The organism is Chryseobacterium formosum, from assembly GCF_026460885.1.
Lineage (GTDB): Bacteria > Bacteroidota > Bacteroidia > Flavobacteriales > Weeksellaceae > Chryseobacterium > Chryseobacterium formosus.
Genome location: NZ_JAOVZW010000004.1, coordinates 57,672 through 115,342, shown reverse-complemented (window position 1 = coordinate 115,342; position 57,671 = coordinate 57,672). Strand labels below are relative to the sequence as shown.

At 34.4% G+C, this 57,671-nt stretch carries 39 protein-coding genes, 1 tRNA gene and 1 pseudogene (2 of these 41 cut by a window edge); 12 read left to right on the top strand and 29 right to left on the bottom strand.

Annotation, left to right across the window (positions count from 1 at the left end; all coding sequences use genetic code 11):
• The 3 genes from OF897_RS04940 to ccoG all read right to left on the bottom strand — a co-directional run.
• A protein-coding gene (locus tag OF897_RS04940) for a CusA/CzcA family heavy metal efflux RND transporter (protein WP_267264585.1) crosses the window boundary here: on the bottom strand, nt 1-2,546 show its 5' portion. 1,816 nt of this gene lie to the left of the window's left edge; 2,546 of the gene's 4,362 nt are visible here — the first part of the coding sequence; the start codon lies at nt 2,544-2,546; its stop codon lies off the left edge, out of view.
• Between the two features lie 153 nt (nt 2,547-2,699).
• Nucleotides 2,700-3,032, bottom strand: a complete 333-nt coding sequence (locus OF897_RS04935; RefSeq protein ID WP_267264584.1) for a DUF6660 family protein — start codon at nt 3,030-3,032, stop codon at nt 2,700-2,702.
• Between the two features lie 128 nt (nt 3,033-3,160).
• A complete protein-coding gene (gene ccoG, locus OF897_RS04930; RefSeq protein WP_267264583.1) occupies nt 3,161-4,618 on the bottom strand; it encodes a cytochrome c oxidase accessory protein CcoG in 1,458 nt (485 codons plus the stop codon).
• A 414-nt stretch (nt 4,619-5,032) separates the two neighbouring features.
• On the opposite strand from ccoG, the gene OF897_RS04925 reads away from it, so the two are divergent.
• Entirely contained in the window at nt 5,033-5,917 is an 885-nt protein-coding gene (locus OF897_RS04925; RefSeq protein WP_267264582.1) for a helix-turn-helix domain-containing protein, read from the top strand.
• Between the two features lie 24 nt (nt 5,918-5,941).
• On the opposite strand, the gene OF897_RS04920 is transcribed toward OF897_RS04925, so the two are convergent.
• A complete protein-coding gene (locus tag OF897_RS04920; protein ID WP_267264581.1) occupies nt 5,942-7,063 on the bottom strand; it encodes a 1-acyl-sn-glycerol-3-phosphate acyltransferase in 1,122 nt (373 codons plus the stop codon).
• A 362-nt stretch (nt 7,064-7,425) separates the two neighbouring features.
• Between OF897_RS04920 and OF897_RS04915 the strand changes: the two are divergent.
• From OF897_RS04915 to OF897_RS04905, 3 genes and pseudogenes are all read left to right on the top strand, one after another.
• Nucleotides 7,426-7,590 (top strand): annotated as a pseudogene (locus OF897_RS04915) (cyclic nucleotide-binding domain-containing protein); the annotation flags it as partial.
• A gap of 9 nt (nt 7,591-7,599) precedes the next feature.
• Nucleotides 7,600-7,896: a helix-turn-helix domain-containing protein gene (locus OF897_RS04910; protein ID WP_267264753.1), complete on the top strand. Its 297-nt coding sequence runs from the start codon at nt 7,600-7,602 to the stop codon at nt 7,894-7,896.
• A 140-nt stretch (nt 7,897-8,036) separates the two neighbouring features.
• Nucleotides 8,037-9,101, top strand: a complete 1,065-nt coding sequence (locus tag OF897_RS04905; protein WP_267264580.1) for a 3-oxoacyl-ACP synthase III family protein — start codon at nt 8,037-8,039, stop codon at nt 9,099-9,101.
• 1,098 nt (nt 9,102-10,199) lie between these two features.
• Here OF897_RS04905 and OF897_RS04900 read toward each other — a convergent pair.
• The 3 genes from OF897_RS04900 to OF897_RS04890 all read right to left on the bottom strand — a co-directional run bounded on the left by OF897_RS04900 (nt 10,200) and on the right by OF897_RS04890 (nt 11,728).
• A complete protein-coding gene (locus tag OF897_RS04900; protein ID WP_267264579.1) occupies nt 10,200-10,466 on the bottom strand; it encodes a hypothetical protein in 267 nt (88 codons plus the stop codon).
• 194 nt (nt 10,467-10,660) lie between these two features.
• Nucleotides 10,661-11,047 (bottom strand): hypothetical protein, encoded by a 387-nt coding sequence (locus OF897_RS04895; protein ID WP_267264578.1) that lies wholly within the window; start codon nt 11,045-11,047, stop codon nt 10,661-10,663.
• An 84-nt stretch (nt 11,048-11,131) separates the two neighbouring features.
• Complete coding sequence (locus OF897_RS04890; protein WP_267264577.1) at nt 11,132-11,728, bottom strand: Crp/Fnr family transcriptional regulator; 597 nt, start codon at nt 11,726-11,728, stop codon at nt 11,132-11,134.
• Nucleotides 11,729-12,013: 285 nt separating this feature from the next.
• On the opposite strand from OF897_RS04890, the gene OF897_RS04885 reads away from it, so the two are divergent.
• Nucleotides 12,014-12,184, top strand: a complete 171-nt coding sequence (locus OF897_RS04885; RefSeq protein WP_267264576.1) for a lmo0937 family membrane protein — start codon at nt 12,014-12,016, stop codon at nt 12,182-12,184.
• Between the two features lie 129 nt (nt 12,185-12,313).
• Here OF897_RS04885 and OF897_RS04880 read toward each other — a convergent pair whose 3' ends face one another.
• Complete coding sequence (locus OF897_RS04880) at nt 12,314-12,532, bottom strand: hypothetical protein (protein ID WP_267264575.1); 219 nt, start codon at nt 12,530-12,532, stop codon at nt 12,314-12,316.
• Nucleotides 12,533-12,864: 332 nt separating this feature from the next.
• Between OF897_RS04880 and OF897_RS04875 the strand changes: the two genes are divergently transcribed.
• The 6 genes from OF897_RS04875 (at nt 12,865) to OF897_RS04850 (ending at nt 23,027) form a co-directional block, all read left to right on the top strand.
• Complete coding sequence (locus OF897_RS04875; protein WP_267264574.1) at nt 12,865-14,265, top strand: glycoside hydrolase family 28 protein; 1,401 nt, start codon at nt 12,865-12,867, stop codon at nt 14,263-14,265.
• A 1-nt stretch (nt 14,266) separates the two neighbouring features.
• Complete coding sequence (locus tag OF897_RS04870) at nt 14,267-17,875, top strand: DUF4450 domain-containing protein (protein ID WP_267264573.1); 3,609 nt, start codon at nt 14,267-14,269, stop codon at nt 17,873-17,875.
• Nucleotides 17,876-18,264: 389 nt separating this feature from the next.
• Nucleotides 18,265-20,400 carry a hypothetical protein gene (locus OF897_RS04865; RefSeq protein WP_267264572.1) on the top strand — a complete coding sequence of 712 codons (2,136 nt, stop codon included), beginning with the start codon at nt 18,265-18,267 and terminating at the stop codon, nt 20,398-20,400.
• A gap of 330 nt (nt 20,401-20,730) precedes the next feature.
• Nucleotides 20,731-21,777 (top strand): GntR family transcriptional regulator, encoded by a 1,047-nt coding sequence (locus tag OF897_RS04860; protein ID WP_267264571.1) that lies wholly within the window; start codon nt 20,731-20,733, stop codon nt 21,775-21,777.
• Nucleotides 21,778-21,870: 93 nt separating this feature from the next.
• Nucleotides 21,871-22,314, top strand: coding sequence for a nuclear transport factor 2 family protein (locus OF897_RS04855; RefSeq protein WP_267264570.1), 444 nt, complete (start codon nt 21,871-21,873; stop codon nt 22,312-22,314).
• Between the two features lie 137 nt (nt 22,315-22,451).
• Nucleotides 22,452-23,027 carry a hypothetical protein gene (locus tag OF897_RS04850; RefSeq protein WP_267264569.1) on the top strand — a complete coding sequence of 192 codons (576 nt, stop codon included), beginning with the start codon at nt 22,452-22,454 and terminating at the stop codon, nt 23,025-23,027.
• A gap of 20 nt (nt 23,028-23,047) precedes the next feature.
• On the opposite strand, the gene OF897_RS04845 is transcribed toward OF897_RS04850, so the two are convergent.
• From OF897_RS04845 to OF897_RS04760, 18 genes are all read right to left on the bottom strand, one after another.
• Entirely contained in the window at nt 23,048-24,457 is a 1,410-nt protein-coding gene (locus tag OF897_RS04845) for a glycoside hydrolase family 140 protein (protein WP_267264568.1), read from the bottom strand.
• 276 nt (nt 24,458-24,733) lie between these two features.
• Nucleotides 24,734-25,885, bottom strand: coding sequence for an alpha-hydroxy acid oxidase (locus OF897_RS04840; RefSeq protein ID WP_267264567.1), 1,152 nt, complete (start codon nt 25,883-25,885; stop codon nt 24,734-24,736).
• A gap of 79 nt (nt 25,886-25,964) precedes the next feature.
• Nucleotides 25,965-27,353: an FGGY-family carbohydrate kinase gene (locus tag OF897_RS04835; protein WP_267264566.1), complete on the bottom strand. Its 1,389-nt coding sequence runs from the start codon at nt 27,351-27,353 to the stop codon at nt 25,965-25,967.
• A 273-nt stretch (nt 27,354-27,626) separates the two neighbouring features.
• Nucleotides 27,627-28,907, bottom strand: coding sequence for a TIM barrel protein (locus tag OF897_RS04830; RefSeq protein WP_267264565.1), 1,281 nt, complete (start codon nt 28,905-28,907; stop codon nt 27,627-27,629).
• A 257-nt stretch (nt 28,908-29,164) separates the two neighbouring features.
• Complete coding sequence (locus OF897_RS04825) at nt 29,165-31,267, bottom strand: bifunctional aldolase/short-chain dehydrogenase (RefSeq protein ID WP_267264564.1); 2,103 nt, start codon at nt 31,265-31,267, stop codon at nt 29,165-29,167.
• A gap of 282 nt (nt 31,268-31,549) precedes the next feature.
• Nucleotides 31,550-33,613, bottom strand: a complete 2,064-nt coding sequence (locus OF897_RS04820; RefSeq protein WP_267264563.1) for a RagB/SusD family nutrient uptake outer membrane protein — start codon at nt 33,611-33,613, stop codon at nt 31,550-31,552.
• A gap of 11 nt (nt 33,614-33,624) precedes the next feature.
• Entirely contained in the window at nt 33,625-36,663 is a 3,039-nt protein-coding gene (locus OF897_RS04815; RefSeq protein ID WP_267264562.1) for a SusC/RagA family TonB-linked outer membrane protein, read from the bottom strand.
• A 355-nt stretch (nt 36,664-37,018) separates the two neighbouring features.
• Entirely contained in the window at nt 37,019-37,333 is a 315-nt protein-coding gene (gene rhaM / locus OF897_RS04810; protein ID WP_267264561.1) for an L-rhamnose mutarotase, read from the bottom strand.
• Nucleotides 37,334-37,339: 6 nt separating this feature from the next.
• A complete protein-coding gene (rhaT, locus tag OF897_RS04805) occupies nt 37,340-38,428 on the bottom strand; it encodes an L-rhamnose/proton symporter RhaT (RefSeq protein ID WP_267264560.1) in 1,089 nt (362 codons plus the stop codon).
• 316 nt (nt 38,429-38,744) lie between these two features.
• Nucleotides 38,745-39,902, bottom strand: a complete 1,158-nt coding sequence (locus OF897_RS04800; protein ID WP_267264559.1) for a glycoside hydrolase family 88/105 protein — start codon at nt 39,900-39,902, stop codon at nt 38,745-38,747.
• Between the two features lie 18 nt (nt 39,903-39,920).
• Nucleotides 39,921-40,703: an SGNH/GDSL hydrolase family protein gene (locus OF897_RS04795; RefSeq protein ID WP_267264558.1), complete on the bottom strand. Its 783-nt coding sequence runs from the start codon at nt 40,701-40,703 to the stop codon at nt 39,921-39,923.
• Nucleotides 40,704-40,711: 8 nt separating this feature from the next.
• The gene (locus OF897_RS04790; protein ID WP_267264557.1) at nt 40,712-42,592 is read right to left on the bottom strand and encodes a rhamnogalacturonan lyase; all 1,881 of its coding nucleotides are present in this window, start codon (nt 42,590-42,592) and stop codon (nt 40,712-40,714) included.
• 309 nt (nt 42,593-42,901) lie between these two features.
• Nucleotides 42,902-43,705: a DUF4350 domain-containing protein gene (locus OF897_RS04785; RefSeq protein WP_267264556.1), complete on the bottom strand. Its 804-nt coding sequence runs from the start codon at nt 43,703-43,705 to the stop codon at nt 42,902-42,904.
• Nucleotides 43,706-43,846: 141 nt separating this feature from the next.
• Nucleotides 43,847-46,618 (bottom strand): glycosyl hydrolase, encoded by a 2,772-nt coding sequence (locus OF897_RS04780; RefSeq protein WP_267264555.1) that lies wholly within the window; start codon nt 46,616-46,618, stop codon nt 43,847-43,849.
• Nucleotides 46,619-46,734: 116 nt separating this feature from the next.
• The gene (locus OF897_RS04775; protein ID WP_267264554.1) at nt 46,735-48,057 is read right to left on the bottom strand and encodes a rhamnogalacturonan acetylesterase; all 1,323 of its coding nucleotides are present in this window, start codon (nt 48,055-48,057) and stop codon (nt 46,735-46,737) included.
• Nucleotide 48,058: 1 nt separating this feature from the next.
• Nucleotides 48,059-50,914, bottom strand: a complete 2,856-nt coding sequence (locus OF897_RS04770; RefSeq protein WP_267264553.1) for a glycoside hydrolase family 2 protein — start codon at nt 50,912-50,914, stop codon at nt 48,059-48,061.
• Entirely contained in the window at nt 50,911-52,290 is a 1,380-nt protein-coding gene (locus OF897_RS04765) for a rhamnogalacturonidase (protein WP_267264552.1), read from the bottom strand. Before OF897_RS04765 ends, OF897_RS04770 begins: the two co-directional genes overlap by 4 nt.
• Nucleotides 52,291-52,504: 214 nt before the next feature.
• The gene (locus OF897_RS04760) at nt 52,505-53,071 is read right to left on the bottom strand and encodes a Crp/Fnr family transcriptional regulator (RefSeq protein ID WP_267264551.1); all 567 of its coding nucleotides are present in this window, start codon (nt 53,069-53,071) and stop codon (nt 52,505-52,507) included.
• A gap of 131 nt (nt 53,072-53,202) precedes the next feature.
• On the opposite strand from OF897_RS04760, the gene OF897_RS04755 reads away from it, so the two are divergent.
• Nucleotides 53,203-53,829, top strand: a complete 627-nt coding sequence (locus OF897_RS04755; RefSeq protein WP_267264550.1) for a chloramphenicol acetyltransferase — start codon at nt 53,203-53,205, stop codon at nt 53,827-53,829.
• A gap of 63 nt (nt 53,830-53,892) precedes the next feature.
• Here the strand turns inward: OF897_RS04755 and OF897_RS04750 are convergent.
• The 3 genes from OF897_RS04750 to OF897_RS04740 form a co-directional block, all read right to left on the bottom strand.
• A tRNA-Arg gene (locus OF897_RS04750) sits at nt 53,893-53,966 on the bottom strand.
• 78 nt (nt 53,967-54,044) lie between these two features.
• Nucleotides 54,045-55,811, bottom strand: coding sequence for a TonB-dependent receptor (locus tag OF897_RS04745; protein ID WP_267264549.1), 1,767 nt, complete (start codon nt 55,809-55,811; stop codon nt 54,045-54,047).
• Between the two features lie 81 nt (nt 55,812-55,892).
• Nucleotides 55,893-57,671 carry the 3' portion of a tetratricopeptide repeat protein gene (locus tag OF897_RS04740; RefSeq protein ID WP_267264548.1) on the bottom strand. The gene runs 1,188 nt beyond the window's last position, so 1,779 of the gene's 2,967 nt are visible here — the last part of the coding sequence; its start codon lies beyond the right edge, outside the window — the gene reads right to left on this strand; it ends in the stop codon at nt 55,893-55,895.

Below are 57,671 nucleotides of genomic sequence, written 5' to 3'. Positions count from 1 at the left end.
TGCTTGTCTAATTTATTCTGAATTTCCTCCACAACACTTTGCACATCACGGTCTTTCACATTAAAACCAATCACAATCCTTCTTTTTCCAGCTTCACGGCTGATTTGTGCAGGACCGAGTTTGTAACTAATATTTGCGACCTGAGAAAGTGGAACCTGAGCTCCCGAATTGGTAGAAATCATCAGATTGTTTACGTCATCAATATTTGTACGATTTAAGCTGTCTAAACGGACAACCAAATCGAATCGTCTTTCATTTTCAAAAACCTGACCTGCAGATTTCCCTGCAAAAGCGGTACTTACAGCATTATTCACATCTTCGATATTTAAACCGTAATTTGCCATTCTGGTTCTGTCATATTCCACATTGATTTGCGGAAGTCCACTCACCCGCTCGATTTGTGGTGATTTTGCACCCTTAACAGACTGAATGACTTTTGCAGTTTTATCTGCATAAATTGCTAATGAATCTAAATTTTCACCAAAAATCTTCACCGCAACATCCTGTCTGATTCCGGTCATCAATTCATTAAAACGCATTTGGATTGGTTGATTTTTCTCAAAGAAAACGCCGGGAATATTTTCAAGTTTTTCGGAAATTTCATCGGCTAATTCTTCGTAGGATTTTTTCGTTTTCCATTCTTTTTGGGATTTTAAAACGACAATTAAATCGGTAGCTTCCGGTGGCATTGGATCGGTGGGAACTTCTGCTGCTCCGGTTTTTCCCACCACCATTTTTACTTCATCAAATTGCTTGATAATTCTTGAAGCCTGCATAGAGGTTTCAATACTTTGACTTAAGGAACTTCCCTGTGGAAGAATACAGTGGAAAGCGTAATCTCCTTCCTGTAACTGCGGAATAAATTCGCCTCCCATTCTACCGAAAATTATAATAGCAAATGCGAACAAAGCAACAGTTCCGCCAACCAACCAGTATTTTATTTTTAAAGCTTTTTCTAATAATGGCTGATAGATTTTCTGAAGTTTATTCATCATCTTATCTGAAAAAGTTTCTTTAGTCATCGGCTTTTTAGATAAAAATAAAGCGCTCATCATCGGAATATAGGTTAATGACAAAATCAATGCTCCTAAAATCGCAAATCCAACTGTCTTCGCCATTGGTGTGAACATTTTTCCTTCAACGCCAACCAAAGTCAAGATTGGAATATAAACGATAAGAATGATGATTTCTCCGAAAGCTGCACTGCTTCTAATCTTCGATGCAGAAAGGAAAACTTCTTCATCCATTTCGGATTGCGTGAGGATTTTATTGGTCTTTCTTAAACCTAAATGATGTAAAGTTGCTTCAACGATAATCACCGCTCCATCGACAATCAAACCAAAATCAATGGCTCCCAAACTCATCAGATTTGCACTTACATCGAAAACATTCATCATTCCTAAAGCAAATAACAATGAAAGTGGAATTGCCGAAGCGACAATCAAACCTGCACGGAAATTTCCAAGGAAAATGACTAAAACGAAAATGACAATCAAAGCCCCTTCGATTAAGTTTTTTTCTACGGTATTGATGGCTCTTCCGACCAAATCCGTTCGGTCTAAAAATGGTTCAATCACCACATCATTCGGGAGCGATTTCTGAATGGTAGGGATTTTATCTTTAATTCTTTGAACGACTTCGTTGCTGTTTGCACCTTTCAGCATCATCACAACACCTCCAACGGCATCAACTTCGCCATTATATGTCAAAGCTCCGTAACGGACAGCGTGACCAAAACCAACATTGGCAACATCTTTTATGAAAATAGGAACGCTTCCTGTTTCATTTTTAACAGCAATATTTTTGATATCTTCAATCGATGTAACAATCCCGATTCCTCGGATGAAATAGGCGTTTGGTTTTTTATCAATATAGGCTCCACCTGTGTTTTGATTATTTTTTTCTAAAGCTGTAAAAACATCGGTAATGCTTATTCCCATTGCTTTCAGGCGATTCGGGTCTACAGCAACTTCGTATTGTTTTAATTCTCCACCAAAACTGTTGATCTCTGCAACGCCGGGAGTTCCGTTGAGCTGTCTGCGGATAATCCAATCCTGCATTGTTCGCAAATCTTTACTGCTGTATTTTTTTTCGCTTCCTTTTTTAGGATGGAGGATATATTGGTAAACCTCGCCCAAGCCTGTACTCACGGGAGCCATTTCAGGAGTTCCGACTCCTTTTGGAATTTCTTCAGAAGCCTGTTTTAATTGCTCACTGATTAATTGACGGGCAAAATATATATCAACATTTTCTTTAAAGACAACAGTAATCACAGAAAGTCCGAATCGGGAAATACTTCTTGTTTCTTCAATATCGGGAACATTCGCAATGCTCTGCTCTATAGGAAATGTGACTAATTGTTCTACTTCCTGTCCGGCAAGAGTTGGACAGACGGTAATTATTTGAACCTGATTATTTGTGATGTCAGGTACGGCATCAATAGGCAGTTTTGTGGCACTCCAAGTCCCCCAAATGACAAGCATCAAAGTCATTATCCCAATGATAATCTTATTCTTGATGCTAAATCTTATGATATTATCTAACATTGAAATTTAATTTTATTGAATGTCGAACTCATTTCATCAAAAAAGAGATGAATTATGAGCGACAAAGATGAACAGGAACTCATTGCAATGGTATTGCAAAGTTTCCACGACAAATGGATGAAAGACCCACGTCTTCCATTAAATCAATAAAAATTAAATTTTGGGAGGTTGCCAAATCTGGTCGTACACCAAATAAGCGAAATCATTTTTCTGAAAATGAATTTTCTTTGAGAAATATTCTGTAGCCTTTTTAGGTAAAGGCATCAAAGGCTCAACTTTGAAAGAAGTAACAGTCATCTGACAGCAGTTACAAGAGCATAACGGCGAACAAATATCGCCTTGGTCTTTTGAATGATTGTCTTCTGAATTGAGTAAAACACTGTAAGATTCTGTAGAATTATTCGGAGACTGCGCGTGAACATCATTGCACGGCACTACAGAAAGCACTATGAAATAGATTGTTAATAACAGTTTAAAAAAATTCATCAGACAAATGTATCAATTTTTCGTAAGAATTATTAACAATTAAACATTTATAACAAAACTTTAAGCAAAGTTTTAATCTAATAATTCAGAAGATAATCGTTCACTTTATTTTATTTCGAACTAAACTCTTAAGGAATTTGCAACTTAAACGGACCTTCAAAATACGTCTGATAAGAATCTATTAATTTTCCTTTCATATCGTAAACTCCGATCGTAATATTTTGTTTAGACAATTTTATTTCGGCTTCTGGGAAGCTGATATTGATGGTTCCTTTTGAAATTTTATCTCTGTCAACCGTAATTTTGCTTACTGTACTGTAATTGATTTCTGCGTGAGAAGGTTCTATAACTTTAATGGTTACTATTTTTTTCTCGTTGGTTTTGTTTAAAAAAGTGTAGGTGTAGGTGTTTGTAATTTTTCCATCTCTTACAAAGAATGTACTTCCTGCAGGTTTGATGAATTTTGCTTCCATTTCACCACGATTGTAAAGCAAAAACCCTAAAAATCCAACCAATAAAATCAGAATTACAGCAAAGCCTTTCATTCTTCCTGTAAATTTGTAAGGAGTTCCAGTTTCAATTTCTTTTTCGGATGCGTAACGAATCAGACCTTTTGGAAGTCCCACTTTTTCCATGACTTCGTCACAAGCATCGATACAAGCGGTGCAATTTACACACTCCAATTGTTGTCCGTCTCTGATGTCAATTCCGGTAGGACAAACCACAACACACTGATAACAATCAATGCAATCTCCTTTTCCTGCTGCTTTTCTGTCCTCATTATTTCTCCATTTTGAACGGTTTTCGCCTCTTTTAAAATCATAAAAAACATTAATCGTTTCTTTATCAATTAAAACACCCTGCAATCTTCCGTACGGACAAACCAATGTACAAACCTGCTCTCTGAACCAAGCAAATACAAAGTAAAATGCAGAAGTAAAAAGAATCATTACAATAAAATTGGTAAGTTTTGCAAACGGACCATGTGAAATAATATTAAAAACCTCTTCATATCCAACGATATACATGAACATAAAATGTGTAATAATCAAGGATATTACTCCGTAAACAGACCATTTCAAACTTCTCTTCCAAATTTTTTCAGAATCCCATTCCTGTCGGTCAAGTCTCATTTGTTTGTTTCGGTCTCCTTCAATCCAAAATTCGATTTTTCGAAAAACAGATTCCATAAAAATGGTTTGAGGACAAATCCAGCCACAAAAAATTCTACCAAATGCAATGGTAAAAATAATAATGAAAATAAGAGATGCAATCGCCCCTAAAGTAAGAATGAAAAAATCCTGCGGATAAAAAGGCTGTCCCGCAATAAAATATTCACCATCAATTACATTAAAACGAAAAAACGGATTTCCATTGATTTTGATAAAAGGTATAGCAAAATAAATTACAAGTAAAATATAACTTACCAATTCTCTTTTGTTGGTGTATTTTCCTTTTGGTTTTCTCGGAAAAATCCATTTTCTTTTTCCGGATTGCTCCATTGTACCAATAGAATCTCTGTAGGTTTCGGGGTTTAAAACTTGTCCTTGTCCGCCACGTGCGATTTCTTCGTCTACTTTTAACATTGATTTTTCAGTTTTCAAATTTTATGGATTGATACATTTTAAATCATCCATTTAACAATAATTTCATCGACAATTTTCTTTTCTGTATGAAAAAAAATTAATCATTTAATCTAAAATCTTGATAAATGAGTAAGACTAAAAAGAAAATTCGCAGTTCATAGCCAATTTTTTGCACTTCCATATTTCATTTTTCTAAAAGAAATTCTCATATTTATACGATTCTATTTTTTCAACTTAAAAATTTCGAAAAAGCTTCAAAGCAAAAGGTTTTTTATGAATTTAAAAAAGAATATAAGTTATCCTAAAATGAGAATTTAATTTTTCAAATTTAAAACTGCCATACTTAGTATTTATGGTATTTTTCATCGAATAAATAGTCATTTTTATAACTGCGAATTATTATTGAATTTAATAATGAAAGATTTATATCCTACATTTGACATCAACACCTTGTCGACCTGCAATTCAATCAATGAGATTTTCAGTATTGACAGGTTTTCAGAGTATCTTGAAGGCAACCCGAAAACAACAAAAGTTCACCGTCATGCTTTTTATCATCTGACCTATTTTGCAAAAGGAATAGGAGAAAATATCATGGATTTTAAATCGTATGAAGTTGTTCCCGGAAGCATTTTTCTGATGCGTCCCGGACAGGTTCATAACTGGATTTTAGATGAAAATATTGAAGGATATGTCGTCAATTTTTCGTCAACTTTTTTTGACCAACTTCAAATTAATTCTTCTCTAATTGACCAATTTCCTTTTTTTAACTTATTTCCGAGTGATCAGATGATTGTTTTATCCGAAAATAATACGGATAAAATGAAAAATTATTTTGAAGAAATTATTTCCGAATCTTCAAATCCAAATGGGAGTTCACAAATTATGATTGCGGCAATTTTACTGCAGATTTTTGCACTTGCCGATAAAGAAATAGATTCTAAAGCTGCATTTAATAAAACAAATTATAATTCACTTATTTTCAAACAATTTATAGAATTAATCGAAGCTAATTTTCAAGAGATTAAATTACCGAAAGATTATGCATCTTTATTAAATATAACTCCGAATCATTTGAATTTTATCTGCAAACAGCAAATCGATTTATCAGCAGGAGAAATTATCCGAAACAGAATTATCCTCGAAGCAAAAAGACTTTTGGTTAATTTCGATTTATCAATTGCCGCTATTGCCGAAAAAATGAATTATTTCGATACTTCCAATTTCGTTAAATTCTTCAAAAAATATACAGGATTTACTCCCGAAGCTTTCAGAAAACAGTATTACAATAAATTTTAATTGATTGTTCTAAAATAATAAAACTTATTTGATTTTATTAATCACTGGATTTGCATACATTGCTAAAAAACTCTGTTTCAAAACAGTATCCGAACTGTCAATTCTCATTTCTAACCGTCTCTGAAACAGTTGCTTTTCTTCTTCTGTATAATATTCAGAATATTGATTAGAATTGTTTAATAAGTCAAAAGCGATATATTTGGTTGGCCAAAGTTTGTAATTTTCAATAATAGAATCATCAATAATTTTTGCAATCGCCTGAAGTTGCTTATTTTTATTTTCAGTGGTTGAGGCGATTTCATCAAACTCAGTTTCAAGAACTTCGCCTGCGTGCAAATGAATGCGTTTTTTCTGTCCTAAAACTCCACTCAACATGGTATTAAAATCTTCATTTTCATCTTTAACATAGACTTCATTTTTAGATTTCGCCATTACTTGGGGCATTTTCAGAGCATCTGTAGGATCATATTCGTAAGAAATAGATAACGGAACAATTTTAAGCGATTTAAAAAAATCTGTCAGTGATTCTTTTTCTGACGCCATTGCCAACATTTTCAGAACACCTTGTTGTGTAGCGTCATTTCCGTCTTTCGTACGACCTTCACGTTGAGCAATCCAGACCGAGCGATTTTCTTTTTGCAATAAATTGTGAATGTATTCAGACATCACTTTTGAACTGTTCAGTTGCTCTCGAATCGGCAAACCTCGCTGAACTAAAAAATTACGATTTAATTTTGCCAAAACATGCAGAAATGTTTTCTGAACAAGATTATCTCCAATTGCAGAAGAGGTCATAATTAAACCTTTATCCAACAAAACCAGATTCAGCAAAGAAGTATCTAAAACAATATCGCGATGATTGGAAATGAATAAGTAAGCCGTATTTCTATCTAATTTTTCAAAACCGGATTTAGTTAATCCTTCAGAGCTCTGCTTCAAAATCTGACGAATCGTCTGCGAAATAAACTGATGCTGAAAATCACTCGTTGTATAAACATTTTTAAACTGATTAAGCCAAAAATTTTCATCAGAATCAGGAAAAGTAAACTGCATTAAGGCTTTCATCATCGGATGCCTCGCTATACTTTGTAAAGCATCATTCACTTCATGATCATAAAAAGGTCTGATCTCATCAAACTTTGACATAGTCTTATTTAAAAAAATTAACGATTTGCAAAAGAACAAAAAAAATATTGAGTAAAAGCTTTATTAAATACCATTATTAAGTTTTAAAAGAAACTTAACATTCAAAAAATTATTTTTTTTTAACGCAATACTTAGACCAAATACCCATTAATAATGATTTTACATCTGTGATATACCACAAACCATTGATTAACCAGGTTAAATCTATAAATTTAGAAGACTAATAACTTAATCACTATGATCATTTCAGATCAATTACTTATCTCTTTTGGCGCAGAAGTGCATTCTTATCAATCAAATCAACTTATTTTTAATGAAGGAAATGCCGCAAAATATTATTATCAAATTAAAAAGGTACAGTAAAACTCAATAATTATTTTGAGAACGGAAAAGAATTTATCCATGGTTTTCCTTTTGATGGACATTGTATTGGCGAAAGTTATCTTTTTACAGAAAATCTATATGCAATGAACGCTGTTGCAGTTACAAAATGTGAAATTATAAAACTTGAAAAGCACAAATTTTTAAGAATCCTATTGGAAGAGCCTTTGCTTTTTTTAAAATTAAATGAATATACAGCAGACCGACTTCATTTCAGATATATTGTTTCAACTTTTTTGGCGATTCCAGACCCAGATATTAGAGTTAAAAAATTATTAGATCACATCAAAAATTATTTCAATCATCAGGAGAAGTATAGTTTTGTTGTTCCTTATACAAGACAACAACTTGCAGCTTTGATAGGTTTAAGAGTCGAAACAGTCATCAGAAGCATTAAAAAAATGCAGAAAATCAACCTTTTAAAGATTGATGGTAATAAAATTTATTATTGAGAAGAATCTACGAAAGATTAATTCAATGTAATAAATAGTTAAACTTAGCGTTTTTTTATTAAGAATAGATTACCTTTATATCTAAATTTGTAAAACAACCTTAATATTTCCAGCAGATCTCATGCACTGAGATTTTTTATATGAAAAGCAAAATTACCGGTGTAGGAAACTACATACCCACAGAAACCATTACCAATCTATTTTTTGATAAACATATTTTCCTTAATGAAAATGGCGAATATTTAAAGGAAGATAATTTTTCAATTACCAGTAAACTTCAAAAAATTACCGGGATTGAAGAACGAAGATATGCAAGCGAAAATCAGGTAACTTCTGATTTAGGATTTATTGCAGCAAAGGCAGCGATTGAAAATTCAGGAATTGATCCTGAAACCTTAGATTACATCATTTTTGCACACAATTTTGGAGATATTAAATTTGGGACGATACAATCTGATGCGGTTCCAAGCCTTGCCTCAAGAGTTAAGCATTTATTACAGATTAAAAATAATTTCTGTGTTGCCTACGATTTATTGTTTGGTTGTCCGGGTTGGATCGAAGGGATTATTCAGGCAAATGCTTTTATTAAATCCGGTATTGCAAAAAAATGTTTAGTAATCGGTGCTGAAACTCTTTCACGCGTTGTAGATGCTCACGACAGAGACAGTATGATTTATGCAGACGGAGCCGGAGCTGTTATTTTGGAAGCAAATTCCGAAGATGATGATTCTGGTATAAAATCCCACATTTCTGCTTCATACACTTTAAATGAAAAAGATTTTTTAAACTTTGGAAAATCATATAATAATGAGAGTTGTCCGGACACAAAATTCATTAAAATGAATGGTCGTAAAATCTACGAATTTGCACTTGTAAATGTTCCGGAAGCGATGAAAAAATGCCTCGACCAAAGTGGATATTCTATCGATCAATTAGATAAAATTATCATTCATCAGGCAAACGAAAAGATGGATGAAGCTATTGTTCAAAGATTTTATCAATTGTACGACACTCCTACACCTTCCGATATTATGCCAATGGTTATCAGCAAACTTGGAAATAGCAGCGTTGCAACGATTCCATCATTATTAACAATGATTTTGAATAATGAATTACCATCTCACACTATAAAAAAAGGTGACATTCTTTTATTTGCATCTGTAGGTGCAGGTATGAATATCAATGCTTTTGTCTATAAGTATTAAACTTCGTTTTTATATAAATTGTAAAAGAGAAATATTAGTTTATTTCTCTTTCTTGTTTCTAAAAAGCAATTTATTTCTGACAAAACTTTAATTAATATTTCTCAGTCCAAATTTTTCAACTCAATAAGTGCATTTAGTTTATTAATGCATATTACAATTATTCAAAATATTTTCTAATAACAGTTATAAAATTTTATTTTCTATTGTTTTCAAAGAATTAAAATGTTCATTAAAACTCGATTTTTAAAGTTAAAAATATTATTATTTAATTTTTTATTAGAAAAATCAACATCAATAAAAGCTTTTTCATTAATAAAATTTATAGTAAGAAAATATTTTACTAAAAATTTTTAATTTTTATATCAATGTATTTCAATGCTTTATAGATAATAATGGTAAAAATTTACGAATTATTACTCCATAATTTATAAATCAAAATAAATCAGCATGTAATCATCTAAAACATAAGTTAAATTTGCACCATAAATATGACGAAATTTTGAATTTTATTATTAAATTTATCACTATTAAATAATAATTTAAATCAAATAATACAAAATTTAGAAAAAGTTAAACAAACAAATCCCTACCAAATCAACCTTTTAAATAATAACTATATGAAAATATCCAATTACAGGCTTACTATGTGTATTGCGTACTTATTAACAGCTATAATAATATCTTCAATTTTTCTAATTATTTGGTTAGACTATTTAGTCTCTGATGTTATTTTAACTATTGCATGTATAGCTCTTTTTTCATTATTGATGCGTCTTCAGTGTGTTATATATGAAAATTCGGGGAATTGCGTAACTTTTAGAAAGCATCATCCTTTTACATTTAAAAAATTTATTCCGCCTTTTGTTGAGCTTCCGCAATCGAGTATTAAAGATTTTAATTTTAACAACAACTTAGGCGTTACCAAGTTGACATTGAGACTAAATTCAAGAAGAAAAAAGAATCCAGTCATCAAAATGATACTTTTAGGATTTACCAATTCTCAGAGCAAAAAAATAGTCTCATCATTACAAATGATAAGACTTAAAAATGACAACTCACCATTTTCATAATGAAAACAGCTTTTAAACTTTAACTAAATTAATCCACTTCTAGATCTTTAAAAACACTGATTGTGCCATCAAAGTGAGCAACAGAAATTTCTATGGCTTTTTCAAAATTGATGAAGTGTTCCATTTCTTCTTCATCTTTATTGTCTTTATCAAAAATCTTTACTTCAAAAGGATTTTCATTTACCAATGACAATACACCTTCATATTGTTTCTTTTTCTTATAAAGTACAGTGACGCTTTCAATGGTTTTAGGGTTTTGTAATAGTTCGTTTTTTAAATTGTCTGTAATTTTCATATTATTTTTTTGTTTGGTTTATTAAAAAATCCTAAAAATTTCTTTTCAGGATTGATAATTGTAACATTAATGATTTTACATCATTGGTTTCAAAATAAAAGATTAATGTGCCTAAATAATCAACTTAATTTTTCATTTTGTTTGAGTTACTAAATATATTGATGATTTATTATAGAATTTAGGCTAGTTCTGTTCTAATGAAAGTTGTAGCAAAGCTGATAAACATCTCTGAAATAAAACTCTTCCACTTCCACTGATTGTTTTACCGGAGAAATAGCGTTTGAAAAAACTGAAAATTGATGATGTGGAGTTTTTGTGATCGTCTGATTTTTTTTCGCACAAAAACAATAATCTTGATCGTTTTCTCTGTGATCGTTTAGTTTCATTCTTTTTACTTCTGTAGCATCCATCATTGCTGACTTTTCAAAAACAGATTGATCTAAAGTAAACCAAGGTTCACCATGATAAAAATAATGATCTATGATTTCAGGATGATTGATTTGTGATAAATTTTCCGGTGCTGAAGAATGATAACCACCACAATTCTTGCAGAAAGCTACTTTAATATAAATATTTTCCATACTACTAATTTTGGTTATCTGTCTTATTACAGAATTTGTGCCATCATCTATGGATTCTAAGAAATTGTTAATTTTTAATGAAATTTAAACATAAATCTTTCGGTTAATAATTTTCAACACACCTTCTTTTTCCAGCATTTTTACCGTTCTTACAACCGTTTCAACCCGAAGAGCAGTTAATGATGCAATTTGCTGTCTCGTTAAGGGAATTTGATAAGAAAATTTGGTTTGATCATCGGTAAAACTTTTATAATAATCTAAAGCACCTTTTACACGAACAGCTGGTTTTAAAGATGAATTGTTTTCCAGCATGATATACTTATAATATAGTCGCTCCGACAAAAACTTGTTGATATCCCTTGAAGTCTGAGGATTTTCATCGAGCATTTTTTCAAAACTGTTTTTCGAAAGTTTTAAAACGGTACATTTTTCAAAAGTGATTGCATTTACCGGATAATTTCTATCAATAAATAATAACAATTCACAAACACTCAAACCCCTTTCCAATATAGCGAAAATGAGTTCTTTACCTTCTTCATTATAAGTATTGAGTTTAATCCTTCCATCAACAACTTGATAATAATACTTAGGAATATCTCCTTCGCTGAAGATAATTTCACCAGACTCAAAAATTTCCGTCTCTGCACCATAGGCAATTAAAAGTTTTTCAGAAACCAACATAATCGTAATTTTTAATTTAACATTGAACAAGAAAAAAAATTATTTATCATTAATTATTTGATGAAAGTTTGCAACAATTATTCCACTACTCCATGAACTTTTTAAAAAATTAAGGTTGATAGGATTGTGAAATATAAATTTTAAAAAAAATAAAAATACCACATTAAAAAATTTAAACAATTGAAATTCAACCCTAAAACTAAGTCCAAACTTTACTAATTTCAAAATATTATTAAAAAAGGCATAAAAAATGTATAGTTAATAGTAACCAAAAAATTTATTATTATGAGAAGTATATTGTGGCTCGTTGCAGTAATCTGCATTATAGCATGGGTATTAGGAATGTTAGGAGTAATTCCGGGAATGGATACAGGAAGTTTAATTCACGCCTTATTAGTGATTGCGATTGTAGTTGTAGTAATTAACTTACTCACCGGTCGAAAACCACTCAATTAACGATACAATTTTACAATGATAAAAGCTAAAAATTATTTTTTAGCTTTTTTTGTATTTAAGATCGAACTTATTTCACAAAAAAAGAGAACAAATATTGCTCTCTTTGTATTTTTTTAACAGCCGAAATGTTTAATTCGAATAGGCTCCTTTGTTTTGAAAAACATTCATACCTTCAATTTTTCCATTTTCAATATTGTAAATGACTTCCACAGAAAAACATGAAATTTCATATAAAACATACTTTACAGTATTTAATACTCTTTCATTCATTATGCGTCCTTGATTGATGACAAGTTCAGATTGAGTTTGGTTCGGCAAGTTTTTAAAATCGTAAAGTGAAATATTCATAGCTGTTAATTTTTGTTAATTAATATACATTTCACTATACAATTTCTTTACCAAAAATTTGGATAAACTCTTTTTAGACTGAAAAATCTATATTTAATTAAAATATTTATTATCAATATGATTACAGTCATAAACATTCATTAAGCTGACTTTTCAATAAATGAAAAAAAAATTTATATCTAATAATTAATATATCTTTGAAAAATGCGCAATCGATTACAAAAATTTAAATATGCCGACAGTGCAGGATAATTTATTTTTGCAATTAATTTAGATTGCGATTATAAAAGAAAGTATTAATAGTACTTAAAACTAAACAATATTCCGACGTTATGAAAAAACTCGTATTTCTATTACTCACATCAGTATCTATATCTTTATCGGCACAATACAAACCTTGGACTTCCGCAAAGCAACCTTTAAAAGAAATCAAAGCTTTAAAGAAACAAATCAAAAAACCGGAATTCAGGAAAGTGGATTATTTGGTGACCGATTTCGGAGCAGTTGGAGATGGAAAAACAAAAAACACAGAAGCCTTCAAAAAAGCGATTGAAAAATGCAGCGCTGAAGGTGGCGGAAGAGTTGTGGTTCCACCTGGAGTTTTCCTAACGGGTGCCATTTATCTGGAATCTAATGTGAATCTGCATCTGACAGATGGTTCAACGATTTTGTTCAGTCAGGACAGCAACGACTACCCTATCGTTTTCACCCGTTGGGAAGGTATGGAATGTATGAATTATTCATCATTAATTTACGCTTATGAGGAAGAAAATATCGCCGTTACCGGAAAAGGAACTTTGGATGGAAATTCAGATTTAGACAACTGGTGGTTTTGGTGTGGTGCTACAAAATATGGCTACAACGCATCCCGCCCGGGAAGACAAAACCCTGCGAGAGCGAAACTTCACGAATATATGGCCAACAGAACGCCTGCGAGAGAAAGAATTTTTGGCGACGGATGGTATTTAAGACCCAATTTCATTCAGCCTTATAAGTCTAAAAACTTCTATATGGCGGATGTTTTGGTGAAAAATTCTCCAATGTGGAATTTGAATCCTGTTTTGTGTGAAAATGTTTTGATTGAAAGAGTAAAAGTAATCAGCCACGGGCCAAACAACGACGGTTTCGACCCTGAAGCTTGTAAAAATGTCTGGATTAAAGATTCCTATTTTGACACAGGAGACGACTGTATCGCCATAAAATCCGGAAGAGACGAGGACGGAAGAGACATCGGAAGACCTGCCGAAAACCACATCATCGAAAACTGCGAAATGAAAGACGGTCACGGCGGTGTCGTGATTGGAAGTGAAATTGCAGGCGGCGCAAAAAATATCTACGCCATCGGAAACGTGATGGACAGTAAGAATCTTGACCGTGCTTTACGAATTAAAACCAGCTCCAGCCGTGGCGGAACGATAGAAAATGTATTTTTCTACAACACAAAAGTGGGCGCTTACAAAGAAGCTGCCGTGCGTTTCAATATGCATTATGAAAAGCCTGGAAATCATATTCCGACCATCAGAAATATCTGGGTTGAAAATTTAACCGTTGACAAAGGCGGAAAATATGCCGTATTTTCTGATGCTTACGAATCTTCGCCAGTAACAGATTTCACAATGATTAATGCAAAAATGGTTGGCGTTCAGATTCCTTATAAAGTGGATTATCTGAAAAATGTGACTTTAAAAAACGTAACCGTTAACGGACAGCCATTAACCGAGTTAAAACCATAAAATGCGAAGAAAAACCATTTTCGCCGGACTTCTTGTTTTGTCGGCATTTTCACTTTCGTTTTCCCAGTCGAAACATTGGCAGAATAACGAGCGTGAACTGCATTACAAAGAAGACAAAGGCGATTTTTTATTGGTCAACGGAAAGTACAGATTCAACCGGGCTTTGTATGGAGATAACCGTGCATCGAGAGTTGAAGCCGGAGATTTGCCGGAATTCGCATTGTATCTTCCTGGAATGGGTGGCAATCTTCAGTTTGTTATTCAAAAGGGAAATTCAATTAAACAATTAATAAAGGCTGACAAAATTGAAACGCGTTACCGACCTGGAACGATGTTGTATGAAATCAAAGACCCGATTCTTGGAAGTGGAACTTTAAAACTGACGGTTTTGGCGCAGGCTAAAGAAGAAGGTTTTGTTTTAAAAATGGAAACCGTCAATGTAGATTCGTCAACAAAAGTCTACGCAGTTTTTGGCGGTGCGAGTGGAACGACTTTCAGCAGAAATGGCGACATCGGCGCAGACCCTGAATCCGGATTTTATCTGTTGCCGGAATATTGTCTGAACAATCAGTTTCAGTTGAATAAAAATCAGTTTCAGCTTAATTATTTAAATAAGAAAAAAGAAAGTCAAACGGTCAGCGGAAGTTTTTCAAGTGTAAATTCTTTACAGCAAACCGATGCGACGACTTTGGAAAAATTGTCTGAGTTTACTCAAAATAAAACAGACAAATCTCCGATTGTCTATGCTTCTTATTCTTCACAAAAACAACCGGTTTACATTCAGGTTGCGAAAGGAAAATCAGATAAAAATTTTTCGGATGAAGATTTAAAAAGCATTTTTAATGAAGCGGAAAAATCCCGTTTAACCTTAACCAACAGAATTCAGCTAAAAACTCCGGATGCAGATTTGAATAATTTCGGAGCGAATTTAGCGGTGGCGGCGGATGGAATTTGGGAAAGTCCGACCTTTCTTCACGGCGCAGTGGCGTGGAGAATGAGATTGAATGCCTGGAGAGGAGCTTATACAGCCGATGCGTTGAGTTGGCACGACAGGGCAAAAGAACATTTTGAAAGTTATGCCAATTCGCAGGTTTTAAAACCAGATTTCGCCCCTGTAGAAATGGATACGATGCGTCATCTTGCCCGTCAAGAAGAGAAAATGGGAACTTCAGTTTTTTCCAGCGGATATATTTCCAGAAATCCTAATGACAACACAAAACCGCATCATTACGATATGAATCTGGTGTTTTTTGACCAAATGTTTTCGCATTTCAATTACACCGGAGACAAAGAGTTTCTGAAGAAAATGTGGCCGACGATGGTTCGTCATATCGATTGGGAAAAACGAAATTTCAAGCGTGGCGATTTATACGATGCGTATGCTGCGATTTGGGCGAGTGATGCGCTTCAATATTCGGGTGGAAAAGTGACGCACACTTCGGCGTATAATTACAGAGCCAACCGTGAGATGGCAAAACTGGCGAAAATCATTGGCGAAAATCCTCAACCTTACGAACAGGAAGCTGATGCGATTTTAAAGGCAATGAAAAACGAACTTTGGATTAAAAACAAAGGATATTTTTCTGAATATAAAGATGCTTTGGGAAATCAAATCGTTCACGACAAACCAGGAATCTGGTCTATTTATCACGTTTCGGATGCGTTTATTTTAAATGAATTTGAAGATTATCAGAATTTACAATACATCAATAATCACACACCGAAAATTCCGATTACGGTAAAAGGTGCGGATAATAAAGACTATTTTACATTAGCGACGACCAATTGGCAACCTTACGATTGGTCGATTAACAATGTGGCTTTGGCGGAAAATTTACAGACTGCTTTGGCGTATTGGCAGGCGGGAAGAACAGAAGATGCGTACCAACTTTGGAAGGGAAATTTGGTTGAGTCGATGTATTACGGCATCAGTCCGGGGAATTTTGAACAGCTTTCTCATTACGATGCTTTTCGTGGAGAATTGTACCGTGATTTTGCCGACCCGATTGGTGTGGCTTCAAGAACTCTGACAGAAGGGCTTTTCGGAGTTTATCCGAATTTATTAGAGAATAAAATCAGCATCAAACCGGGATTCCCGAAAGACTGGAATTTTGCCGAACTGAAACTTCCGGATTGGGAATATCAGTTTAAAAGAAATTCAAAGAAAACTGAATATTTATTTAAATCAAAATATCAAAATCCGGTTGCGCTGGAAATGGAAATTCCTGTGAATTATTCCAACATCAAATCGGTAAAAGTGAATGGTAAAAAAGTGGATTGGAAGATTAAACCCAATTCGATTTCACAACCATTTATTCAGTTTGAAACGCCAAAAGGAAATGATTTTAAAATTGAAATTAAATATTCGGGCGAGGAACTGAAAAATGATAAAACCGATTTCACCAATTATATTTCTGAAAATCTTCAATTGAATTTTGATTCAAAAAAGAGAATCAAAAATATCTACGACCCACAAGGACTAATTAAAAATTCCCCTCCTCTGGAGGGATGGATTCGATCAAAGGGAGAAGACGGGGTGGTTAACCACGCAATAAAATTAGATAACCAAGAAAGAAAAGGAACTTTTTTCGTACAAGTTGAACAGAACGGAACAAGTTGGTGGCAACCTGTGAATGTTGACATCCGTTTTCCTTTGGAAGCTAAATGGGTGAATAAAAAACTTCAGATTCAATCAAAATCATCTAATCCAATTAATGGAAAACTTTCTGTTAACGGTTTAAATAAAACTTTTTCTATTCAAAAAAATCAAAGTGCATCGATTGAAATTCCTTCAAATTATTTAAGCAAAGGAACCAATTCTATCACGCTTGAGTACAACGGAATTAAACAAAATATTGAAATCACAGATTGGGAAATTGAAAACCAAGGTCAGTTCAACAATATTTCATTGGCTTCAAAATACAATGAAAAAGTAACCGAGATTTTCAATCAGAAATACCTTTCGCCAAGACTGGAAGTTCCGACTTTACAGCTTCCATGGCAGGGAATCGGAAACTGGTGCTATCCGCTAATCACTGCTCAAATCGATGACAGCGGATTGATGAACAAAAGAAAAAACAATAAAGTTGAGTATCTTGGAGTTCCTTTTTTAATTGATAAAACAGATAAAAATATTGCTTTTGTCAGTCAGTGGGATAATTATTCTGATTCTCTTGAAATTCCAATATCAGGAAAAGGAAAGAAAATCTATTTTCTGATGGCGGGTTCTACCAATCCGATGCAGTCGCAGATTGTGAACGGAAAAATTACGGTTCAGTATAAAGACGGTTCAACTTCAGAATTAGAGTTGAAAAATCCGACGAATTGGTGGCCGATTGAGCAGGATTTGTTTGATGATAATTTTGCGTTTGAAATTCCGGATGATAAAATTCCGTATCGTGTAAAACTGAAAACGGGAGAATTATACAAAGGCGGAACGTTGAGCAAATATTCAAGCATCAAAGGATTTACAGACCGCCAGATTGATGGTGGTTCTGCCACGATTCTGGATTTGCCGATTGACGCAAATAAAGAATTAAAATCGATAAAATTAACCGCCGTGAGCAACGATGTAGTGATTGGAATGATGAGTGCGACGGTTTTGAAATAAGAATTAATGCCACGATTGCACGAATTAAAAGGACGTTTTAAAATTATTTAAAATAAAATTTTCAAACATTTTTCTTTTCCCCAACCCTAAAGGGTGGAAAAATGTTTTGAAAATTTTCATCAGAATTACTCCCTTTAGGGTCGGGGAAATAATTCTGATGAAATTTGGACAGGCTTTAGATAAAATATTCATGAATTCGTGGCAGATAAAATAAAAATAATTAAATCATTTAACCGCAAAAGCCACAAAAGAACTGTTTGCGATAAAGGATTTCAAAAGTTTGCAAAATGTAGAATTTACCATTAACATTTTGCCGTCTTTTGAATATCTGATTACGCTGGAAAATCTTTTGTCTATTTTGCGGTAAAGAAAAATTAAATAAATTTAAAATGAAAAAAATTACAATATATCTAGGGATTTTCCTGATGGGATTTTCTTCAATGAATGCCCAGAAAATCGACCGGAAAAAGGTCGTTCAGCGACATAATATTGTCAACACAAAAGCCGATACGCTTTCCACTTTTACCGTTGGAAACGGAAAATTCGCCTACACGGTTGACATCACCGGAATGCAGTCGTTTCCAGAATATTACAAAAATGGAGTTTCTTTGGGAACTCAGTCAGAATGGGGCTGGAATAGTTTTCCGAATACCGAAAATTTCAAATTTGAGGAAACTTTAAAGCCATACGATTTCAATAATGACGGAAGAAAAGCGTTGTACAGTGTTCAAATCAAAGAACCAGAACGCAACAAAAAAGCAGTTGAATATTTCAGAGTCAATCAACATCGTTTACAACTCGGAAATATCGGGATTGAACTGATTAAAAAGAACGGACAGAAAGCACAAGTTTCAGATTTACAAAACATCAATCAGAAAATTGATTTGTGGACAGGAATTATTACGAGTGAGTTTTCATTAGAAGGAACTCCCGTAAAAGTTTGGACGGCTTCTTTCCAGAATTCAGATAAAATTGGGGTAAAAATTGAATCTGATTTAATTGCTCAAAAAAGGTTGAAGGTTTTCGCAAAATATCCTTATCCGAGCGGACAGTTTTTGGATGAAGCAGCTTTTTACGGAAATGCTGATAAACATTCCACTAAAATCATTTCATCAAATTCAACTCAGGGATTGATTGAGCATAAATTACAGACTGCCGATTATTTCACACAATTATATTTTACGGATGGAAAATTAAGTGAGGCTGGAAAACATAATTTCGTTTTCGAACCTTCTTCAAAAAGTAAAAATTTAGAATTGACAGTTGAGTTTTCAGAGAAAAATCAGAAAACTCCGAAAAGCTTATTTGCCGATGCTGAGAAAGAAAGTACTTCAGGCTGGAAAAACTTCTGGGAAAGCGGCGCTGCCGTAGATTTTGAAGGAAGTACCGATAAAAGAGCGAATGAATTGGAGCGCAGGATTGTTCTGTCTGAATATTTAACGAAAGTTCAGTGCGGAGGAAGTAATCCGCCACAAGAAACTGGTTTAACCTTCAACAGTTGGTACGGAAAACCGCATACCGAAATGCATTGGTGGCACGGCGTTCATTACGCTTTGTGGGGAAGACCGGAGATTTTGGAGAAACAATTGGATTATTATTTCAGGTCGTTTGAAAAAGCAAAAAAATTAGCAGAAAGACAAGGTTATAAAGGTGTTCGTTGGATTAAAATGTCGGATAATGAAGGTAATGAAAGTCCGTCTTCTGTAGCTGCATTTTTGATTTGGGAACAACCGCATTTGATTTATATGACCGAACTTTTATACCGTCACAACAAAGACAAAAAAGTTTTAGAAAAGTATAAGGATCTGGTGTATGCAACGGCCGAATTTATGGCTGATTTTGCAACGTATGACAAAGAAAAAAATCGTTACAATCTTGGAAAAGGTGTAATTCCGGCACAGGAAGTTTTCCCTGCAAAAGATACTTTTAACCCGACTTATGAGGTTGCGTATTGGGATTGGGCTTTGAAAGTCGCCCAGCAATGGAAAGAAAGATTGGGAGAATCGAGAGATAAAAAATGGGATGATGTGATTAATAAATTGGCTCCGCTTCCGGTTCAGGATGGAGTTTACTTATCAACAGAATCTGCAAAAGATTCTTTCACTTTTCCAAAATGGATGACCGATCATCCTGCAGTTTTAGGGGCATTAGGAATGGTTCCTGAATCTCCGAAATTGGATAAAAAGATAATGAAAAACACGCTAGACATCGTTTGGGAAAGATGGAACTGGGGTCACACTTGGGGTTGGGATTTCCCGATGACAGCAATGACAGCAGCAAGATTAAATCTACCGAATAAAGCTTTGGATGCATTATTTATGGATGTTCAGACGAATACTTATCTTAAAAACGGTCATAATTTCCAGGATGGAAGACTGAGAATTTATCTTCCCGGAAATGGTGGAGTTTTAACGACTGTTGCGATGATGCTTGAAGGTTGGGACAGTTCGACAGGACAATATCCGGGATTTCCGAAAGACGGAAGCTGGAAAATAAAAGCAGAAGGGTTTAAGAAAATGCCTTAAAAAATTTCACATTCATATATTTTTCAAAGTCTGTTCTGAAAAGAACAGGCTTTTTTATTTGAGATTTGAAGTCAAGATTCGGGATTCCACTGTTGCGATTTAAAATACCAAATTTCTATTTTGAAGCAAGAAATTGGTAATTTTTAAAATATAAAATAATTTTTAATCAAAATTAAAACTATCTAATAATCAATTATTTAAATTCAAAAAACTTTATAGAACATGACGATTGTCATTTAATTCAAAAATTGTATCTTGTCTTCTCTCATATAAACAATATTTCAGAAATATTTTTTATGGCTGAAATTCATATTCCCTAAGTAAAAGACCATGTCAGATACATTAGATATTCACATTAACGAAAACTCCAGAGTTCCAAAGTACAAGCAGATTGTAGATTCTATTCTCAACGGAATAGATGGCGGACAGATTAAAATTGGAGAGAAAATTCCATCAATTAACGAGCTCAGCGAATCCTGTTTTCTTTCGAGAGACACTGTTGAAAAAGCGTATAAAGAGCTTAGAAAAAGGCAGATTATTGAGTCAGTAAAAGGTAAAGGCTATTACATTTCGCGCATCAATAAAAACGATAGCATTAATATTTTCTTTCTGATCAACAAACCGAGTACGTACAAAATGATGATTTACAATTATTTTGTGAACGCCATCGGAACCAAGGGAAATGTGGAAATGTACATCTACCACTGCGACGAAACGCTTTTCATTAATTCATTAAAGAAAAATTTAGGCGGATTTGATTATTATGTCGTGATGCCTCATTTCCGTGATGAACATTCAAAACATACGAGCTCAACGCAGGAAGTTTTGGATATAATTGAAAAAATTCCGAAGAATAAACTGTTGATTTTGGATAATACCAAACCCAATATTTCAGGGGATTACGGTTCTATTTTTCAGGATTTTGAGAACGATATTTACAATGCTTTGGAGGAAGGTTTAGACAAAATAAAAAAATACGAAAAGATTATTTTGGTTTATCCCGACAAAGATATTCATCCCTACCCTTTTAGAATTGCGCGCGGTTTTGAAAAATTCTGTAAAGATTTTAAATTGGATTATGAAATTTTGGATGAAATCTATCCCGACATGGAATTGCAGGATAAAGATATTTTCATCACCATTCGAGAGCGTGATTTGGTGAATTTGGTCAAGCAAATCAGACAGAAAAATTTAAAATTGGGTGAAGACATAGGAATTATTTCTTACAACGAAACTCCTCTGAAGGAATTGTTGGGAATTACCGTTATTACTACAGATTTTAAAGCGATGGGTGAATCTGCCGCTTATATGATTTTAAAAAATAAAAAGGAATCTGTGAATAATGTTTTCAAATTTATTCAGAGAGATTCTTTATAATTTTATTGACAAACTTAAAAGCGCAATCGATTACACAACAATATATATATTGTTGATTTTATTCAAAAAAACTTTAATACAATTAATTTAAATATGATTAAAAAATTCATTTTTGCTGTAAGTTTTCTTATGGTAATTGCTGTTTCTGCACAGAAAAAGAATGATTATGAATTGGTAACTGGAGCCTCAGAAAAGTTAAGGTTAGCAATGATAAGCGGAGAAAAATCTGTTTTGGAATCTTTGATTTTACCTGAATTGACTTACGGACATTCCGGCGGTCACATTGATGATGCGAAAGAATTTGTAGACAAATTGGTAAGTAAAAAATCTGATTTTGTAACCATCGATATCACCAATCAAAATGTACAGATTGTCGGAAATACGGCGATTGTTCGTCATCATTTGTATGCAACCACTGCAGATTTGGGAAAAGCTCCGGGAGATGTCAGTCTGGATATTGTATTGGTTTGGGTTAAAATGAAAAAAGACTGGAAACTGTTGTCGAGACAGGCTGTAAAAGCAGAGAAGAAAAAGTAAATAATCAAATTTTTATTTATATAAATTCGTGAAGGTAGCTTTGCGAATTTTTTTATTAATTTAGAAATCATTTACAAAATAAAGATATGGGAAAACTCTCATTATTCTTCGTTATTATAATTTTAAACATGAGTTGCATGAGTAAAAAAATTATTTCGCCAAAAGACGATGAAAAAGATTACAATGGAAAATTATATTTCGCAACCTATGATGAAAATAAATATCCTAGAGATACAATTAGAAATGGTCCGAACGACTCGCTTTCGTTATTCGTAAACAAATGGTATTCAAAACATTTGAATTCACTTAAAGAAGTATCTCTTTTCGATAAAAAAAACGAAAATTTAAAAATTATCAGATATACAAATTTAGGAACGTGGTCAAATCCTTTTGTTTATAAAATGGAACTTCAAAATGACCAAACAATTTTAACCTATAGCCAAAGTGATGGATTAGGAGGATATCAAACAGGAAAAATAATAAAAGAGTACACAGAGAAAATGAGTGTAGAAAAATGGAATAATTTATTTTCAAAAGCAAATGATATTAATTTTTGGAACATGGAAACACATGGCTCAAATATCATTTTAGATGGAGAAGAATGGATTCTGGAAATTTTAATTGATGGGAAGTATCATTTAGTTACTAGAAATAGTCCTGAAAATAATAATGATCAAGAATTCGCTGAACTATGTAAATTACTTACTAATTAGTATAATACAAAAGAGTGAGATTAATTATTCAAATAATTTTTAGCCGCATCCACCGCTACAAAAACAAAATCCTTTGACTCTCCATTTTCTTTTTCAGGGGTAATCTGCATGATTTTACTTCCATCTACTTCCCCGATATAATTGAAGTCACCAGTTCTCGGATTATACCACCAACATTTTTTCTGCTTTCCAGTGATTTTGGATAAATCGATTTCCATACTTCGACCGTTATAGTTGTAGACCAATAGATAATCATTTCCACGCGTTGCAATCAGTCTATTATAACGTTCTCCAACTTCTCCTTTTATGATGCTTTGGTCGGGAATTCTGTCAAAATAAGGAAACTTCAACATCAAATATTTTAAATTTTGCATCTGCACGAAACCTGTATCATTAAGACAATCGTACCAAGCACGTTTTGCTCCATAAGCAGGGGGCAATCCAGGTCGATAAAACTGCATGATAGAATTGTGACCATAAGTATGCCCAAAAGAACCCGCAAAAACCGACAAATACGCATATCTTCTTACATCACTGTCTTTCCATCTCGGTTCGTTGGCATCATGTAAACCTTGCGGAATATCTTCATACGACGGTTCGCCATCGATTATAGGTTTCAATGGTTTTAAGGCTAAAGCTTTCTCCACATACCTCCAATTGTCTTCTTCTGTATCGGCAAGTTTTTTAATTTCGCCGTCACCCTTTCTTTGTCCATATCTTCTGTGACCGCTCTGGAACATATTAAAATCCAACCACTCAGCATCGTTAAACCAGTCAGCAGAACTTGTAGCACCAAAAGGATGATACGTCATCAAATGGTTATTGTCAATTGATTTTATACTGTTGGCCAGCGCTTCCCAAACTTCAGTTTTAATGTCGCCTCTTAAATCACCACCAATAAACCAGATGATATTTGGAGAATCTTTATATCGTTCAGCCAGAAATTTACCATAACTTTTTGCTTCGTCCACATTCATTTTTCCACTTTTGACCAAACCGCCCCAAATGCAGACCATGCCGATGTAAACTCCGTTTTTTTCGGCGGTTTTTACAATATGATCCATGTGATCCCAATATCCGTAAATTCCTTTTTGATTAATATTGGTAAAATTAAAACCGTCAATCATCGAAGGTTGACCGTATTTATTATAAGCGGGAACCGCATTGATAGTTTGTACCTGCACAACATTAAATCCATTTTTTGCACATTGACTTAGATAAAAATCTACTTCGTCACGATCTGTTCGTTCCGGAAGTAACCAGCCCGTTTCTCCCAACCAAAAAAAAGGTTTTCCGTTTTTGTGCTGTAAATATCTATTGTTTGAACTGACTTGCAGAGCTCCATTTGACCAAGGTAATTCATGTTTTTTGTTTTGGGAAAAGGTAAAAACAGAATATATTATAAGTATGAATATGGTTATTTTCTTCATGATTTAATTTTATTTTGTCAAAAATGAAAAATATTTTGTGCTTTTTTTTATCGCAAAGATTATTTTTTATGCCGTATATTTTTAGTGAGTAAAGGAAAATAAATTTGCTTCGCAAAGCTTGAAAAAAAATACAGCTTAAACAAAAAATACAATTCATCGAACTGTATTTTAATTTTATTTCAATTTTACGAATAATCGTTTTTAATATGAAGTTTTGCTATTTTAAAAGTGAAGATAAAAAACTTCCAACTTCCGTCTCCCATCTTCCCGCTTCACCTACTTCACTCTAAACTTCTGCAAATCCTCGGGTTTATCACAGCAAACCTGCTCCATCACCTGTCTGAACTGCATTTTAAGCATTTCAATAATATGATCTCCTCCTTTATCGCCAAGAGCTCCAACTGCATACATAAACGTTCTTCCCATAAAGGTAAATTCTGCACCGCAGCTTAGCGCACGGGCAACATCCGGACCGGTTCTTACTCCGCTATCCATCATGATTTTTATCTGACCTTTATATTTTTCACTGATATCTTTTACAACAGCAATTGTAGATTCTCCGGCATCTAGCTGTCTTCCGCCATGATTGGAAATAATCATTCCATCGAAACCTAAACGTACCGCTTCTGCAGCATCTTCATCGGAAGCAACGCCTTTTATAACCAATTTTCCTTTCCATTTATCACGGATTGCTTTGATTCTGTCTGAGTTTAATCTGCCGGAAAAAGTAGAATTCATGAACTGTCCCAACTGTTTCACGTTCATGTTTTTATCCATATATTTTTCCATTGTTTTAAAACTAGGAACGCCGTGTTTCAAAATTTCAAGACACCATTCGGGTCTTGCCAAGGCCTGAGTAACATTTCGGAAATTCAGTTGTGGAGGCATTGCCAAACCATTTCTGATTTCTTTCGCTCTATAACCAAAAGTCGGAACATCAGATAACACACAAAGTACATCATAACCAGACGCTTCACAACGGTCAAGAATATCGTCACGCAACCATTCTTCCCTCGGATGATAGAGTTGGTACCAAGCATTTCCTTCTGTTAATTCAGCAATTCTTTCGATACTGCTCGTCGTAACCGTACTTAAAATAAAAGGAAGATTATGTTTGAAAGCTGCTTTAGCTAAAATTTCAGGAGCATTCGGCCACATTAATCCCTGTAAACCCACAGGAGAAATTCCAAACGGTGCTGAATAGGTTTTCCCGAATAATTCGGTTTCCATATTGGCTTCAGCGTAATTGTTGTTCAGATATTGCGGACGAAGCAGAACATCTCTCAGTTCACTCGTATTTCGGTCACGGTTGATATTTTCATTACAGCCACCGTCTAAATATTCGAATGCGAAACGGGGCATTTTTTTCTGTGCTCTTTCGATTAATAATTCGAGTGATGCATATCTTGTATCAAATGGAAATGCCATAATCAGTTGTTGGTACTTGGTTGTTGGTTGTTGGTTTTGAGTTTGTCATCAACTGACAATTATCAACCAGCAACAAAATTTAATAATTAAGAATTAACGGTTGAAGCACTTTCATCTGATAATGCTGCTGTAAAAAAGTTTCATCAATTTTTTTATTGGATATAACCATTGAAGCTCCTAAAGCCGATCCCAAAGGAGAATGTGTGGACATTACATTATAATCCTGAAAATGATGAGACATCAGTTTCATAAAGACATCATTGTCGGTAAATCCTCCGTCGATGTAAATATTTGAAATATCAGAATTTCCGATGGCGTTGGTAATCGTGTGAATCTGAAGATCCATCAATTCAATCATCAGCTGATGATACGCTTCTTCGAAAGTATTAAATGAATTTAAATCGGTCGCAGTAATCATTTTTCTCTTTAAAATAATTCCTTCAAATCGGAAATAAATGTTTTTGTTTTTCATTAAACGCAAATACAAATCCTGATCAAACTGTACTTCTCTGTGGAAACCATATTCTTTTCCGTAATGAGCGCACAGTTTTTCAACCTGAATTTTATATTCGTTGCCCATAAAAAAACGGGATGCTTTCACGCGTTTTCCGTCGATTCGCATATAGTTTAGGCAATTATTTTCAATGTCTTCGTCATTTAAACTTTCATCATTAAAAGGATTAAGAGAGATACTCCAGGTTCCCGTAGAAAGCAGTAAGAACGGCTCTTTTTTACTTAAAATATAAGGTAGAAGCGCTGAAGAACTATCATGAATACCTACCCCAATTTTCATTTTTCTATTTCTGTACGAAGTATTAATACTCGCTGAAGTTGGAACAATTGGAGGCAATAAAGCATCAATTTCCTCTTCATAAACCCAATCGTGGTAATCATTTTTATCATAATCCCAAAGATTGGTATGACAACCGATTGAAGTAAATTCTGAAACACAGATTCCCGTAAATAAATACGACAAATATTGGGGTAAATGAAGACTGTAACGGATTTTTTTGAAAACTTCAGGATGCTCGTATTTTAACCAAAACAACTGCAAACCTGAGTTCAACATTCCTGCTTGCGGAGATGCTGTTTCTCTTGCAATTTTCAGCTTACTACCGTGTTTTTCGTAGAATAAATCAAGAATTTCCTGATCCATCGGTTTTGTGTAGTTGTACAATGGAGTCAGAACGTTTCCTTTTTGGTCTAAATGCACAAAACTTGCTCCGTACGTGGAGAAGTTAATTGCTTTTACATCGAATTCATCACTTTCCAGAATGTTGTGAAAGTTTTCTTTAATCCAGTTTTGAAGTGCCGAAAGGTCTTCGGTAGGATAACCGTCTTCATCAGTTGTCAAAGGCAATTCTGTATATTCCCTTACGACTTCCTGATAGTTTTTATCAAACAGAAAGAATTTTTTATTGGTCTTTCCGATATCAAATACAATGGTTACCTTCTTTTTTTTGGACATTCCTAAAATGAATTTAATGATTTATAATAAAATGGGAATTAGTTTTTTTTTAATGTGATTTAGAATCACAATATTTTTCTTTACCTTTAAATTTGAAACCATCAAGGAGTGTTTAGAACTAAAAGTAATTAAGAAAAAAATCCACTGATTTCTTAAGTAACAAAATTTACTTTTAATTTTCTAAACACTCTTTTCTCAACGGTGAATAAGGATATATATAATTAAACTTTCGATTGCACCTGAAAGTAGAAATTATCAAATTAAAAACAGGTTTTACAATCCTGTTGCTTTTACATTTAAACCTCTTTCAGAGATCAATTGCTCTCTTACTTTTAGGTTTCTGTAGGTTGCAATTGGGTCTAAAGCTGCACCCGTTTGCAATCTTGCTGCTCTTAATAATGGACGAACATCTGTTCTGTAAGCATTTTGCAAAATATCCTGCGCCAAAACGACATCGTTATTTTGTTGTGCTTCTTTTAATGCTTTTTGATCCACCAAAAGTGCGGTTGCATAAGCAATTAAAATCGCTTCCAAAGACTGTAATAAATCTTCCAATGGATCTTTGATGTTGTGACTTGCGTCAATCATCCAAGCCGGATATGGATTGTTTGGATTGTTTTCCATTCCGTATACCAATTCATTGAAAATCAAGAATAAAGCATAAGGTTTAATAGAACCAACCGTTAAATCATCGTCTCCATATTTACTGTCATTGAAGTGGAAACCACCTAATTTCCCTTTGTACATCAAGGTTGCAACAATTTGTTCGATATTTGAATTTGGTAAATGATGTCCTAAGTCAACCAAAGTATAAGCTCTCTCTCCGCAAGCGTTTGCCAACATGAACGACGTTCCCCAATCTTGGATTGTTGTTGAATAGAAATTCGGTTCGTAAGGCTTGTATTCGATGAATAATTTCCAGTCTTCCGGTAAATCTGAGTAGATTTCTTTTAAACTTTGTTCGGTTTTTGCTAAAGCAGTCTGAAAATTCAATTGTCCCGGAAAACTCGCTCCGTCTGCTAACCAAACGGTTAAACTTTTTGAGTCTAATTCTTTTCCGATTCTGATTACTTCTTTGTTGTGTTCAACAGCATAAGCTCTTGAATCTTCGTTTGAAGCATTCAAAGAACCGAATTTATAAGAATGTTTTGCTCCTGGCTGATCTTGAAATGTGTTTGAATTCATTGCATCGAAAATCAATCCATGAGAAGTTGCTTTTTCTTTAATTGCCTTCACATCACTTGGAATATCCCAAGGAATATGAAGAGAAATTGCTCCCGCTGAATGTGTTAAAGCATGAATTAATCCTACATCATCTAATTTTTGTTCTAAAGAAGATGGTTCTCCTCCGTAAGAAAATCTCCCGAAACGAGTTCCTCCAGCTCCTAAAGCCCAACTTGGAATTGCTACTTGAAAGTCAGCAATTTTGTTAACAATATCTGAAACGTTTGCTCCTGATTTTGTCAGTTTATCTGATAAATAAGCAAAGTCTGAATTGAAATTTTCAACTTCGCTTTTATTGTTTTGTTCAATGATATCTTTTCCTATAATCATATTTTGATTTTTGATTAGCCTTGTCAAGGTTTTGAACATTAACAAGGCTAAATTTATTGTCTAAATTAGTACTAAATATTTTATTTTCGTTCCTTTAATTGCTTTAGAATCGCTCGCAGCCCGACCTGAGTGGAGCTCTTTTTGTAGTAGCGAAGCGGAGACAAAAAAGCGGGAACGGAGGGCGGATAAAGCTGCCCAAATAAATTGAAAGTTAAAAAAACTAGCAACTGACAACTAAAAACCGACAACCAAAAATATTATCTTGGGAATGCATTTGCCATTCCGCCGTCTACATTGATGATATTTCCTGTACTCTTATCTAAAATCGCTACACAAGCGAAAACTCCGTTGGCGATGTCTTCCGGAAGAATAATTTCGTTTAAAAGGTTTCTTTTTGCATAGAATGCCGGCAATTCTTCAACAGTGATTCCGTTTGCTTTTGCACGACCTTCTGCCCAAGAACCTTCCCAGATTTTACTTCCAACGATTACGCCGTCAGGATTTACCACATTCACACGGATTTTATCTGCTGCCAATTCTGCAGCCAATAATCTTGTCATGTGCTGTTGAGCTGCTTTTGCAGTTCCGTACGCTACGTTATTTGGACCGGCTACTAAACCATTTTTACTTGCAATATTTACGATGTCGCCACCTAAATTTTGCTTTTTCATAATTTCAGTTCCGCTTTTTGCAATTAAAAACTGACCTTTAACCAAAACATTTTCAAGTAAATCCCAATCTTTCAACGTAGTGTCTTCTAAAGATTTAGAAATAGCCAAACCTGCAGAATGAACTAAAATATCTACTCCACCGAAAGCTAAAATCGTTTGCTTGAAAGCTTCAGCAATTCCTTCTTCACTTGTTACATCGCACTGAACGGCAATTGCCTGATCTTTGCTATATTTTGCGGTAACAGATTCCGCAGCTTCTTTATTTAAGTCTGTGAAAACTACCACTGCGCCTTCCTGAACCATTTTGTCAGCGATTGCCTGTCCGATTCCACCTCCTGCTCCGGTTACGATAGCAATTTTTCTTGACAATGGTTTTTCTTTTGGCATTCTCTGAAGTTTTGCTTCCTCCAACAACCAATATTCGATGTCGAATGCTTCCTGTCTTGGTAGTGAAGTGTATGAAGTAATTGCTTCTGCACCACGCATTACGTTGATTGCGTTTACGTAAAATTCGTTCGCAACACGAGTTGTTTGCTTATCTTTTGAGAAACTGAACATTCCAACTCCTGGATAAATGATGATCACCGGATTCGGGTCACGCATTGCCGGACTGTTTGGATGTTTGCAAGTTTCGTAATATTCTTTGTATTCTTGTCTGTATTGTTCGAAAAGAGGATTTAATTTTTCTAAAATAGCTTTAGAATCGCTTAAATCTTCATTTTTGTCTAAAGTCAATACCAACGGTTGAATTTTTGTTCTCAAGAAGTGATCCGGGCAAGAAGTTCCCATTGGAGCCAATCTTTCTAAATCATTGCTGTTAATAAATTCTAATACCACATCGCTGTCTGTGAAATGACCTACCATTCTATTTTCAGAAGATGCCAAACCTCTCAACAAAGGCATAATCTGAGCTGCTTTGTTTTTACGTTCGTCAGCTGGTAGAGATTCTACTTTTTGTCCTCCAAAAACTTTTCCGTTTTCTTCTATTTTTTTAGCGATAAATTCAGAAGCCATTTCGATCACTTCCAAACTGTTCATATAAGATTCGTAAGAAGTGTCTCCCCAAGTGAATAAACCGTGGCTTCCTAAAACGATTCCTCTGATTCCAGGATTATCTGCTAAACATTTTTCTAATTGTAAACCTAAATCGAAACCAGGTCTTTGCCAAGGCACCCATCCCATTGTATCTCCCCATATTTCTTTTGTAACCGCTTCGCTGTCTTTAGCTGCAGCTACTGCGATAAGTGCATCCGGGTGAAGATGATCGATATGTTTAAATGGAAGTAAGCCGTGAAGAGGCGTATCAATAGAAGGCGCTTTGCTTTCAAGATCAAAAATACAGTGGTCGAATAAGCCAACCATTCTGTCTTCGTCTGCAAGACCTCCGTAAACATTTTTCAAATTACGTAGTCTCTCAGTATATAAACCTGCAATTCCTTTTCTTGTCAAAGTTCCAATGTCTCCACCTGAACCTTTTACCCACATTACCTCAACTTCTTCATTGGTTAGAGGATCTTTTTCAATGGTTTTACAACTTGTGTTTCCACCACCGTAATTGGTAATTCTAAGATCTGCACCTAATATGTTTGAACGGTATAAAAATAAAGCAACCTGGTCATCACCAAAAGATGCCGCTTTTTCTTCATCCCATAAATAATCTACGTATTTGAATGTTTTTACGTTTTCCATTTGTTTTCTTTTGTTTTCTGAATTTTAACCCAAATTTAAATTCTTATCCTTTTTTCAGCATCCCGTACTATACTGCTAAATGCTTTATTTAAAGATAATTTAACGTTTTATTATTCAATAAATAAAATCGTCTTTTAGTGAACTTATTGAGTTTTATGATTAATAATTTGTGATTGAGTGTCGTTTAAAAATTTAAACATTAAGAAAATCTAAAAAACTGATGATTAAAAACCACTATTCTTTAAAAATTCTTAATGTTTAATATGAATGTTAAAATTATAATTAATAACCAGGAAGCTGAGTAAGATTTGGATTATCAATCATTGGGTGACCAACAGAAAGAGCTGCGAAAGGCAATAATTCTGTTTTGTTTGGAACAAATCCATAGAAAAGACCATCACCACCACCTTCAATCCAATTCGGATATGTTCCACCATTTTCAGCAGAACCAGTTGGTTTAGTATATATAATAGCACCGATTTGAAGAGCATTAAATCCACCTGTAAATCCTACCGCTTTTCTTGCATTACCATTGAATGTACTGGTATAAGCCTCAAACATTCTTGCAGGATACCATTTATCTCCAGCTACTACAGTTTGTCCATTTGCTGTTGCAATACCAGCCAAAGTAGTTTGATATGCTGCGTAACTTGCTGAACTTGTAGGTACTGCCGAAGCAGCTGAAATCTGTGCAGGATTAGTTAAATCAATATACTTAACTGCCAAAAACGGATCTCCGTAAATCTGTGCATTTTTTTCAAATTTGTAGAGACGTAAAGTTGGTGTAGATGCATATTGACCAGATTTATTTGAAAGATCTTTCATTGCCTGTTTTGTTGCCATAATTTCACTCTGAAGCTTATTCATTCTGATTAAATCTGTACGAAGATTAAATTCACCTGCAAACTCCCATTTACGTTCCTGAACAATTGCCTGTTCGAAAGCTCCTTGGCCAGTAGGAATTGGTAAAGATCCAATACCAGCACGATTTCTTACTAATTGTAAAGCGTTAATACCCCCACTTGTAGGTCCACCGTTCAGGAAATTCTGAGTTTCAGCATACATCAATAAAACATCAGAATATCTAAGAATAGGAATATTAAGATTACGCCCATCTGCAGCCTGTGGAGCTACACACCATCCCATTCTGAATTTACCTGCCATAATACAAGAAAATGTAGTTCCTGCATTTACCCAAGTATCTGTAGCAGCACCCGCATTTAGGAAATAAATACTGTAAGAAGTACAAGAAACATCTCTACGAGTATCTCCCGGATTGAAAGACAAATAATAAGTTGGCAATACAAACTGCAACGCTTTACGGGAACCATATGTACCTCCACGAGAACCTTCCATTGCATAAACTCCGAATGCAGAGTTTGTATTTGGACCATATTCCGCTATATGCCATAGCATTTCAGGATTAGTTACTGCAAATTTTCTTTGGTCAAAATTATACCACAATGCTTCAAAGCCACTTTTGCCACCCTGAGCTTGAATTAAACTGTTTGCACCTCCGCTTATTACCGCAAAAGCAGCATCATTGGCAATCTGATACAATTGTTGTACTCTTGAATTGTCTGGACGTCTAGACATGGTTCCCATTGTAGAAGTATTTAGAGGCCAACGAAGAGAATATCCAGCGGCGTACAGAGCAATTCTTGCAAGCAAAGCATTACCTGCAGGCTTTGTTAAACGTTCTGTAGTAGTACCAGTTGCAGGAAGATCATTCACTGATCCTTGCATATCTGCAATTATCCGATCATAAATTTCATCTCTTGATGCACGTTTAGGATATAGCGTGTTAGGATCGTTAGGATCTGCATCTTCCAATGGTATCCAAACTGCAGGTACGTCTCCATATACTCTAATTAAGTTATAATAGCAGAAAGCTCTAATTGCTTTTACTTCTGCTAACAAAGCATTACGTTTTGTACTTGGCTCCATCAAACCTAATCTTGTAATAGCAATATTTGTTTTTTCAATCCCAGAATACATTGCTGCATAAATACCAGTAACCGTATTTGGAGTTTTGGCATCATACTGATAATTACAGATATTGTATTTGGAATTATTTGTTGATGCATCTTCAGCAGAATGAATTACAGTATCACCTGCTCCCAACTGATAGTACATTTCAGTAGGAATCAAATTTCTATAGCAACCCTGAACAAACATATCTGCGGTCTCCAAATTATTAAAAACCGTATTTGTATCTGTAATATTATAAGCTGGTTGATCTAAAAAATCCTCACTACAAGAACTGATAATAAGACCGACAATTACCAATGAAGGAATCACTACTAATCTTTTTAAATTGACTGATTGAGTTAATATATTTTTCATTATTAAAAATATTAAAAAGTTAAATTAATACCAAGAACATAACTTCTTGATCTTGGAAAAGCTGAAGTATCATATCCTGGAGTAACAGCAACGTTAGCTGCAGCGGCCACTTCCGGATCGTATCCCGAATATCCTGTTATTGTAGCTAAATTATTAACTGTTACATAAATACGTGCATTAGTAACTGCAATACGCTCTAAAAATTCTTTGTTTATGCTGTAACCTACTGTTAACTGTGCAATTCTTAAATAGGATCCATCTTCTACGTAATAAGATGATGGATAAGTAATGTTTGCTGTGTTGGTGTTACTTAAACTCCATAAACGTGATCCCTCGTCAGGATTTAGCTCTTTTAATCTTGTTAAATTGGTTGTAGCCTGTCCTGTATTCGGGTCAATAATGCGGTAGTAATTATTTCCAAACTCTGAAGGTACATTTTGAAATAAAGCATAAGGGCTTAAGCTCTGTTTAGTAGCATTGTAAATATCACCACCAACGCTGAATTTCATAAACACAGTCATATCAAAACCTTTATAAGAGAAATTATTGCTGATACCACCAATAAAATCAGGAGTTCCGTTACCTATTTTCACCATTTTTCTTGTAAATTGATCTCCTGCTTCGTTGTCAGCCGCAAATTTCATATCACCAGGTTTTGGAGTTCCACTCGCAGGTTTTACAACTCCCGGTTTTAATGTAAGAGTTCCGTTTGATGCCTGAGTAAAATCATCGGTAGTATAAATACCCTGATATACATAACCATACATATCCCCTAACTGCTCTCCAATAGTAGCATAGTAATTAACTAGCCCTGCTCTATTACTTCCTTGACTAAACTGTCTGAAATTATTACCATCCAAGAAAAGAACTTTTGATTTATTAAAACCAATATTTGCATCTGTAGTCCATCTGAATGATTTCGATTTTATATTAACTGTATTAAGAGTATATTCCATACCTCTGTTTCTGAAGCTTGCAATGTTCTTATACTGTGTGGTATATCCAGAAGAAGCAGGTAAAGTTGCAGGTAGAAGTAAGCCTTCCAAAGTATTATCATAAAATTCAGACGTTAATTTAATTCTATTATTGAAAAAAGCTAGATCTATCCCGAGGTTTTTAGCTTTCATCTGTTCCCATTTTAGATTAGGGTTACCCACTATGGAACTTGTTGTATAAGCTGGATTACCAGGAGTATTGTTTAATGGATAATCTGTAAGAACCAAATTGGTTGTATATAAACTATTTGCTATATCATTATTCCCTGTGATACCATATTCATATCTGAATTTTACGTCATTAATAATGTTGTTAATCTTACCATTTTGCCAGAAATTTTCCTGAGATAAACGCCATGCCAAAGCAAATGAAGGAAAATCTGCATATTTATTGTTAGGACCAAATTTTGATGAGCCATCTCTACGATAAGTAGCTGTTAATAAATAACGGTTATCATAACTATAGTTTGCACGTGCAAAATAAGAACTTAATGAATTGCTTGAATGTCCAACATCTTTATCTGCGACTGTTGCATTCGCAATATCATCTAAACCATAATTAGCTAAAGGAAACTTAATAAGTTTCATACTATTGCTTTCTGATTCTTGATATATTGCTTCCTGTCCGATTAAAGCACTGACTTTATGCTTTTCACCAAAGGTTTTATTGTATGTTACTGTATTTGTAATTTGATAACGGAAATTTTCTGCGTTCGCTATATTTCCATTAATTCCTGTATTTACAGGATCTGTAAGATATGCTTTTGAGTTAGCATCTGAAAAAGAAGTAGATTTACTATTTGTCCAAGCATATGAACCTGCTGTTCTGAATGTAAAGTTCTTTAAAAAATCAATTTCAAGACCTATATTTCCAAGGAATTGTCTGAAACGTCTGTTTGATGTTGAAGCTTGAGTTTCTATGAATGGGTTTTCTGTATCATACCCTGAATCTAAAGCAGAATAATCACCGAAAGTTTGAGTATTAAATAGCTGATCATCTGTAAATTTTGTTCCTCCTGTAATTGGCTGAAGAAGAATTTTTTTCATTCCGGAATAAGATCCTCCACCGTTTGTAGAATTGGTATTAAAAGTAGTATTAAAATCTACACGAACTCCTTTATGCAATTCAGAATTTACATTTGCACGCAGTGAATTTCTTGTCTCGCTTGCATTCTGTAATAAACCATCCTGCTTGTTATAGTTATAGCTGATCATCGCCTGAGTCTTCTCAGTACCCATAGAAATATTGAAATTCTGGTTTTGGGTTGTTCCTGTTCCGCCAAGCATTCTTTCCTGCCAATCTACTGCTGAAGCTGTAGCATATCTGTTGCTTATCCTATTAAATACACCTGTATAAAAACCAGGAGAATCTGTTCCTAAACTGTTATCAAAAATATTACTCCATTGCGTTGCTTTACCGCCAAGCTGAGCCAATTCATACTGATATTTTACAAATTGTTCAGGATTAGAAATCATGTCCATTTTCTTGGAAAGCATATCAAATGACATGAAAGAATTGTAGCTTACAATTGTTCTTCCTTTCTTACCGGTTTTAGTTTTAATTACAATAATACCGTTAGAACCTCTAGCTCCGTAGATTGCAATGGCAGATGCACCTTTCAGTACATCGATACTTTCAATATCATTTGGATTAATAATATTTAAAGCATTATCCAACTGAAAACCATCGACAATATAAAGAGGCTCATTTCCTTGCGTAATTGAAGATCCCCCACGAATTGTTACATTTGCACCAGCTCCCGGAGCACCACCTGATGTTACAATGTTAAGACCTGCTGCTCTACCCTGTAATGCTTGTAAAGCATTCTGTGCAGGTGTTGCCGCTAAATCTTTAGCAGAAACCGAAGAAACTGAACCTGTTAAATCAGATTTTTTTACTTTACCGTACCCGATTACAACCACTTCTTCGATATCTTTTGTATCTACTTTGGCACTATCACTTGCTGTTTTTTGCCCGAACATAAAGCCAGACGCAAGCAAGAATAGCGGTGCGATGAGTGGCTTAAAATTCTTCTGTTTAATTATCAAAGACATATATTAATTTTTATGTAACCAAAGTACACCGTTACAAAAGTTCTGGCATCCTGCCATATCCTGCATCATAAAATTCATAATTTATGATAAATAATTACATACAAACACCCTATTAAGCTTAAAAATTATCAATTCAATTATAAAAATCTAAATATAATAGCTTGTTTTAAAATTTAAAAGAAAAATACATATTAATTATTTTAACCAAAAACGATTACCAATGTTCATTTTTAGTTAATACAAAAAAAGCACTGAGAATTTCAGTGCTTTTGAGCTTTTAACTCGTAACTATATGAATATGATAAAAAAGATAAAATTTCACATTATAAAAGAATTCTTTCACCTAAATTCTTCTTTATTTTAAATAAAAAACTTCTTCCAGACTGATGCTTTTCGGAGAATTATCATCATTGGTCTGCATGATGTCTTTATTGTATTCCCACCACTTCTGCATAATTGGTTGCAATGGTAGATTTTGATATTTCATTTCATTACTGCATTTTAAAACTCCAAATAAAACATGAGTTTCTTCGTCTAAAAAGATTGAGTAATCTTCCACTCGCGATTCTTTCAGCAAATTTTCAAGTTCAGGCCAGATTTCAGCGTGGCGTTTTTTATATTCCTCTTCAAATCCTTTAAGAAGAAACATTTTAAATGCAATTCTTTTCATCACTAATTATCTTAATGAATTTCCGTATCCTACAATTAAAATAGAGATAAACATTACTAACATTCCTAGAGAAATCGTAGTAATGGTTTTTTTGGAAACACCTTTCCATTCTTTGATAATTACGCCCCAAAGATTTGCAATTAAAATAATAAATGCCATGTGCAAAATCCATGAACTCGGGCCGTTCCCCATTTTACTTTCGCCCATTCCGTAGAAGAAAAACTGTAAAAACCACATCGTTCCTGCCAAAGCACAGAAGATGATATTTTTTGCAACAGGAACACTTTTTTTGGTATAATCTGAATACGATTTATTTTTAAATGAAAGATAAAGACAACCAATAAGATTAGACAACATACCGCCCCAAAGAACAACAACGTAAGTCACATTATTCTGGAAAAGAAATTCTCCCTGATTCGGATTGGCAACTTTCCAGGCTTCGTTGGCTATAGTTGCCATAGGTTTTCCTGCTTCCAAACCGAAATTAAAACATGCACTTAAAACTCCCGAAATAATCGCAACGATTAATCCTAAACCAAATTTATATTCAGTTTTCACTTCCATTCCGTGAGGATCGACAGCATCTGTTTGAAGTTCTTTGTCTTTCATCACACCCGCTTTTCCGCTGATGATAATTCCGACAACACAAACTAAAAGTCCTAAAAGAACCATTTTACCCCAATCGCTGGAAAACATTAAACCAATATTGTCTTTTCCGTCTTGCGGATTAAATTCATAATAAATAGAAGGAAGAAGCGAACCAATCACCATCGTAAGTCCCAACATAATGCTGCTTCCTAAAGCAACGCCCAAGTAACGAACGCCCAAACCATACATGAAACCTCCGATTCCCCAAAGTGCTCCGAATAAAAATGTGAAACCTAAAATCGAAGAACTTTCGTTCTGAATAATTTCCCAAAAATTTGGAATCGTAAGAAATGCAGCCAAAGGCGGAACAATAATCCATGAAAATATACCCCCGATCAACCAAAAAGTTTCCCATTGCCAACCTTTTACTTTTTTGTAAGGCATATAAAAACTGCCCGAAGCAAAGCCTCCGAGAAAATGGAAAATCACTCCTAATAATGCATTCATAATTTATTCTAATTGATTGATGTTGAAAATTACCAAGATGAAACCGATTGCGCATCTTGTGGTGTCATGCTTAAATTTTTCATAAAATAAGAATTTTTGCAATGTCTCAAAAAGATTATTTAAATAGCTATTATATTGAGTGTTATCGAGATTAAAGATTCATTTTAATCATAGAATATTTCCCAAATTATAGAGTCAGATTCATAAATTTGACTTATCATACTAAAAATGTTATGAAACTGAGTTTCCCGAAATGAAAAAGACTTAGCAATTTTTCATTACTAAGTCTTTTAATTTATTTTAAAAACAAGAGTTTTTACTTCAATTTGTAAACTTCACTCGCTGCCAAAAGGAAACATCCCAATCCGTAATCTTCAAAATCAGGAACTTTGTCTACAGCTAAAGGTTGTCCGTCTTTAGGCTCTTTTCCTGTTCCCTGAACCCATCCTAAAAATCCGTTTGGCTGAACAGAATCTTTTACCATTGCATTCCAGGCTTTAACTAAAACCGGTAAATACGTTTTCTTATCAATTAAACCTTTATTGATTCCATAAGCCATTCCATACACGAAAAGTGCAGTTCCTGTGGTTTCTTTTCCACCAAAATTATTAGGATCGTGCAAACTTACATTCCAAAAACCATCCTGTCTCTGAAGCGGAACCAAAGCCGCTAACATATCTTTGTAATCCTTAAGATATTCTTTATAATGTGCATCAGATTTTGGAGTATCATCCAATGTTTTCGCTAATGCGGCCACTACCCAACCGTTTCCACGGCTCCAATAACAATCTTCACCATTCGGCTCTTTGTAAGGCGGAACAAAATCTTTATCTCTCCACCAGATTTTATCTTGCTGATTGTAAAGTCCGTTTCCACCATGCTTGTATTTTGTGTAGGCGTACATGTCGTAGTTTCTGTCGAAATATTTTTGTTCGCCCGTGATTCTTCCTAATTTAGTAAAAATCGGCATCGACATTTGAAGCGCATCAATCCACCACCAGTCGTCTACTTTTTTTGTAGCAATCATGCTGTCCATCGCTGCTTTAACGTTTTTAATTCTTTCAGGATGCTTTCTGCCGTCGATTTCGTACAAATCAAGATACGTCTGTCCGCAAGCCTGATGATCAGCGTTTCTTGTGTAGGTTCCACGCTGTAAATCCCAATTGTGATTGTTCGCCCAAGACATCGCATAATCGTAATATTCTTTTTTCTTATCTACCGAATACAAAGCCATCAAACCTTCATAATACACGGCTCTTGTCCAAAGATTACTTGGCCAAACTTTTTTACCAACAATATCTTTTTTGGTATCGGGCCATTTGTTCATAAAATATTGGTTCGTGCGCTGAGCAACTTCCAAAACTTCCTTCTTGTTGGGAAGAACAACCTTAGCATTTTTCTGCTTTTGAGCCGTACAAGAGGAAAAACCTCCGATAATTGCGGCAAAAAAACCTGCTGTTAATAGTTTTTTCATAAGTATATATTTATTTTTCTATTTTCTCTTCAAATAGTTTTTAAGGTCACATTTTCTTAGTTCCCTAATTCCTTTCGTTACCAATTCTGCATTAACAATTGCCCCTTCTTTATTAGTATGCGTATGATCTTTTGGGAAGAAAGCTTTCACTTTTTCAGCGCCCATTTTTTCATATTTTTCGATAACCATATTATTTAAATCTAAAAAATAAGCTCCGGTCTGTTGTGCTACTTCTTTAGCCCAAACTCCATATTGATCTTTGTCAATTTTACCTTTTTCGTTAAATTTATTTCTCGGAATTGGCGAAACAATAATTGGAATTGCACCTTTAGATTTGGCTTCATTCGCATATTTTCTCATATAATATCCGAAAGTATAAACGGTTTCATTTACTTTTCTGATTGGATTATAAATATCCTGAGATTCATCTCCAATCCCTTTAATTGTACCTCTCGCTCTTAGAGTATCTGCTAATTCGCCACCATCATTATGACCGAATTGCATTAAAACATAATCACCTTTTTTAATAGCTTTTATAATAGAATCCCAACGACCATCCGTTAAAAAAGTTCTGCTGCTTCTACCGCCTTTAGCGTGATTTTGAATTTCGATTTTATCTGTTTTTAAATATAAATACATAAAACTTCCCCATCCCCAAAGTGAGTCTGCGCCTTTTCCCGAGCCATTTTGAACGGTAGAATCGCCAATAATATAAAGAACAGGTTTATCCTGAAGTTTCTGAAATGATGCTCCAATCAAAATGACCAATGCAACAATTGGAATGATGAATTTTATTTTCATTGATGATTTTATTTATTGAGATTTACTGTAATAATATTAGGCTTTGGAATTTCTTTTACCGATTCATCCAAGTAATAATCTGTATGCGGAGGCTGATTGTAACCAACATTTTGCCATACAATACTTAATCGGTACTGCGGATTATGCATTAAAGTGTATAACCTGTGATTCGTCGGAATTGTTGTAGAAAAAATTCTCAATTCCTTATTATCTGCAGTTCTGTACATCACTTCTTCTCGCCAGTCTCCAAATAAATCTGCAACCAAAGACGGATTTTTCTTAGTCCCGTTATTCGATTCGCACTGATAATTTTTAGCATCAAAAATGACATTTGATTTCTCCTTTTTCCAATCCCATTTTGAAACAACTGTTCCGTCTAAAATTTCGCTTAAAAAATCTCCGTCCCAGTAAATTCCCATATTGGCGGGCGGATTTTTCTCGCTTATTTTCTTGCCTTTGGTATCATATATTCCTTTAAGTCCGGCTCCGGCTGCCCAAGATTCTGAACCTTCGTAACGAGGGTCAATATTTAAAGATAAACCTCTGCCCGGACCTTGAAATTTCCCTTGTTTGCTATAAACTGTAGACGGTAATTTCCATAAAACTTTTCCAGATTTTCCGTCTCTGAAATGCGCTCCCGCATCATCAAACCTCTCCTGAATATCAAAAATTTCCAGTCCCGGATTGGATGGGTCTAAATCTCCAACGTGCAAAGCATCGCCGTGACCGAAACCTGTACTGTTCAACACTTTTCCATCGTCATCCACAGTCATCGCTCCGAAAACAATCTCATCTTTTCCGTCGTTATCGACATCTGCAATACTTAAATTATGATTTCCTTGTCCACGGTATTTTTTATTTTCTTCTGAACTTTCCGTATCGAAAAGCCATCTTAAACTGAGTTTTTTATCTTTATAATCCCAAGCAGCAATTGCTGTTTTGGTGTAATAACCTCGCGACATAATCACACTCGGAGTCTTTCCATCTAGGTAAGCAACGGCTCCTAAAAATCGGTCAATGCGGTTTCCTTTGGCATCACCCCAAGTTTCGGTCATTTCTTCGTTGGTCGGATTCAAACTTCCTGCAAATCTTGGAACTTCATAATTTACAGTATTAATTTCTGCTCCTGTTTGTCCGTCAAAAACAGTCAAGAATTCAAGTCCGGAAAGAATCATTCCGTTTTCATTGACGTAATTTTTTGTTGAGTCACCAATGAATTTCCCTTTTCCGTCTTTGCTCCCGTCGGCGGTTTTCATTACGATTTCGGCTTTTCCATCTTGGTCTAGATCATACACTAAAAACTGTGTGTAATGCGCACCTTCCCTGATATTTTTGCCTAAATTAATTTCCCACAAAAACTGTCCGTTCAGTTTATAAGCCTGAATAATCGGCGGGTCTGTTTCTCCTTTCTGACTGTTGTCGTGCGACCTTCCAGTTTGATGAAGGATGATTTCATATTCTCCGTCACCATCCAAATCGGCTACCGAAGCATCATTCGGAGTGTAACCTTCTGGTGTTTTCAGCGGAATTGAAAAATAAGGCTTTTGATTCGCTGTGTATTTTGCAAAATCTTGGTCAACGTCTTGATGTTGTGTATTTGATTTTACGAAATAGGTATAATTTTTTCCTTTGTCAGCGGTTTTATCTAAAAAATTGGTTTCGTTAAGCAAAGGTTTTTCGTTCAGCTTTTTGGTCTGATTGTTTTCTGTGCGATACAAATCAAAATGGGTATTCTGAGCTTCCGTTCCCAGCAATCGCCAACTCACAAAAACGCCTGATTCTACAGGAATAGCTACGATTCCTCTTTTCAGGTATTCCATTTGTCTTTGGGCAAAGAATGTTTGCGAAAGAAAAATGGCGGATGTAATGAAGATATATTTGATTTTCATAATTCTATATCAATATCTAATTATTTTTATGTTTTGGCTAAATGCTTTTTATAAACTAATATTTTCACAATGTCATTCTGACGAATGAAGAATCTCATTAGGTTAGTCGAGATTCTTCACTCCATTTTCATTTCGTTCAGAATGACAAATGCTCTAATACCATTTTAAACGTTGAATCTCTCGCAACCCGACTTGAGCGGAAATCCCTTTTTACGCAACGAAGTGGAGTGAAAAGATTGGGAGCGGAAGGCGGATTAAGTTGCTCAAATAATTCCAATCATCACATTTCAATCGATTGCACAGATTAGTTTATTTTTTAGAAACCTGCTTCAGCAACCACTTCACCCATTCTTCAGTTCCCTGATAATTGGTAAAATCTGCAGGAAGTTTTTTACCGTCAATATATTCGTTGTAACACCACGGGTCTCCCAATGCGAAAACAGTTCCTTTGCCGACTTTTGCAATCGCTCCGATGTTCTTGCCTTCTGCTATCAAAATTGCTTTGGCAGGACCTTTTACGTCAATTGAACTTACTTCTTTCATATATAATTTTTGCTCGGAAAAAATCTCATTTCCAGCCGGAACCATCACTTTTCCCTGTTCAAATTCTCTTTTCTGAACGCGGTTATAACTGTCATCATTGAAATGAATCCCAAATTCTCCCGCCAATTTGTTGAAATGTTCAAACTCAGAATTGCCATTGTCGTTACTCATCAAAACCAAAACACCGCCTTTTTTCACCCATTCTGTAAGGTTTTTGATGGAATTGGCATCAATCAGATTGGCTTTTCCGCCATAAGCTTCTTTGTCTATATCAGCATCAACGATGATGTAGATATTGGCTTTTTTCAAATCATTTTTTGACGGAGCTCTAGTTAAAGTACCGATTTCTGCGCCTTGTTTTTGGAAGATTTCGCCCAGCAAAGAAAATCCGCCGTTGGAAGTGTCGTTCCACGTGTAGTGCCAAGATTCAAGGACTTTGGTTTCTTTATTTTCCTTTTTTTCGTTGTTAAAAAAGTTGTCTAAAACGACTTTCGGTTTGTTTTGAGCATTGGAAAATCCGAATGTGAGGAGCGTTCCTAACGCTAATGTTTTTACGATATTCTGCTTCATATCTATTTATTTTAAATTATTTGTTGGTTTTTCGCAAAGACGCAAGTTAATGAGAAAAATACTTTTTTAAGGCGCAAAGATTTTATCTTAGATAAAATTATTTTGGTACTTTTTCAACAAATAATATTTCATTTTTATAATTTATTTTGAATAATGAATTGGAATTAATTGAATTTCGCCATCCAAACCTGAAGGTTGTACTTTCCAGTTAGAAGCGTCGAACGGTTTATAGTCGATGTTTACAAAATTAATTTCGTTGTAATTTCGCCACTGGATTTTATTCTGGTCCATATAACGGATTCGGTTTGCCATCAGGTTTGACACCTCAATCTGAATGGTATTTTTTCCTCTTTTCAAATATTTTCCGACGTTGATTTCAAACGGAAGGCTCCAAACAATTCCTGCATCCTGACCGTTGATGATGACTTTTGCACTTTCATACAATTTGTCGAATTTCAGTACAAAATCGTCGGCTTTTTTATTTAATTTAAATGAAGTCGTGTACACTCCAGTTCCCGAAAAACTCTGCGTTGAAGCATCTTCTGAGAAATTCGTCCACGGTTGAAGTTTGTCTAAAGTTTTTGATTTAGGAAGTTCGGAGCCACCTTCTTTGAAAGTCAGTCGCCAAGGTTGATTTAGAACAATCGCAGCATCTGTTTTTTCAATATATTTCCATTTTGAAATTGAATTATCCGGAGTTTCTGAAGCTTTTATAATTAAAGATTCTCCTGATTTCAATTGAACTTTTACCGAATTATTTTGCGTTTCGGCAAGTCCGAAATCTCCGTTTTCAGAATTCATTAAAGCAACCTGCTTTCCGATAAAATTCAAAGGAATATTTTGATTGATTTCTTTGGAAGTGTGATTGACGATGTAATAATATTTTCCGCCATCGAACTTTCTTCTGACGAATTTCAATCCTGTATCTGTCAGTTTTTCTCTTTCAATTTTTAAATATTCTAGAGCTTTTTCAACATCAGAACTCAACACAATTTTTCCTTTTCCGAATGTTGCTGATTTTAAATTTCCGTCTTGCTGAAAAGGAATTTTAGTCCATAAAGATTGTAATTCATTTCTTCTTTTTTCAAATTCAAAAAATCCCTGAACGTCTTTTGGTTCCCTTTGGAAAATCACCGAAGCTCCATTTTGAGCTAAGTTTAAAATATTTTTTAAGGTTGATTCAGAGAAATAATTCAGTTGAGGAATAATTAAAACCTTGTAAGAACCTCCATTTTTCGTTACCTGAATGTTTTGATTTTCAAACTTCGCTTCGCCAATCATTTTATCTGAAATCATATCCAGAGAATACCCTGATTTTCCTAATTTCTCAAGGTTTTCGTAAAATACAGTCGGATGCAGCCACTTTTCAATATTATGAATTTTGAACGCCATATCTTTCCCTTTCGGACTCGCCCATTGGTCATAAATCGGCCAGTACATCAGGATTTCGTTGTCTGATTTTCCGCTTTGCAAAACAGATTGCGTTCTTTCAATGTAAGAATTTAAGCCTTTAATGTTTGGCCATAAGGAATTCTCTGGAACAAAATTCGTCGAAGCATAAAACAACCACCCCGGAAACGGAACATCAGTTGGAGTATACGTTGTTCCGTGATAGAAAATATGATTGATTCCTGAGAGAAAAATCTGTTCAGCTTCAGGTTTTACCTCTGACCAAGACGTTTTGAAATGTTCTGTGAGCCACGTAAAAGATTCATTGGAAATCAAAGGTTTCCCTGTAACATTTGCTGCCGAAGAAGCAAATTTCAACATATTAATGTCGGGAACTTCCTTTGTATTGATGTCTTCTACATTTCTTTTCAAACCCTGAATATCGAACTTTGTACTTCCGAAAGTTTCAGATTCAGGAATATCAACTGCAGCATATAAATCCAATAAATTTCCCGGCGAACCGTGTGCCTGATTGGTATTTTGTGAGTTTTTAGAATGTGCCCAATTTGTGAAATTTTCTGTGAAATTATGTAAAATCAATTCGCTCATTGTCTCACGGTAATCGGATTTTATTCTTCCTGCCAATTCGCTTTCTTCATCACTCACCAAATATTTGATGTACTGACTCAAATCGTAACCTCTTCTTTTCTTATATTCTTCTTTAAAATCGGCCGTCCAATCTGCACCATAAACCTCATAACTATCATTGAAAAACGAACGGACTCCATAGTTTGAATTTCCAAAAGTTTTATCAAAAGTTTTCAGATAATCCCTCGTCGCATCGGGAGAAAAATGGTCTAAAGTGTAGCCATCGCCACCCGGAGCGGCACGTTTTACTTTCTGTAAAGTTTTACCGATAAAAACTGCGTAGATTGTCCATTTTCCAGAGGTTGGTTTCCAGTTTAAAGTTCCGTCCTGAGCTACTTTATCTGTTAAAACTATCGCTTCATTTTTCTCATTGTATGCAGTAACAACATCCAATTTTGTGGTTTTTAAATTCTTCTGTTTTTCGTCTTTTAAAACAATCTTTTCAGAAAATTTTTCATTCGGCTGAATCTCATAAGTCTGAACAATCATCTTCGTCGCAGCATCATTTTCATCAACTTGCGGTCCGCCAATTGGCCAGCCCGTTCCCACTGCCATATCAACGCCCATTTTCAAACTTTTAGCTTTATCTGTCGTGAATTGCAACATTTTCATCCATTCCGGAGAAAGATAATTGATGTATTTATCCTCAAAACCTTTTGCACCGTAAATCGGGACAATTTCAACTCCCCCGAAACCTGCTTTGGAAAGAGTTGTCAATTGCTTGTCCAAACCTTTTTCGTCAACTGCACTTCCCATCCACCACCAACGCGTCCACGGTTGAGCCGTGTTCGTCGCTTTTGGCCACGGATTTTGTGCGGAAAGATTTCCGAAAGCAAAACAGAGAACGCTTAGTTTGAGTATATTTTTAATTTTCATTTTTTCAACTTTAAATTTAACCACAAAAGGCACAAAAGTTTTTTAATATATTGGATATTTTAAGAAAATGATTCGACTGCTTAGAAGAACACATTAGTTCAAAAAATCAAAGATTTTTAATTTCCATCAGGTTTTAAAGATTCCATAAAAACAGATTCCGGCCAATGGAATTTTTCTAAATCATCGGGTTTATTGGGGTTAAAATTTTTATAATTTTTTGAAATATATTTCTTCAAAGGCAAGTTTTGGTCAACGATAGATTTTACAACACATTTTGCTAATTCATAAGCTCCGTACGGATTAAAATGCGTGTCGTCTGCCAAAGCTGTGGGTTGGTTTGGATAAGCGTTTGCGGGATAATGTACAAATGCTTTCTTTGCCGATTCAGGTTCCATTGCTTCGAATAAGGTTTTGCTTAATGCATTTAAATCAATTAAATCAACTTTTTCTTCTTTTGCAATTTCCCGCATCGCATCAGGAAAATCGTCTAAAGTATTGACAATTTTATTGTTTTCATCAAAAACTCTGCGATTCATTGAGGTAACCAAAACAGGAATTACTCCCAATTGTTTGGCTTTTTGAATCCATTCTTTTAATCTTTTTCGGTAACCGGATTTTGTGCTGTTTCCTGCTTTTTGATCGTTGTGACCGAATTGGATAAACAAATAATCTCCGGGTTTTAATTTATTCCAGATTTTATCGATTCGGTGGCGGTCTTCAAAGGCTTTTAAAGTTTCTCCACTTTCGGCATAATTGGCAATCACAACTTCATTCGGAACGAAAAAATACGGTAACATCTGTCCCCAAGAAGCCCACGGTTCGTATTGCGCATCGACAACCGTTGAATCGCCCGTCAAATAAATAGTTTTTGCCGTTTTGTTAGGTTGAATAATTACTGAACACACTTTCGGAGCTTTATCATTAAATTCAATCGTCAACAAATTGTCCCAATGCAAATATTTTGTTTCTCTTGGTTTTAATTTTACAATTCCGATTTTTTCGCCGTTTTGATTTCTAATAATACTGTCTTTAACGTGAACGGTGATTTGTTTTTCAAGAATTTTGCCCTTTTTAGTTTTGACGTCATTGAGCATCAGACGACGATTTTCTACACGAACTGTTGTTTCAGATGTTCCTTTAGAGTCGCCAAGATTTAATGTAATATTATAATTTCCTTCAGGAATTGCAACTGAAAAATAAAACGGTTTGTCGCTGGTTATAAAATCTCCCTTCAAAGCATTTCCGCCGTTGTCAACAGATTTCAAACCAGAAATATTCATAAATCCATAGCCTATTTTTTTATCAAATTTTGAAGTCGAATTGATTGGAATGAAACCTTTTTCCAGTCTGCTTCCACCAAAATCAAATTTGAAAGTGGGTTGCTGTGCAAATATCGCTGCGCAGAAAAGGACGGTTAAAAGTGAAATCCAATTCTTCATCTTAATCTGTTAAAATATTTTCTTTTGGCATTGTAAACTGCTTATTTTCATCACCCAAATCCGGCAGACCAAAATAAAAATATAAAGTTCTTTTAAAAGTTCCGTTCAGATGATTCAGTTCACTTTCCGGGCCTAAAGTCGAAGTGTCATTATTAATATTAAACGCCAAAGCAGTTCCCAAAGGTGGAATCGCATCAAGGAAAGAGATATTTCCTGTCGGCAGTTTCGGATAACCTTCCGCACCATAAATTCCGTAAAAATCGAAAAGTCTGACGAACATTTTTTCTTCTTTCGTCCCGACCATTATTTTTCCTTCTGCTATATTCAGTTGCAACCAAGACACATCGTCGAAATAGCCTTTAAATTCAGGATAAATCCAAGGTGAAAAACCTGTTCGGGTAGAGTTTTTCAGATTTTGCCAAACGTTGTAAGTCTGTCCCTGAGTTCGGTTTTTCCAAACGTGATATGGACCTTTTCCGAGCCATTTTGCTCCGATGACATAATTTTCTGGATAATCAAAACTTACGCCTGTAAACTGGTAATCTCCGGCAAGCGAATATTCGTAATTCAATTCTAAAATTCCGTTCGGATTCAGTTTCCAGACTGCCTTTTTCCCGTCTTTGTAAGAAATTTGAATTACCTGATTCTGTCCTTCTGCAAAAGATTTTATGGACGATAATTCCATTTTTCTGTTTACGAAAACAGGTCCGTTTCGGAAATTCATTTTTTTGCCTTTTTTATCTAAAACAATTGACTTTAACAATCCGTCTTTCTTTCCAAATGAAAATTCTTTTTCCTCCGATTTTAAAATAAATAATGAATCATTTTCAATCACTGAAACAGGAAATTCTTTGATTAAAGATTTTGAAAACTGTTTTGAAATATCATCATTAGACTTCAATTTCCAAGTCCAGGTATAAATTTCTTTTCCGAAATAATCGGTAGCAGTCAGCATTAAAGCTTCATTTTGTTTCCAGTTTTGAGGAAGATTTAATTTAATATTTCCTTTTTCTGTTGGTTTAATATTCGGAGATTCTGCTTTTCCATTTTGAAGAACATCAAATCCGGATTCTGATGAAAATGGTGTTTTAAATTTGACCAGTTTCCATTCAAACTTGCATTCATTTAAATTCGTAAAATGGTATCGGTTTTCAACAGGAATGGTTCCATTAAAATCTGTCGGCAAAGTTTTTAAATCAATTTTTAACGGACTGTAAATTTCTCGGATAGCGTAAAAACTTCCTTCTTTTTCACGATGCGGACCGACCACTCCATCAGGAGCGTTTATCGCATTCACATCAAGCTGATTATTAAAATCAGTTCGCACCAAACCTTCATCAGCAAACGCCCATAGAAAACCGCCTGCACCTTTTTTGGAATTCCAGTGAAGTTCCCAGTAGTTAGCGAGAGAAGTTCCACCACCGCCGTCGTCCTGAGCGTGCAGAAACTCGGTCGGCATATAAATATTTTCTCCTTCAAGAATTTTTTTGGTGCTGTAATAATCTTCGTAATGATTGCAGTCAATTCCGTTGAAAGCGTTGTTTGGCTTGTGATGTGCGTGGATGACAGGACGGTTTGATAAGTCGTATTTTGCATATTCCGCATCCAAATCAAAATTATGTCCGCCCTCATTTCCGTTGCTCCAGAAAATGACGGAAGGATGGTTCGCATCTCTTGTAACCATTTCTTTCACGAGCTTTTTCCCAACTTCAGTGCTGTATTTCTTTTGCCATCCAGCCAATTCATCCAAAACATACAAGCCCAGCGAATCACAAATTTGCAGAAAGGATTTGTTTGGCGGATAATGAGCACACCGAACGGCATTCATATTCATTTCCTTGATGAGCTGAACGTCCATCAAATCGATGTTTTTGTTGACTGCCCTTCCCGTTTCAGGCCACCAAACGTGACGGTTGATGCCTTTCATTTTGACTTTGATTCCGTTGACGTAAATTCCGTCGCCTTTTTTGATTTCAATCGTTCTGAAACCGAATTTTTCTTCGGATTGGAAAATGTTTTTTCTGTTTTTATTTAAACTGAATTTGGCTTTGTATAAATTGGGCGTTTCGGCCGTCCAGAGTTTTGGATTTTTAATCGAAAATTGAATCTGATTTAAAGTATCGCCTTTTTGAATTTTCACTTGAGATTCACCAACTAAATTATTTTTAGCATCAAAAATTTCAACCTTTACATTGTTGACAGAATTGATTCCTTTTAAATGAATATTCGAACGGAAAGTTCCGTCTGCTTTGGCATCGATGGATGTTGATGGAATATTTTCTTTAGGATTGGCTTCTAAATAAACCGGACGGAAAATTCCGCCTAAAACCCAATAATCAGCCAGACGTTCTGCGTTGTTGACTGATTTGTCCGCAGACATTTTGGAAACTTTAATTTCTAAAATATTTTCTTTTCCGAAAATTAACTTATCAGAAATATCATATTTAAATTCGTAAAAAGCGCCTTGGTGAATTTCTCCCGCCAATCTTCCGTTGATTTTCACCTCTGTGTCGGTCATCGAACCTTCGAAAACGATGTTAACTGATTTTCCTTTCCACGAATTCGGAACTGAAAATTTATGTTTGTACAGACCTACTTCATCATTGAATTTAAAATTTTTGCCGTAGGTGACGTAATCCCGCCCGTAATTGTACGAGCCAAATCCCTGCTGTTCCCATTGTGAAGGAACCTTTATTTTATCCCATCTTCCTGATTTTCTTCCGCCGGTTATCCAAAAATCCCAATCTTTCGTATGCTCAGAATCTGTCCCGCTCAGGAATTGGATTTCCTTAGATTGAGAATGCAGAAACTGTGAGCAAAAGCATAAAAGAACGAATATTTTGGAATAAAAACTCATTTAGCAGAAATATCGGAATCGTCTTTTTTGTCGTAAGATTGCGTGAGAGAAGCGACTTGCGTCACATTGATATTTTTCTGCTTTAAATTCTGAATGTGATTCAGGTTTTGCATTTCAGGTTTCAGAGCTTTGATTTTGAAGTTTTCAAATGTGAAATCTTTTAAGTCAAACAAATCAGATTTTTCAACAGAGAATGCCGTTTCACAACTGATATCGATATTTTTTATCGTGATATTGTTGGCCAAACCTTTTCTCGGTCTTTCTTCACCTTTTAAATCAAAAAACTGATTCCAGCCTTTCACATAGATGAAGGTTTTTACATTTCCTGAAATATTATCTACCGTTAAATATTCATAATGTTGAGGCGTGTCCGGACGCATTTTTAAATGTAATAATCTTGATGCATCGTTTACTTTAGAATTGCGAAGAATCACATTGTAATTGTGAATCGATTCGCTTCCGCAAGTCAAAACGCTGTGGCAAAATCCGAAACTGTTGTCTTCGATAAGAATATTTCTGTTTTCACCGTTGTTCGGGTCTTTATCAGATTTTGGACCTTTTCCTCCTTTCAATGCAATTGCGTCGTCATTAACCGACATATAGCAATTCTTGATTAAAAAATTTGAGCAAGCATCGATGTCAACAGCATCTGTACTTGGTGCTTTTACAGGTTCTTTTGGAGCGAGAATCGTCAGATTTAATAATTTCACAAAATCACTTTTGTAATAATGTGTACTCCAGAAAGGTGAGTTTTTAATGGTTATTCCTTCCACCTGAACATTTTTGGAATTTGAAACATAGATAATTCTTGGTCTCATTTCATCCATATTGGTACATTTAGGATTCCATTCGCGTCTTTTCCAGAATGATTTCCAGAATCGAAGTCCATTTCCATCCAATGTTCCTTTTCCTGAAATCGTGAAACCGTCTAAACCATCAGCATTGATTAAAGCCGGAAAATATTTCACGGTCTGACCTTCCATTCTTGTCGTTACCACCGGAAAATCATTGATATCGTCGCTTCCTTTTAATTTTGCTCCGTTTTCCAGATACAAATGTGTTCCCTGCTTGAAGAAAACCGAACTAATTAAAAATGTTCCTTTTGGTACAATGATAACTCCGCCGCCATTTTTAGCCGCCAAATCAATGACTGCCTGAAGTTGTTTTGTCTGAAGAACTGTACTGTCGTTCTTCACACCATTTTCTGTAAGGATGTATTTTTTGCCTAATTTGTTGATGTCTGTTGGTTTGTTTTCTTTAAACCATTTTGGAATTACTGTTCCGTCTGGGAATTTATCTTGACTTTTTATGGTTGAAGAAAAAATAAAAAGAGCAAATAAAGATAATAGGATATTTGATTTGTTTTGACGCTTCATAATTTAATTTTATTGCTAAATGATTTGATTTTAATGAATATTTATTACAAAATTCAAAAACCAATTAAAATAATCTCCTGTTTAATAAAGAAAATTATTATTTCGTTTCATTTTTATAAAAATATAGATTTTGAGGATTTACAGCATCCTGCTCTTTCATGTTGAAAATTTTAGGGAAAACTTGCTTAATTGTAGTATACAATCATTTTTAAATTTATCCGTTTAAATTTTTCAAACTTCTATTTAAACTTCTAACCGAAATTCCCAAATACGCCGCCAAATCTTCTTTTGAAAGGTGAATATCTTGTTTAAACTGCAGATCCAAAAGTTTTCGCAAACTATGCTCAACAGTATATAATTGCTGAAAAGATGCTCTGCTCGAAGTATTCACAATTCGCTCAGCAAAAGCATCAACCAATAAAGCATTTAGTTCTAAGTTATTTTTTAATAAACTCTGAAAATATGGTATCGACAAAGCATACACCGAAACATCGGTCATTGCTTCGATATTGCATAAACAAGGAATATTTCTAATGCATTCGATTTCGCCAATGATTTCACCTTCTCCTAAAAATTCCAAAATAAATTCTTTATCATTTTCTTCACTGAAATAACACTTTGCAATCCCCTCTTTCATGAACATAACTTTGGATGAGTTATTATTTTGAATCAGAAGCTTTTGTCCTTTTGAAAATTGTTTCAAAATCACATCTTCTTTTCTCTCCTGCTGTAGATAAAGTTTGGTAATAAAATCTAAAAACGTATGGTTTGTTCGTAACATATTTTTATTCGGGACAAATGTCCTTTCGGGATTTTTTATTTAAGGTGAAATTTGCGGTAGAAAATTACACAATAGTAATGAAAAATAAAACTATTGATTTCATTCTATTTCCCGATATAAATGTATAAATTATGAAGAAACTTATTAAACTTGACGATTGGAAAAGAAAAGAACATTTCCTATTTTTTTCGAAATTTGAAGAACCATTTTTTGGAGTAACCATAAATATTGACTGTACAATTGCTTACAAAAATGCAAAAGAAAAAAGCAGTTCTTTTTTTCTTTATTATCTCTACAGAGCTTTAAAAGCAGCCAATAATATAGAAAATTTCCGCTATAGAATTATTGATAAAGAAGTCTATTTGTTTGATCAAATAAATGCTTCGGCAACAATCAACAGACCTGATGAAACTTTCGGTTTCTCTTATATGGATTATCTTGAGAACGAAGAAATATTTTATAAAAAAGCAAAAAAAGAAATTGCAAGAGTACAACAATCTAAAGGTTTAATTCCTGCAGGTTCGGGAGAAAATGTTATTCATTTTTCAGCTGTTCCATGGCTTGATTTCACTGCACTTTCTCATGCAAGAAGTTTTGCATTTCCGGATAGTTGTCCTAAAATTTCTTTTGGAAAAGTCACCGAACAAAATGGTAAAAAATTAATGTCAGTTTCGATTAATGCACATCACGGATTGATGGATGGTTTACATATCGGACTGTTTACTGAAAGGTTTCAGGAATTGATGAATGAAGTTTAGTTATCAAACACTTAGGTTTAAAAATTCACAAAAAAGCGTCTACAAATGTAAACGCTTTTTTTGTGACTTCGAAGGGATTCGAACCCCCAACCCTTGGAGCCGAAATCCAATATTCTATCCAGTTGAACTACGAAGCCGGTTTTATATCATTGATAAATGATAATTTATAAGTGATATTGTAATCATTCATCAATTATCATTTATCAATTATTATTTTAGAAAGTAATCTTCACACCTCCCACAACCTGCGCACCAAGAACTTTATAGCCTTTGTACGTTTGGTATTTTGAGCTTAGAAGATTGTTTCCGAGTGCAAAAATACTGAAATTTTTGTGAATTTTGTACTCTGCAGATAAGTTTAGATCTGCATAACCACCAACTTTATCATTAGTATCTTCAGTTGATTGGAAAATCATAGACGGACTTCCCACTCCTTCAAGCATATACGAGTTGGTCGTTCTGTCTGTTGCAAAAATTCCTTTAAAACCTAATGACAATTTTTTCTCAAACATTGTATATTTTGCACCCATGCTTCCAGTTACTAAAGGAACATTATAAATATTTTCGTAGTTTTTTAAATCGTACTTTAAAAATCTTACATCAGCATCCAAAATCAAGTTTTCTAAAGGAAAATACTGTAAACTACCTTTGATATCACTCACATTTCCATCATCATAAAGAGCAGAAAATGTATTGGCAAAATCGTAACCAGGTCTGTCTAAAGTAAATTCATTGGTAAAAAGATTATTGGCGCCGAAGAACATAATATTTTTCATTTTACCGTATCCTGCAGAAACATCGTATTTAAAAGTTTCGTCGATATCTCCCCTCAAACCGGCATAAAAATGATAGGTTGTTTCAGTCGGTCTCAACATCTGGTCAGAAAGTAAAAATGGATTTTCCTGCAACAATTCGCCGTAGGTATTCAGTTTTAAACCTCCATCAATCCCTCCATAAAATTTGAACTCTTTTGCGGCAGCAATCTGAAATTCAGCTTTTGGAAACCAATATGATTTATTGTTTTTCACTTCAGCCATATTTAGATTAGAGTTTCTTGCATTTAAAAAAGCAAATGTAGAACCTACCATTAAATAATTTTCACCTTTTGCAAAAGTAAGTTTTGGAGCTAAATCTGCATTAAAAAACGTTGCAGAATTTTGATCCATCAATTTAAAATCAGTCTTTACCGTTTCTAAACCTAAACCTAAATCAGCATTCATCACAATTCCATTATCGGAAAGCTTCACAGCATGTTTTGAAAGATTTGCCAAAATGGAAGCCTGATTTTCTTTTGCATCAAAATGGTCGCTTAAAAATGAAGATTTTACTCTTACATCATTCAGAATTTCATTAGAATAAAAATCATAATAACCGTTTACTTTAAACTGATTTACTTTTTGCTTCAAATCAACATCAGCTGAAGGATTTACTGCATAAATTCCATAATAATTATAATTATTTAAACCATATTCAGCATTCACATTAATCTTTCCTTTTTCTCCGTACGAGTTTAAGAAAGCACCCAAAGTTGCCGAACTTTGCTTAGAATTCCAATCGTATTCTTTTTTCAGTCCGTTTGTTGATAAAACATGAACATCTGCACCAACTTCCAGTTTATTTTCAAGGGTTGTAGAAATATTAGCATCGGCTAAAATCTTCCCGTAATTCCCCATTCCAATTTGGAAATAGTTATTTTGAGCCGTTCCGTCAAACTTTGGAGTAACATCTTCACCCTGAATGGTTGAAGTTTTAAAATCTGAAACTGCAGGAACATCCGTAATGGTATATTTTACAGGATTCGCTGATTTCTCTTCTGGTGGATAATTTTTTTCGATGACCACAGAAGTTTTTTTCTTCTCGATTTTCTTTACTTCCGGTTCTCTTTTTTTATTAAGAATCAGCTTTTCTTCTTTAATCTGGGAAAACGCCACCGACGAAAAGCCCAGAAATAATATAGATAATATTTGAATTTTCTTGTTCATTGCTTATTGTATTTAAGTATTTGTGTCGAAGTATTAATGATTTAAAATTTTGAATACTCACACGTTGATACATTATACATTTTACTTTTTAATAGTCTTTTTAACTTCTTTTGCTTCCGCTACAATTTCAGGGAAATCGGCATAGTTGGAAATAATCTGATCGCAGGTGTAACTTGCCTGATAATTGTCTTTCAGACCCACATAATTTTTTGCCATCAATACCAAAGCTTTTGCTCCCCAATAATCCTCTGATGCGTAATTGTTGGCAATCTTAAAGATAGTTTCGTTTGATGATTTGAATGCTTTCCCTTTATTCTGATAGAATGCTTTTGCATAAAGTGCTTCAGCGGCAACTTCAGTATTCGATGATTTTTCAAGAGAAGTGTAAGCAGTTTGAGCATCTTTATCTTTTCCTGAATTCATAAGACTTCTCGCCTTGATTACTTTTGCAGTTTCGATAACTGCTGCAGAGTTTTTGTTATTAGCAATAACAGCATTCGCTAATTTTTCAGCTTCCGAGAAATTCTTTTCTTCGGCATAAACCTTCATCAGTTCTACATTGGCGTAATTTTTCACGTTGATGTCTGATGAATTTCTTATACTTTCTAAATACTTTTTAGCTTCAGCAGAATTTCCTTGGGCAATATAAATTTGTGCTAAACGAGTTTGTGCATCATCCTGATAATCGTTCTGAACATTTCCGACTTCCTGAAGAACCAACAATGCTTTTGTAGGATTATTTGTCTGATAATAACTTTCTCCCAACTCATATTTAGCCTGATAAAGACCCTCTCCTGTTGGGTTTTGCGTTAAATATTTCTCGTAATAAGAAATTGCGTTTTTATAATCTTTCTTTGTGAAATACTGTTTTCCGGTTGACAAGTTAATTTCGTCAATTTCAGAAGCATCAATATTCACCCCTACGTTTCTTGCGAAATCAGCATAACCCGAAACATCACCGTTTTTAGTAAAAATAGGTTTAGCAGCCTGAACAATTTTCTGTGCGTAAGCAGTATTTTTATACTGTTCGCCAAGAGATTTTAATTCTAATAAAGCTTTATCACTTTGATTTTGGTCAATATAATTTTGCGCTCTATAAATCGATGCATTTGCTATTAAATCTTTATCCGAAGAAGATTTAATCACCTTTCCAAAGAAATCATTTGAATTATTGTAATCATTCTGGGCAGAATAAGCAACACCGATTTCATATTGTGCATCATCAATATATTCTGAAGCAGGATATTTAGAAATCAATGATTTTAAATTTGTGATTTTTGCAGCCTGATCATCTTTAAATCCTAAAGCCAAAGCTTTTTGGTACAAAGTATAATCTGTTGCATCTTCACTATTCTTGTCATAAATCGAAATTGCCTGATCCAAATCGTTATTGGCGTAATTAATATCTGCTAAACGAAGTTCTGCATCGTTTTTAAATTCAGGTTTTGGATTTTTTAAATATTGCGTAAAAAACTGTTCAGCCTGATCGAATTTTTTAGATTTAAAATAAGCATATCCCAAATCGTAGGAAAGCTGCTGTTTTTCAGGGAAAGTTTCGTTCGTTAATTTCTCGTAACGGGCAATCGCAGAAGGATAATTTCCTTTTTGATAATATACCTGACCCAACCAATATAAAGCTCTGCTGTGGAATTCTTTATTTAAATCAAATTCTAAACTTCTCAGGAAATATTTTTCAGCTTCATCAAAGTTCCCTTTGTTAAATTCTTCCGTTCCTAATAGATACGAAACTTCCTGATCTACTTTATCGGTTTCAGGAGTTGAGTTTGGCAATTTGTCAATCGCATTTAAAGTCTCTTTAAAGTTCCCGGAATACAGATAAGATTTCACCAAAAGCGATCT

Excerpts from the sequence above, each read along its gene's own strand:
- OF897_RS04800 (WP_267264559.1), bottom strand. The coding sequence starts at position 39,902 with ATGAAAAAACTATTAACAGCAGGTTTTTTTGCCGCAATTATCGGAGGT.
- OF897_RS04790 (WP_267264557.1), bottom strand. The coding sequence starts at position 42,592 with ATGAAAATCAAATATATCTTCATTACATCCGCCATTTTTCTTTCGCAA.
- OF897_RS04855 (WP_267264570.1), top strand. The coding sequence starts at position 21,871 with ATGATTAAAAAATTCATTTTTGCTGTAAGTTTTCTTATGGTAATTGCT.
- OF897_RS04845 (WP_267264568.1), bottom strand. The coding sequence starts at position 24,457 with ATGAAGAAAATAACCATATTCATACTTATAATATATTCTGTTTTTACC.
- ccoG (WP_267264583.1), bottom strand. The coding sequence starts at position 4,618 with ATGTTAAAAGTAGACGAAGAAATCGCACGTGGCGGACAAGGACAAGTT.
- OF897_RS04850 (WP_267264569.1), top strand. The coding sequence starts at position 22,452 with ATGAGTAAAAAAATTATTTCGCCAAAAGACGATGAAAAAGATTACAAT.
- OF897_RS04865 (WP_267264572.1), top strand. The coding sequence starts at position 18,265 with ATGAAAAAAATTACAATATATCTAGGGATTTTCCTGATGGGATTTTCT.
- OF897_RS04900 (WP_267264579.1), bottom strand. The coding sequence starts at position 10,466 with ATGAAAATTACAGACAATTTAAAAAACGAACTATTACAAAACCCTAAA.
- rhaT (WP_267264560.1), bottom strand. The coding sequence starts at position 38,428 with ATGAATGCATTATTAGGAGTGATTTTCCATTTTCTCGGAGGCTTTGCT.
- OF897_RS04770 (WP_267264553.1), bottom strand. The coding sequence starts at position 50,914 with ATGAGTTTTTATTCCAAAATATTCGTTCTTTTATGCTTTTGCTCACAG.
- OF897_RS04905 (WP_267264580.1), top strand. The coding sequence starts at position 8,037 with ATGAAAAGCAAAATTACCGGTGTAGGAAACTACATACCCACAGAAACC.
- OF897_RS04840 (WP_267264567.1), bottom strand. The coding sequence starts at position 25,885 with ATGGCATTTCCATTTGATACAAGATATGCATCACTCGAATTATTAATC.
- OF897_RS04755 (WP_267264550.1), top strand. The coding sequence starts at position 53,203 with ATGAAGAAACTTATTAAACTTGACGATTGGAAAAGAAAAGAACATTTC.
- OF897_RS04895 (WP_267264578.1), bottom strand. The coding sequence starts at position 11,047 with ATGGAAAATATTTATATTAAAGTAGCTTTCTGCAAGAATTGTGGTGGT.
- OF897_RS04890 (WP_267264577.1), bottom strand. The coding sequence starts at position 11,728 with ATGTTGGTTTCTGAAAAACTTTTAATTGCCTATGGTGCAGAGACGGAA.
- OF897_RS04765 (WP_267264552.1), bottom strand. The coding sequence starts at position 52,290 with ATGAAGCGTCAAAACAAATCAAATATCCTATTATCTTTATTTGCTCTT.
- OF897_RS04825 (WP_267264564.1), bottom strand. The coding sequence starts at position 31,267 with ATGGAAAACGTAAAAACATTCAAATACGTAGATTATTTATGGGATGAA.
- OF897_RS04795 (WP_267264558.1), bottom strand. The coding sequence starts at position 40,703 with ATGAAAATAAAATTCATCATTCCAATTGTTGCATTGGTCATTTTGATT.
- OF897_RS04830 (WP_267264565.1), bottom strand. The coding sequence starts at position 28,907 with ATGATTATAGGAAAAGATATCATTGAACAAAACAATAAAAGCGAAGTT.
- OF897_RS04860 (WP_267264571.1), top strand. The coding sequence starts at position 20,731 with ATGTCAGATACATTAGATATTCACATTAACGAAAACTCCAGAGTTCCA.
- OF897_RS04760 (WP_267264551.1), bottom strand. The coding sequence starts at position 53,071 with ATGTTACGAACAAACCATACGTTTTTAGATTTTATTACCAAACTTTAT.
- OF897_RS04875 (WP_267264574.1), top strand. The coding sequence starts at position 12,865 with ATGAAAAAACTCGTATTTCTATTACTCACATCAGTATCTATATCTTTA.
- OF897_RS04780 (WP_267264555.1), bottom strand. The coding sequence starts at position 46,618 with ATGAAAATTAAAAATATACTCAAACTAAGCGTTCTCTGTTTTGCTTTC.
- OF897_RS04920 (WP_267264581.1), bottom strand. The coding sequence starts at position 7,063 with ATGTCAAAGTTTGATGAGATCAGACCTTTTTATGATCATGAAGTGAAT.
- OF897_RS04785 (WP_267264556.1), bottom strand. The coding sequence starts at position 43,705 with ATGAAGCAGAATATCGTAAAAACATTAGCGTTAGGAACGCTCCTCACA.
- OF897_RS04835 (WP_267264566.1), bottom strand. The coding sequence starts at position 27,353 with ATGTCCAAAAAAAAGAAGGTAACCATTGTATTTGATATCGGAAAGACC.
- OF897_RS04870 (WP_267264573.1), top strand. The coding sequence starts at position 14,267 with ATGCGAAGAAAAACCATTTTCGCCGGACTTCTTGTTTTGTCGGCATTT.
- OF897_RS04935 (WP_267264584.1), bottom strand. The coding sequence starts at position 3,032 with ATGAATTTTTTTAAACTGTTATTAACAATCTATTTCATAGTGCTTTCT.
- OF897_RS04815 (WP_267264562.1), bottom strand. The coding sequence starts at position 36,663 with ATGTCTTTGATAATTAAACAGAAGAATTTTAAGCCACTCATCGCACCG.
- OF897_RS04820 (WP_267264563.1), bottom strand. The coding sequence starts at position 33,613 with ATGAAAAATATATTAACTCAATCAGTCAATTTAAAAAGATTAGTAGTG.
- OF897_RS04925 (WP_267264582.1), top strand. The coding sequence starts at position 5,033 with ATGAAAGATTTATATCCTACATTTGACATCAACACCTTGTCGACCTGC.
- OF897_RS04775 (WP_267264554.1), bottom strand. The coding sequence starts at position 48,057 with ATGAAGAATTGGATTTCACTTTTAACCGTCCTTTTCTGCGCAGCGATA.
- OF897_RS04880 (WP_267264575.1), bottom strand. The coding sequence starts at position 12,532 with ATGAATATTTCACTTTACGATTTTAAAAACTTGCCGAACCAAACTCAA.
- OF897_RS04745 (WP_267264549.1), bottom strand. The coding sequence starts at position 55,811 with ATGAACAAGAAAATTCAAATATTATCTATATTATTTCTGGGCTTTTCG.
- OF897_RS04885 (WP_267264576.1), top strand. The coding sequence starts at position 12,014 with ATGAGAAGTATATTGTGGCTCGTTGCAGTAATCTGCATTATAGCATGG.
- rhaM (WP_267264561.1), bottom strand. The coding sequence starts at position 37,333 with ATGAAAAGAATTGCATTTAAAATGTTTCTTCTTAAAGGATTTGAAGAG.